Annotated in this window: 46 protein-coding genes and 1 pseudogene (1 of these 47 running past the window's edge); 26 read left to right on the forward strand and 21 right to left on the reverse strand. The window is 71.9% G+C overall.

What is annotated here, in order from left to right; all coding sequences use genetic code 11:
• The first annotated feature begins 50 nt into the window (after positions 1-50).
• The 3 genes from P3T29_RS16055 (at position 51) to P3T29_RS16065 (ending at position 1,528) form a co-directional block, all read left to right on the forward strand.
• Positions 51-419: a hypothetical protein gene (locus P3T29_RS16055; protein ID WP_280717135.1), complete on the forward strand. Its 369-nt coding sequence runs from the start codon at positions 51-53 to the stop codon at positions 417-419.
• Positions 420-430: 11 nt separating this feature from the next.
• Positions 431-904 (forward strand): hypothetical protein, encoded by a 474-nt coding sequence (locus P3T29_RS16060; RefSeq protein ID WP_280717136.1) that lies wholly within the window; start codon positions 431-433, stop codon positions 902-904.
• Between the two features lie 153 nt (positions 905-1,057).
• Entirely contained in the window at positions 1,058-1,528 is a 471-nt protein-coding gene (locus P3T29_RS16065) for an NUDIX domain-containing protein (RefSeq protein WP_280717137.1), read from the forward strand.
• A 65-nt stretch (positions 1,529-1,593) separates the two neighbouring features.
• Here the strand turns inward: P3T29_RS16065 and P3T29_RS16070 are convergent.
• Positions 1,594-2,836, reverse strand: a pseudogene (locus P3T29_RS16070) (helix-turn-helix transcriptional regulator).
• Between the two features lie 195 nt (positions 2,837-3,031).
• Positions 3,032-3,355, reverse strand: a complete 324-nt coding sequence (gene cutA / locus P3T29_RS16075) for a divalent-cation tolerance protein CutA (RefSeq protein ID WP_280717138.1) — start codon at positions 3,353-3,355, stop codon at positions 3,032-3,034.
• Positions 3,356-3,588: 233 nt separating this feature from the next.
• On the opposite strand from cutA, the gene P3T29_RS16080 reads away from it, so the two are divergent.
• The 3 genes from P3T29_RS16080 to P3T29_RS16090 all read left to right on the forward strand — a co-directional run bounded on the left by P3T29_RS16080 (position 3,589) and on the right by P3T29_RS16090 (position 5,399).
• Entirely contained in the window at positions 3,589-3,885 is a 297-nt protein-coding gene (locus P3T29_RS16080) for a hypothetical protein (RefSeq protein ID WP_280717139.1), read from the forward strand.
• A gap of 42 nt (positions 3,886-3,927) precedes the next feature.
• A complete protein-coding gene (locus tag P3T29_RS16085; protein ID WP_280717140.1) occupies positions 3,928-5,025 on the forward strand; it encodes a methyltransferase in 1,098 nt (365 codons plus the stop codon).
• A gap of 74 nt (positions 5,026-5,099) precedes the next feature.
• Entirely contained in the window at positions 5,100-5,399 is a 300-nt protein-coding gene (locus P3T29_RS16090; protein ID WP_280717141.1) for a hypothetical protein, read from the forward strand.
• Positions 5,400-5,428: 29 nt separating this feature from the next.
• Here P3T29_RS16090 and P3T29_RS16095 read toward each other — a convergent pair whose 3' ends face one another.
• Positions 5,429-7,960 carry a helicase C-terminal domain-containing protein gene (locus tag P3T29_RS16095; RefSeq protein WP_280717142.1) on the reverse strand — a complete coding sequence of 844 codons (2,532 nt, stop codon included), beginning with the start codon at positions 7,958-7,960 and terminating at the stop codon, positions 5,429-5,431.
• 216 nt (positions 7,961-8,176) lie between these two features.
• Here P3T29_RS16095 and P3T29_RS16100 point away from each other — a divergent pair, with 216 nt between their 5' ends.
• Positions 8,177-8,983 carry a hypothetical protein gene (locus P3T29_RS16100; protein ID WP_280717143.1) on the forward strand — a complete coding sequence of 269 codons (807 nt, stop codon included), beginning with the start codon at positions 8,177-8,179 and terminating at the stop codon, positions 8,981-8,983.
• A 23-nt stretch (positions 8,984-9,006) separates the two neighbouring features.
• On the opposite strand, the gene P3T29_RS16105 is transcribed toward P3T29_RS16100, so the two are convergent.
• On the reverse strand, positions 9,007-9,987 hold the full coding sequence (locus P3T29_RS16105) for an ABC transporter substrate-binding protein (RefSeq protein WP_280717144.1): 981 nt from the start codon (positions 9,985-9,987) through the stop codon (positions 9,007-9,009).
• Positions 9,988-10,082: 95 nt separating this feature from the next.
• Here P3T29_RS16105 and P3T29_RS16110 point away from each other — a divergent pair, with 95 nt between their 5' ends.
• On the forward strand, positions 10,083-10,703 hold the full coding sequence (locus P3T29_RS16110; protein WP_280717145.1) for an HAD family hydrolase: 621 nt from the start codon (positions 10,083-10,085) through the stop codon (positions 10,701-10,703).
• Positions 10,704-10,724: 21 nt separating this feature from the next.
• On the opposite strand, the gene P3T29_RS16115 is transcribed toward P3T29_RS16110, so the two are convergent.
• On the reverse strand, positions 10,725-10,964 hold the full coding sequence (locus P3T29_RS16115; protein WP_280717146.1) for a hypothetical protein: 240 nt from the start codon (positions 10,962-10,964) through the stop codon (positions 10,725-10,727).
• A 196-nt stretch (positions 10,965-11,160) separates the two neighbouring features.
• Between P3T29_RS16115 and P3T29_RS16120 the strand changes: the two genes are divergently transcribed.
• Together P3T29_RS16120 and P3T29_RS16125 are read left to right on the forward strand one after the other, a co-directional pair.
• Positions 11,161-12,297, forward strand: coding sequence for an alpha/beta hydrolase-fold protein (locus P3T29_RS16120; protein ID WP_280717147.1), 1,137 nt, complete (start codon positions 11,161-11,163; stop codon positions 12,295-12,297).
• A 385-nt stretch (positions 12,298-12,682) separates the two neighbouring features.
• A complete protein-coding gene (locus P3T29_RS16125; protein ID WP_280717148.1) occupies positions 12,683-13,066 on the forward strand; it encodes a cold shock domain-containing protein in 384 nt (127 codons plus the stop codon).
• Between the two features lie 91 nt (positions 13,067-13,157).
• On the opposite strand, the gene P3T29_RS16130 is transcribed toward P3T29_RS16125, so the two are convergent.
• The 4 genes from P3T29_RS16130 to P3T29_RS16145 are packed head-to-tail and all read right to left on the reverse strand — an operon-like array spanning position 13,158 to position 16,705.
• Entirely contained in the window at positions 13,158-14,000 is an 843-nt protein-coding gene (locus P3T29_RS16130) for a 1,4-dihydroxy-6-naphthoate synthase (RefSeq protein ID WP_280717149.1), read from the reverse strand.
• Positions 13,993-14,739 carry a futalosine hydrolase gene (locus P3T29_RS16135; protein WP_280717150.1) on the reverse strand — a complete coding sequence of 249 codons (747 nt, stop codon included), beginning with the start codon at positions 14,737-14,739 and terminating at the stop codon, positions 13,993-13,995. The genes P3T29_RS16130 and P3T29_RS16135 overlap by 8 nt, the downstream gene beginning before the upstream one ends.
• Positions 14,739-15,308 (reverse strand): hypothetical protein, encoded by a 570-nt coding sequence (locus P3T29_RS16140; protein WP_280717151.1) that lies wholly within the window; start codon positions 15,306-15,308, stop codon positions 14,739-14,741. Before P3T29_RS16140 ends, P3T29_RS16135 begins: the two co-directional genes overlap by 1 nt.
• A gap of 59 nt (positions 15,309-15,367) precedes the next feature.
• Complete coding sequence (locus tag P3T29_RS16145; RefSeq protein ID WP_280717236.1) at positions 15,368-16,705, reverse strand: MFS transporter; 1,338 nt, start codon at positions 16,703-16,705, stop codon at positions 15,368-15,370.
• A 743-nt stretch (positions 16,706-17,448) separates the two neighbouring features.
• Between P3T29_RS16145 and P3T29_RS16150 the strand changes: the two genes are divergently transcribed.
• Entirely contained in the window at positions 17,449-18,330 is an 882-nt protein-coding gene (locus P3T29_RS16150) for a DUF3027 domain-containing protein (protein WP_280717237.1), read from the forward strand.
• A 181-nt stretch (positions 18,331-18,511) separates the two neighbouring features.
• Positions 18,512-21,802: a molecular chaperone Hsp90 gene (locus P3T29_RS16155; RefSeq protein WP_280717152.1), complete on the forward strand. Its 3,291-nt coding sequence runs from the start codon at positions 18,512-18,514 to the stop codon at positions 21,800-21,802.
• On the opposite strand, the gene P3T29_RS16160 is transcribed toward P3T29_RS16155, so the two are convergent.
• From P3T29_RS16160 to P3T29_RS16170, 3 genes are all read right to left on the reverse strand, one after another.
• Positions 21,766-22,059, reverse strand: coding sequence for a hypothetical protein (locus P3T29_RS16160; protein ID WP_280717153.1), 294 nt, complete (start codon positions 22,057-22,059; stop codon positions 21,766-21,768). The genes P3T29_RS16155 and P3T29_RS16160 overlap by 37 nt on opposite strands.
• Before the next feature lie 102 nt (positions 22,060-22,161).
• Positions 22,162-24,714 carry an HAD-IC family P-type ATPase gene (locus P3T29_RS16165; protein ID WP_280717154.1) on the reverse strand — a complete coding sequence of 851 codons (2,553 nt, stop codon included), beginning with the start codon at positions 24,712-24,714 and terminating at the stop codon, positions 22,162-22,164.
• Positions 24,715-24,905: 191 nt separating this feature from the next.
• Positions 24,906-25,160: a DUF2530 domain-containing protein gene (locus P3T29_RS16170; protein ID WP_280717155.1), complete on the reverse strand. Its 255-nt coding sequence runs from the start codon at positions 25,158-25,160 to the stop codon at positions 24,906-24,908.
• A gap of 311 nt (positions 25,161-25,471) precedes the next feature.
• On the opposite strand from P3T29_RS16170, the gene P3T29_RS16175 reads away from it, so the two are divergent.
• Both P3T29_RS16175 and P3T29_RS16180 read left to right on the forward strand, forming a co-directional pair.
• Positions 25,472-26,935 (forward strand): NCS2 family permease, encoded by a 1,464-nt coding sequence (locus P3T29_RS16175; RefSeq protein ID WP_280717156.1) that lies wholly within the window; start codon positions 25,472-25,474, stop codon positions 26,933-26,935.
• 432 nt (positions 26,936-27,367) lie between these two features.
• The gene (locus tag P3T29_RS16180; protein ID WP_280717157.1) at positions 27,368-29,059 is read left to right on the forward strand and encodes a hydrogenase maturation protein; all 1,692 of its coding nucleotides are present in this window, start codon (positions 27,368-27,370) and stop codon (positions 29,057-29,059) included.
• Positions 29,060-29,128: 69 nt separating this feature from the next.
• Here the strand turns inward: P3T29_RS16180 and P3T29_RS16185 are convergent, their stop codons facing one another.
• Both P3T29_RS16185 and P3T29_RS16190 read right to left on the reverse strand, forming a co-directional pair.
• A complete protein-coding gene (locus P3T29_RS16185) occupies positions 29,129-30,421 on the reverse strand; it encodes an MFS transporter (protein ID WP_280717238.1) in 1,293 nt (430 codons plus the stop codon).
• A 141-nt stretch (positions 30,422-30,562) separates the two neighbouring features.
• Complete coding sequence (locus P3T29_RS16190; RefSeq protein WP_280717158.1) at positions 30,563-31,360, reverse strand: MHYT domain-containing protein; 798 nt, start codon at positions 31,358-31,360, stop codon at positions 30,563-30,565.
• Between the two features lie 308 nt (positions 31,361-31,668).
• Here P3T29_RS16190 and P3T29_RS16195 point away from each other — a divergent pair, with 308 nt between their 5' ends.
• The 3 genes from P3T29_RS16195 (at position 31,669) to P3T29_RS16205 (ending at position 36,723) form a co-directional block, all read left to right on the forward strand.
• The gene (locus tag P3T29_RS16195) at positions 31,669-34,506 is read left to right on the forward strand and encodes a PKD domain-containing protein (protein ID WP_280717159.1); all 2,838 of its coding nucleotides are present in this window, start codon (positions 31,669-31,671) and stop codon (positions 34,504-34,506) included.
• A gap of 136 nt (positions 34,507-34,642) precedes the next feature.
• Positions 34,643-35,077, forward strand: a complete 435-nt coding sequence (locus P3T29_RS16200; RefSeq protein ID WP_280717160.1) for a MarR family transcriptional regulator — start codon at positions 34,643-34,645, stop codon at positions 35,075-35,077.
• 149 nt (positions 35,078-35,226) lie between these two features.
• On the forward strand, positions 35,227-36,723 hold the full coding sequence (locus P3T29_RS16205) for an MFS transporter (protein ID WP_280717161.1): 1,497 nt from the start codon (positions 35,227-35,229) through the stop codon (positions 36,721-36,723).
• A gap of 100 nt (positions 36,724-36,823) precedes the next feature.
• Here the strand turns inward: P3T29_RS16205 and P3T29_RS16210 are convergent, their stop codons facing one another.
• Positions 36,824-37,342: a GNAT family N-acetyltransferase gene (locus P3T29_RS16210; protein WP_280717162.1), complete on the reverse strand. Its 519-nt coding sequence runs from the start codon at positions 37,340-37,342 to the stop codon at positions 36,824-36,826.
• A gap of 44 nt (positions 37,343-37,386) precedes the next feature.
• Here P3T29_RS16210 and thpR point away from each other — a divergent pair, with 44 nt between their 5' ends.
• Positions 37,387-37,977 (forward strand): RNA 2',3'-cyclic phosphodiesterase, encoded by a 591-nt coding sequence (thpR, locus tag P3T29_RS16215; RefSeq protein WP_280717163.1) that lies wholly within the window; start codon positions 37,387-37,389, stop codon positions 37,975-37,977.
• Positions 37,978-38,011: 34 nt separating this feature from the next.
• Here thpR and P3T29_RS16220 read toward each other — a convergent pair whose 3' ends face one another.
• The 3 genes from P3T29_RS16220 to P3T29_RS16230 all read right to left on the reverse strand — a co-directional run bounded on the left by P3T29_RS16220 (position 38,012) and on the right by P3T29_RS16230 (position 42,419).
• Positions 38,012-39,772 (reverse strand): beta-galactosidase, encoded by a 1,761-nt coding sequence (locus P3T29_RS16220; RefSeq protein ID WP_280717164.1) that lies wholly within the window; start codon positions 39,770-39,772, stop codon positions 38,012-38,014.
• A 236-nt stretch (positions 39,773-40,008) separates the two neighbouring features.
• Positions 40,009-41,127, reverse strand: a complete 1,119-nt coding sequence (gene serC, locus P3T29_RS16225) for a phosphoserine transaminase (RefSeq protein ID WP_280717165.1) — start codon at positions 41,125-41,127, stop codon at positions 40,009-40,011.
• A gap of 191 nt (positions 41,128-41,318) precedes the next feature.
• Positions 41,319-42,419: a citrate synthase 2 gene (locus tag P3T29_RS16230; protein ID WP_280717166.1), complete on the reverse strand. Its 1,101-nt coding sequence runs from the start codon at positions 42,417-42,419 to the stop codon at positions 41,319-41,321.
• A 421-nt stretch (positions 42,420-42,840) separates the two neighbouring features.
• Between P3T29_RS16230 and pdxH the strand changes: the two genes are divergently transcribed.
• The 7 genes from pdxH (at position 42,841) to P3T29_RS16265 (ending at position 54,219) form a co-directional block, all read left to right on the forward strand.
• The gene (pdxH, locus tag P3T29_RS16235; protein ID WP_280717239.1) at positions 42,841-43,464 is read left to right on the forward strand and encodes a pyridoxamine 5'-phosphate oxidase; all 624 of its coding nucleotides are present in this window, start codon (positions 42,841-42,843) and stop codon (positions 43,462-43,464) included.
• A 217-nt stretch (positions 43,465-43,681) separates the two neighbouring features.
• Positions 43,682-43,870: an FxSxx-COOH cyclophane-containing RiPP peptide gene (fxsA, locus tag P3T29_RS16240; protein ID WP_280717167.1), complete on the forward strand. Its 189-nt coding sequence runs from the start codon at positions 43,682-43,684 to the stop codon at positions 43,868-43,870.
• A gap of 40 nt (positions 43,871-43,910) precedes the next feature.
• The gene (locus tag P3T29_RS16245) at positions 43,911-46,340 is read left to right on the forward strand and encodes an FxsB family cyclophane-forming radical SAM/SPASM peptide maturase (protein ID WP_280717168.1); all 2,430 of its coding nucleotides are present in this window, start codon (positions 43,911-43,913) and stop codon (positions 46,338-46,340) included.
• 209 nt (positions 46,341-46,549) lie between these two features.
• A complete protein-coding gene (locus P3T29_RS16250) occupies positions 46,550-47,359 on the forward strand; it encodes an AAC(3) family N-acetyltransferase (RefSeq protein ID WP_280717169.1) in 810 nt (269 codons plus the stop codon).
• Between the two features lie 249 nt (positions 47,360-47,608).
• Complete coding sequence (locus tag P3T29_RS16255; protein ID WP_280717170.1) at positions 47,609-49,060, forward strand: TIR-like protein FxsC; 1,452 nt, start codon at positions 47,609-47,611, stop codon at positions 49,058-49,060.
• The gene (gene fxsT, locus P3T29_RS16260; protein WP_280717171.1) at positions 49,057-53,094 is read left to right on the forward strand and encodes an FxSxx-COOH system tetratricopeptide repeat protein; all 4,038 of its coding nucleotides are present in this window, start codon (positions 49,057-49,059) and stop codon (positions 53,092-53,094) included. The genes P3T29_RS16255 and fxsT overlap by 4 nt, the downstream gene beginning before the upstream one ends.
• A 159-nt stretch (positions 53,095-53,253) precedes the next feature.
• Positions 53,254-54,219: a D-glycerate dehydrogenase gene (locus tag P3T29_RS16265; RefSeq protein ID WP_280717172.1), complete on the forward strand. Its 966-nt coding sequence runs from the start codon at positions 53,254-53,256 to the stop codon at positions 54,217-54,219.
• 130 nt (positions 54,220-54,349) lie between these two features.
• On the opposite strand, the gene P3T29_RS16270 is transcribed toward P3T29_RS16265, so the two are convergent.
• The 3 genes from P3T29_RS16270 to P3T29_RS16280 form a co-directional block, all read right to left on the reverse strand.
• Entirely contained in the window at positions 54,350-55,213 is an 864-nt protein-coding gene (locus P3T29_RS16270) for an alpha/beta fold hydrolase (RefSeq protein ID WP_280717173.1), read from the reverse strand.
• Between the two features lie 58 nt (positions 55,214-55,271).
• Positions 55,272-56,234: a DUF4231 domain-containing protein gene (locus P3T29_RS16275; RefSeq protein ID WP_280717174.1), complete on the reverse strand. Its 963-nt coding sequence runs from the start codon at positions 56,232-56,234 to the stop codon at positions 55,272-55,274.
• A gap of 175 nt (positions 56,235-56,409) precedes the next feature.
• Complete coding sequence (locus tag P3T29_RS16280; protein WP_280717175.1) at positions 56,410-57,159, reverse strand: SIS domain-containing protein; 750 nt, start codon at positions 57,157-57,159, stop codon at positions 56,410-56,412.
• Positions 57,160-57,368: 209 nt separating this feature from the next.
• Here P3T29_RS16280 and P3T29_RS16285 point away from each other — a divergent pair, with 209 nt between their 5' ends.
• Positions 57,369-57,491, forward strand: the start of a protein-coding gene (locus tag P3T29_RS16285) for a metal-dependent transcriptional regulator (protein WP_280717176.1). Its footprint extends 576 nt past the window's final position; the window shows 123 of its 699 coding nt (coding positions 1-123); it begins with the start codon at positions 57,369-57,371; the stop codon falls past the right edge of the window.

The raw sequence follows: 57,491 nt of genomic DNA on the forward strand, positions 1-57,491 counted from the left end.
CCGCACCACCCCCGTGGCTACCTGCCCACGAGTCAGCCACAGGAGCGATCATGCCGCAGTCAGCCGACCCACGACCCGAATTCGGCAACAGAGTCTCCAAGGTCGCCGCATTCAGGGTCACTTGTGGGGCCAGGCTGGGCCTGCCCGAATGGGTTACCACCGCTGACGCCTCGGCGTTGGCCACGGGCCATGCGAAACAGCGTGCCCTTGTTGTGCTGGACATCGCCGCCGGCCATCTTGCTGCCGGAAGGGTCGAGGCAGCGTTCGCACTTGCTTCCCGCGCGATGGATACCGGGCTCCAATACCGGTCCAGCCGGATCGTGGAACGGGCACGTGGTCTGCGGCGTTTACTCGTCACTTCCTCGCCGCCCAAGGTCGTGAGGGACTTTGACGAGCGCCTGCACGGCGTCTACCTCTAGGGAGAGACCAGATGCGCATAGGGATTACCGGGCACCGAGGGCTGACAGCAGACGTTGAGCGCCAGGTCCGACACCTGCTTGACGAAGCTCTCCGCAACGAGGACCCGGCTGAGCTGATTGGCGTGTCGTGTATCGCCGACGGCCCAGACGCATGGTTCGCCGAAGCCGTCCTTCGGTGCGGCGGACGGCTTGAGGTGGTTATCCCTGCCGACGAGTACCGCGAAGGCTTGCCCGAGTGGTACCACCCTGCCTATGACCAACTCCTACGACGCGCCTCCGAGGTCCACCGCAGCGGCATGGTGGTGTCCGACGAGGCGGCGCACATGGCTGGCAGCGAGATCCTGGTTGGCCTCTCAGGTCGGATTCTTGCCGTGTGGGACGGCCTACCAGCCCGAGGGTACGGCGGGACCGCCGACGTTGTGGCCTACGCCGAACGCTTCGGGGTGCCCGTACAGGTCATCTGGCCGCGCGGGGCTACCAGGTAGCAGCACCCGAACCATCCCTCAGCGACGGGGTCAGCGCGCGCCTGGCACCGATCCGGTACCGGCGCGGGTCGCGGGTGCTCAGCTGGTGTCGGCTTACCAGCAGAGCTTCGAGAAGGTGGGGGCCGAGGTACGCCCGCTTCCGAGATGAGGATCATGAGTCGTACGGACTACTTCAGCAGCCCCGACGCCCCGCGAGCCAACAGCATTGTGCCGGCGGTTACCGCCTTCGTTGTCAATGAGCAGGACGAACTGCTCCTCGAACGACGCTCCGACAACGGCCGCTGGGGCATGCCCGGGGGCGTCCAGGAGATCGGCGAGAGCATCGCCGACACCGTCACGCGCGAGGTCCTGGAGGAGACCGGCATCGAGGTCGACGTTGTCGGCCTCGTCGGGATCTACAGCGATCCCGGTCATGTCATCGCCTTCTCGGACGGCGAGGTCCGACAGGAGTTCTCGATCTGCTTCCGTGCCCACCCGGTCGGCGGTCGAATCAGGGTGAGCCCGGAGTCCTTCGAGGTCCGATGGGTACCGCGCAGTGAGTTGGACACACTCGACATGTCGCCCACCACCAGGCTCCGCGTCGGTCACGGCTTCCGCGACGACCAGGTGCCCCACATCGGCTGACTGGTTTACGTGCGCCGATGCGGGTGGTAGCGACCATGCGTTTCAGATCCATCTTGTGCTGCTCGCTATCGACCAGCACATTCCAGGTGGAAGCGGTCGGACATGCGGCGAAGGCGCTCTCGGGTGGTTGTCCGCTCCGCGTAGACGATCTTGCGGAGAGTGGCACGCGCTATGGGGTGGTTGCGGATCAGTTGAGGCGCGATTCGCTCTGCCTCCTCCAGTTCCGCGAGCGCCTTGTCCCGGTTGCCGTCCCACAGCCACGCACGCGCCAGGTCCATCCGGTGGTGCCCACGCCGGGAGTTGGGCAGTATGGCGACCTGTGCGGGGTCGGCCCTCTCGTTGAGCACCAGCGCCTTGGCATGGTTGCCCATCTCCAACTGCACTGCGATGGCGTGGATCTGCACGTTTCCGGCGGAGAACGTGAGGGAGTGGCGGTCGAAGACCGGCTCGCCGTCGATGGCCTCGATGCGTGTCGAGGCCGTCTTTGCCTGCTGGATGCGGTCTTCGCTCTGGTCGGGGGCGTCGGCCCTTGCGGCCGAGAGGGCTGCGCGCAGTTGCAGCGTTCCCCACGCCCGAAGCGCCAACGGGTCGCCGGCGTTGTACTCGCGCTCGATCGAGGACAACGCCTTGTCGGACAGAGCGATGGAGTCGGCCCAGTCTGCGGTTGCCCACATGTCCCAGACCCTCATCCAGTCCGAGACCGCGATCATCACGGGATCTCCAGAGAGCCGGGCCGACCACGCTGCCCGCTCACAGGCCATGGTGATCAACTCTGGATGGCCGAGCGAGTGGGCGGCAGTGTGGGGCGAACTTGCAGGCCACCGCGTAGATGGCGAAGCCTTCCTCGCGCTCGTGGCCTGTTACAGCCTCAGCCAGCGCGCGGGCCTCACGGAGCATGTCCGGGAGGATACGGAGGATGGCGACATTGGCTGCCGCGTCCCGGAGCCGATGGAGGCGCGCGGTCTCCTGCCACAGCTCGGAGGAGGAGCGAGGTCGGCCGTCGAATACCGGGGTCAGGTCGTAGCGGCGCAATTCCCGCAGGATCGATGCCGCCGAAACCTGCCACTGGTTCTCGGAGCTCTTCCCGGCAACGTACGGGCGCTCCACCAGGTCGTTCGGGTGGCAGTGCAGAGCTGCGGCGAGTTCGTTGATGATCCCCGCCCGGTCCAGCTCGATCGTGCCGCGCTCGACCTTCGACACCCACCCCTGAGTTCTGCCGACAGCGGCAGCGAGATCCGCTTGAGGCATCCCGAGCCGAAGCCTGGCCCGCCGTACCCGCTTGCCGATCGACTCCCGTTCCTCCAACACTCGTACTCTCCCTGCGGTGTTGCTCCCGTCGGCCCGCCCGTTCGGCTCAGTGGCCTACCGGGAAGGTACCGCCGATTGCTGGGGCCTGACGCGTGGATGGTCTGACCTGATCTCTGGGCGCATGCGGTGTCGGAGGTCGTGGTGAGTCCCCGGTGACGGAAGGCCGTGAGCAGGTCCGGCCGCCGCTCGGGTAGGTCAGCCGATGGTCTCGGTGTTCACCCAGTCCAGGTACGCGGAGCTGCCGGTGACCACCGGGACGCCGATGATCTCCGGGGTGTCGTAGGTGTGCTGCTCGCGGATGAAGGCGGTAAGTCGGTCGGAGAGGTCGGCGCGGGTCTTGAAGTCGATGCGCCACTCGGGTTCGGTTCGCACATCGCCGTCCCACCAGTAGACCGAGCTGATCGGGTACACCTGGGCGCAGGCGGCCAACCGCTCACGCAGCACGGCGGCGGCCAGCGCGCGCGCCTTGTCCTCGGCGTCATGGGTGGTGGTCACCACGATGAAGTCAGGGTTCGTCATTGAGCGAGCGTAGAGGGGGCTCGGTAGACCGGTGGCGCATTCCGTCAGGCCTGAAGGTATGCACGGCCAGCGGTCCGTCGGTCACGGTGTGAGTCCGCCATCAGGTCGGCGCAGGCCCCCCGCTGTCCCGCACCCTCGAGGTTGCCCGGGTGGGTCCGGTGATGTGGGATATGCCCGCCTTGTAGCCGATTGTCCCTGGCGGGATGCTGGATTGGAGGAAGGGAGTGGTGACGATGACCTTCGTTCAAATCATCGAGTACGAGACCACCCGTGCGGCTGAGATGGATCAGCTCATGGACGAGTGGCTCACGGCCACCGAGGGGAAGCGCACCTCCATCCACGGCATGATGACGCACGACCGCGACAAGCCGGCGCACTACGTGAACATCGTCGAGTTCCCGTCGTACGAGCAGGCGATGGCCAACAGCGAGCTCCCCGAGACCCAGCAGATCTCCGGGCGGATGCAGGATCTCTGCAGCAGTGCGCCCACGTACATGAACCTGGAGGTGTTGCGCGACGAGAAGTGGTGAGGCCCGGCCCGAACCAGGGGGGTGCGGAGTGGGAGGTGGCTGATGACTACCGACGACGTGAGCGACATGAGGGACATGAGCGTTCTCGACGAGGGCAGGCTCAACGAGTTGCTGGGCAAGGTGGTTACCGACCTGGGTGCGGTGGCGGTGGCGCCGCTGCTCTCGATCGGTGAGCGGCTCGGCCTCTTCCGGGCGCTGGCCGACGGCGGGCCGGTGGACTCCGCCAAGTTGGCCGAGCGGACCGGGACGGTCGAGCGCAACGTCCGCGAGTGGCTGGCGGCGATGGCCGCCAGCGGGTACGTGACGTACGACGGGGACGGCCGGTTCCGGCTGTCGCCCGAGCAGGCGGCGGCGTTCACGGACGAGGAGAGCCCGGCCTTCGTACTGGGCGGGTTCCAGGCCTTCATGGCCGCCGCCCGGCCCGAGGCCCGGGAGAAGCTCGAGCGGGCCTTCAAGGACGGCGGCGGTGTGGGATGGCACGAACACCACCCGGACCTGTTCGCCGGTACCGCGCGGTTCTTCAAGCCGGGCTACGCGGCCCACCTGGTGGACGAGTGGCTGCCCGCCCTGGACGGCGTGGTGGACAAGCTCCGGGCCGGGGCGCGGGCGGCCGACGTGGGCTGCGGTCTCGGCCATTCGACCCTGTACATGGCCAGGGCGTTCCCGCAGTCGCGCTTCACGGGCTTCGACTACCACGCGCCGTCGGTCGACGCCGCCCGGCGGCTGGCCGGGGAGGGCGGGCTGGACGGGCAGGTGTCGTTCGAGGTCGCGGGTGCGGCGGACTTCACCGGGGGCCCGTACGACCTGGTCGCCTACTTCGACTGCCTGCACGACATGGGTGATCCGGTCGGCGCGCTCGCCCACACCCGGGAGCAGCTGGCGCCGGACGGGACGGTGATGCTGGTCGAGCCGTATGCGGGCGACTCCGTCCAGGACAACCTCAACCCGCTCGGCCGGGCGTTCTACGCGGCCTCGTCGCTCATCTGCACCCCCGCGTCGCAGTCCCAGACGGTCGGGCGGGCGCTGGGCGCGCAGGCCGGTGAGGCGCAGACCAGGCAGGTCGCCGCAGAGGCCGGCTTCGGCCGGTTCCGGCGCGCGACCGAGACCCCGTTCAACCTGGTCTACGAGGCTCGGATCTGAGCGGCTCCGAGGCGGCTCTGCTGCCTACGGGTCAACTTCGGTGACCGGAGAGCCCCGCGCTCGTTGAGGAGGGCATGAAGAAGACGAATCGCATCCTCGCCGCCGTCGCCCTCTCCGGCGCGGCCCTCGGCCTCGCGGCCGTACCCGCTCAGGCCGAGGACGCGGCACCTGCCTCGCCCGTCTCGCCCATCGACTCGGTCGGTGCCGTGGCGCACCCCGGTGGGCTCTTCGGCGATGTCGCGTTCACCCTCGCCGAGCTGACCAGTGGCGTGAAGCGGCCCGACCCCGAGGCGATGATCGAGCAGGCGAAGAACTCGCCCGAGGGCCAGGCGTACATGAAGGCGCACCCCGGCCTGGCGGCCCACCAGCGCTGAGCCCCGGCAACGGGCCGCCCCGCCGGTGGTCAGCCGGTCTCGTCGACCTCGGCGACACCGGTGATCCGGTGCAGGGCGAAGGTGCGGACCTCGTCGGAGAGGTGGTCGTACGCCGTGACGAAGCCGCCCTCGACCTTGACCGGGTCGACCACCCGCTGCGAGGACAGGCCCTCGGCGTTGATGTAGCCGATCCACATCCGTTCGCCCAGCAGGACGGCGGTCTGGAGGGCGGCGAGGGTGTCGGCGGCCGCCGTGCGTGGCAGTTGCCGCAGGTCGGTGCGGGCCGGGCCGTTCTGCTGCTGGTTGGCGGCGGGGCCGACGACGGTCTCCCGACGGACGGCGGTGGCCGCCCGGTCGCCTGCGCGGACGGCCTTGACGGCCGCGCCGAGCAGGACGCCGTCCGGGCGCGGCGGCCCGTCCGGGACAGGGGTCGGCGCGGCCCGTGGCGGGGTCCGGCGACTGTCCGGGCGGGTGATCAGCACGTCGCCCTCGGCCGACTCGGCGGCCGGTGCGTAGCCCATGATCCGGAGCACCGAGAGCAGGGTGTCGGGCGCCGCCTGGGCGGCCAGCACGGTCGGGGCGAGCAGCCGCAGGCGCAGCTCGACGGCCCGCCGGTCGGCCAGCACCTCGGCGAGCAGCGCCGGGTCGTCGCACCGCAGGTACGAGGAGGCCGCGCCGACCCGCAGTACGCCGTGCCGTCGGGCCACGTCGTCGACCAGGTAGCTGAGCGGCTGCGGGACGGGCGTGCGGGAGTGCCGTTCCAGGAAGGCGTGCAGGTCGGCGGCGCTGCGCCCGGCGTCGAGCGCGCGGCGGACGGACTCGGCGGTGAACCGGTAGACCGTCGCGCCGCCCTTGGACTCGATGTCCGCGCAGAGTGCCAGGGCCTGGGCGACGGGGGTGAGCAGCGGCCCGGGCGCGATCGCGGTGAGGTCGGGCTGCAGGATCACGTGGTCCAGCGGCTGCGGCAGCAGCGGCGCCAGGACGGCGGCCGGGTCGCCGTCGGTGAGCAGCGCGAGGGCGGGGGCCGCGAGTGCGCCGCGCCCGGTGAGGCCGAGCAACTCGGCCTCGGTCAGCGCCCATTCGGTGAGGTGGTCGCGGAAGTCCCGGCCGTCCGGGCCCACCGGACCGCCGCGCAGCGGGCGTTGCCAGCGCAGCGCGGGCAGGACCGTTTCGGCGGTGGCCGTGCCGCCGGGGGGCAGGGTGGCCAGCAGCTCGAGTACCGCACGGCGTACGGACGGTGCGAGGGTGCGGTCCAGCTCGGGGCCGAGCGCGGCGCGGGCCTTGCCCTTGCCGTCCGGCGTCCCGGCCAGTCCGGCCACCCGGGTGGCGGCGATCCAGTCGCGGGCGAGCAGGGCCCAGCGGTCCGCGACCGGCTGCTGCAGCCAGCTGTCGTATGCGGGGGTGGGCGCCCAGCGCTCGTCGGCCTCCCCGTCGGGGGCCAGCAGGCCCGAGGTGTAGGCGAGTTCGAGCCAGAAGGCGGCGACCGGCTCCGAGCACTCCAGGGTCAGCGCGGCGCGCTTCAGGTCCCGTACGCCCAGTCCGCCCGCCCGTAGGGTCGGCGGCGGCTGGAGACCCCAGGCGTCGAGCAGTTCTTCGAGCGTGCGGACGGCGGTGTACGCCTGACCGGCGGCGGCACTGTCCACAGCCTGTGGATCGCGCTCGGCGACGGGGACGAGCGCGGGCCGGTCCGGTTCGGCCGTCCGGTGGCTGCGCCCGCCGCGCAGGTACAGGGCCAGCTCGCGCGGGAGCACCACGGACGTGGGGCTGGACGGCAGCAGCAGGCCGCGCGCCAGCAGCCACTCGACCGGGCTGCGGGCCTCCTCGGCGGTCACCTGGCGGGCCGCGTCCGGGACAGTGCCGGTGGGCGGGCCCCAGACCAGCCGCTCCAGCAGGCCGATCGCCTGCTCGGGGGCCTGGGCGAGCAGCGCGGCGCAGCGCTTGCGGTCGGCCAGCAGCGCGGCGAGCGCGGCGACGGCGGACACCGGGTCGGGGGTGGCGGGCAGCCCCGCGCCGGCCAGCAGCTGCTGGAGGCGGGCCGGGGACATGCCGGTGGTCGCCTCGGCGAGGGTCGGCCCGAGGCCCGTCCGGCCCGGGTTGGTCGCGCTGGGGGCGAGCGCCTCCCGTACGGCGATCACCAGGCGCAGCGCGGAGTCCGGGCCCCAGAGCAGGGCGCGGGCGCGCAGGGTGGCCAACGCGCCGGGCAGCGCCGCTGTGACGGCCGCGCGGTCGGCCGGCTCGGCCTGGGGGTGCGGCTTCACCCGGACGGGGCCGGCCAGCAGGTTTCGGACCACGGTGTCGGGGCAGCCGTCGGGCGCGGTAGCGAGGGCCTCGGCGACCTGCAGGGTGAAACGGTCCAGCCGCTCCAGGGCGCGCAGCGCGGAGGCCCGGCCCGAGGCCCGGCTCGCGAGCTGGGTCAGATCGCTCGGCACGGGGTTGAGCAGGTCGGGACGCGCCTGGAGCAGCTCGGCCAGCGCCTCGTCGCTGCGGGCCCGGAGCTCCTCGGCGAGCGTACGGGGGGCGGCGGCCCGGGCTGGGCGCGGCTCGCTCTGCTGGGTGCTCATCCGACCCAGGTTAGCCCGTCCGGCAATCGGGAGGAGAGCTTGACGGCGGCGGGACGGTGATGGTGACCGGGCAAGGGGCAGAGGGTAGCGGGCAGGGGGGCAGGCGTTCAGCGTGTGGGTGGGGCGCGGGGGCGCGTAAGGGTCGCGCCGGTGGTGGGGGAGTGGGTAGCGTCAGCGAACGGCGGGCCGGTGACGGGTGATGCGGGGTGGCGGGCGATGGCGGACGGCGGAACCGGCGGCGAGTGGTGGCGGGTCGACGCGCCCTGGCGGGCTTTCGGGCGGCCGGGCAACGCGGCGGGCGCGGACGACGGCGGCGGGAGTGTGTACGCGCCGGAGGTCCCGGCGGAGCCCTCCGTGCAGCTGACCAAGGAGCCGGTGACCAAGGAGCCGGTGACCAAGGCGCCGGTGACCAAGGCGTCGGCGGCCGATGAGCCGGCGGCCAGGGAGTCGGCGTCGAGGGAGAGCACTGCTCTCGCGACGGAGGACGCCTGGCCGATGGCCGGCCGCCCGCTCGGTGCCGCCGACTTCCCGGGCTGGGACAGCGTGGTCTTCGACTTCTCGACCGCCGATCCCCGGCCGGAACCCGCCGGGACCGTCCCCGAGCAGCGCGACGCCGAGCCGGCGGCGGCCGGACCTGAAGCGGGAAAGGCCGGGACGGCCTTCCTGGCGGGCCGACGGCCGTCGGTGATCGTGCTGGCGGCGGCCGTCGTGCTGCTGGGCGGCGCGGCAACCGGTCAGATCCTCGCCCTGCTGGCCGGCTGGGCCCTCGCGTACGTCGCGCCCCGGCTCGCCGACCTGACCAGGAAGTTCGCCGCGCTCGGCATCCCGCTGGCCACCATGGCGGGCTCGACGGTCTGGTTCTGGGGCCGGGCGAAGGGCCGCTGGGGCGCGCCGATCACCCCCGGCAATCAGCTGAGCCACGACATCTGGACGTCGGCCCCCGGGGTGCTCCGGCTGGCCGGGCTGCTGTCGGCGCTCTTCCTGCTGGCCGTCACGCTGCGGCGGCGCCGGCCGGTGGAGTGACGGGTCGCCGAGAGCCTGGGTGGTCACCCGCCCAGGGCGCGCTGCAGCTCGGCGAGGATCAGGTTGGCACCGGTGTAGCCGATGCCCTCGAACCAGAGCTGGTCGTCGACCGGGAAGGCCCGGTGGCCCTGGACGGCGCCCAGCGCCTTCCAGGCGGCGCCGGCGAGGGTGGCGGCCGTGGCGGTCTTCGCCGGGTCGCCGTACGTCGAGTAGAAGAGGTAGTCCCCGTCCGCCTTGGCGATCTGGTCGGGCGGCACCTCGACGTCGAAGGCGTCGATGTTCTGCGCGGCCGGGCGCCCGAGCTGGAGGTCCGCCAGCAGCGTCCCGATGAAGCTCTGCCGCCCGTACAGTCGGATGGTCGGCGACCCCTCGACGAAGCGCACGATGCTGATCCGCTTCCCGCTCGACCCGGCCGAGCCGATCGCGGCGATGGTCTGGACGACGTGCCTCCCGTACGCGGCGACCACGGCCGCCGCCTGGTCCTGGCGGCTCAGCGCCTGGGCGTGCAGCTGGAAGTCGGCCTTCCACGGGTACCCGGTCGTCTCGGTGAACACGGTGGGGGCGATCCGGCGGAGGGTGTCGTAGTGCGCGGCGTCGCGGGTCCGGTTGCTCAGGATCAGCTGTGGGCGGACGGCGGCGACCAGCGTGGGGTCCGGGTTGCCGATCGTCCCGACGTACGCGATCTCGGCCAGCCGGGAGGCCGGCCAGTAGTCCGGCAGGCCCTGGTCCGCCGCAGCCCGGGCGGCGCCCACCGGAGTGATGCCCAGGGTCATCGCGGAGTCCAGTTCGGCGGTGTCCAGGGCCACCACCCGCAGCGGCGCTCCCGGCACCACCACCGGGCCGTTCACGGTGGTGACCGTGACGCTGGGCAGTGCGGGCGGGCTGGGGGTCTCGCTGCCGGTGGCCAGCGAGACCGGCCCCCCGAGGACCGAGCTGGTGCACCCGGTCAGCAGTGCCGCGCCCAGCCCGGAGAGGGCGGTTCGGCGCGACAGCTGACGTGGCATGAGTTGATTATGTCCGAGTTGAGAGCAATTGTCCGTAGAAGTGCGGCCGTTCCGTCCGGCGTGCGATCGGGGGGCGCGCGCCTACCCTGGGCCTCATGTCTCTCACCATGTCCCTCACCGTGGGCTTCGATCTCGACATGACCCTGCTCGACACCCGGCCCGGTATCAAGGCGGCCTGGCAAGAGCTCTCCGCCGCCACCGGCACCTGGATAGACAGCGACCTGGTGATCACCCGGCTCGGGCCGCCGCTGGCCCACGAGGTGGCCGAGTGGTTCCCCGCCGAGCGGGTGCCGGAGATCGTGGATGCCTACCGCGCGCTCTACCGCGAGCACGCGCTCCCCGGCGCGCTGGTGCTGCCGGGCGCCCGCGAGTCGATGGACGCGGTCCGCGCGCACGGTGGCCGGGTCGCGGTGATCACCGGCAAGTACGGGCCCAACGCCCGGCTCCAGTTGGACCTGATGGGTCTGGAGACGGACATCCTGGTGGGCGACGCCTGGGCCGAGGGCAAGGGCACCGCCCTGCGCGAGCACAACGCCACGGTCTACGTCGGCGACCACCTCGGCGACATCAGGGGCGCGCTGGCGGCGGACGCAGTGGCGATCGGGGTGACCACCGGGCCGTACGGCGAGGCCGAGCTGCGGGAGGCCGGCGCGGACGTCGTCTTTGCCGACCTGACCGAGTTCCCGGAGTGGCTGGCGGGGCACCTGGCGGGGTAGCGGCTCCGTCGGCAGGTCGGTCTAGGAAGCCGCTGCCTCGACCCGGCGGCGCTGGGCGCGGGCGGAGAGCAGCATCCCGGTGAGGGAGACCAGGAAGCCGAGCGGCATCAGCATGCAGAGCCAGTACGCGATGGTCGGCAGCCGGGGCAGGTTGAAGAAGAGCGGGACGAACGTCACCAGGGTGGAGATCGCTCCGAGGCCGAAGACGAGCGCCCCGGCGCGGACGAAGGCGTCGCCGCGGTCGGCGTTCCTGCTGCTCACGTGGTGCTCCTCGCGGGTCGGTGCGCCGAAGTCTCAGGTGCTTCAGTCTCTCCGGCGCTCCAGTGTCTCAGAGGCGCGGACCCCCGCCGATCGGCGGGGGCGGGGTCGATCTTGGCGGTCAGGCGCTTCGATGGGCCGGTCAGGCACTCTGGGGGGTGTTGGTGAATTCGTCGGTGGAGCAGGGGCGTACTGAGGCATGGGTCTGACCAGTCACAAGGTGCTGGCGTTGTCCGCGTTGATCTCGGTCCTGTCGGTGGTGGGGACGGTCTGGCTCTGGCCCCGGCTGGCGAAGCGCACCTGGCTCGCGGTGCTCGGGCGGATCGGGACGATCGTGGTGACCCAGTTCGCCGTGATGTGCACGCTGGGGCTGGTGGCCAACAACTACGGCGCCTTCTACGGCACCTGGTCTGAGCTGCTGGGCACCACCGACAACAGCCCGGTGACCATCCAGAGCCGGATGGTGGACGGCAGGCAGGCCGGCATCCAGCACATCTCCGACGAGAACGTGCGCGGCACCGGCACCATCGGCCGGGAGCCCGCGCAGGTCGGCAAGCTGGACCAGGTCCGTATCCCGGGTGCGACCACCGGCCTCGCCACCAAGGGGTACGTCTACCTGCCGCCGCAGTACTTCCAGCCGGCGTACCAGGACAAGAAGTTCCCGGCGGCGATAGCCATCACCGGCTTCCCCGGCCTCGCCAAGAACCTGATCACCAAGCTGAACTACCCCTCCACCGAGCTTCAGTTGATCAGGGACGGCAAGACCCCGCCCACCGTGCTGGTGATGATGCAGCCCTCGACGGTGCTGCCGCGCGACACCGAGTGCGAGGACATCCCGGGCGGCCCGCAGACGGAGACGTACTTCGCCAAGGACGTGCCGCAGGCCATCCGGACCGCGTACCGGGTCGCCGACGGACCGGGCAGCCTGGGCGTGATCGGCAACTCCACCGGTGGCTACTGCGGGTTGAAGCTGGCCATGAAGCACCCCGACGTGTACTCGACGGCGGTCTCGCTCTCCGGCTACTACCAGGCCGCCGAGGACATCTCCACCGAGAACCTGTTCAGCGGTGACCAGCAGCGACGCGACGCGGCCGACCTGGACTGGCGGCTGAACCACCTGCCGAAGCCGCCGGTCTCGCTGCTGGTCGGCGGCAGCAAGCACGGCGACGGGGACTACTACCAGCAGACCCGGAAGTTCATCGCCGCCGCGCAGGGCAGCCCGACCAAGCTCTCCTGGATCGACCTGCCGAGCGGCGGGCACAACTTCGAAACCTGGTCCCGGATGCTGCCCGCCTCGCTGGGCTGGCTCGGCCAGCACCTGAAGACCCCGGCCTGACGAGGACGCTCGGACGCCTGGTACGCTCCGGCTCCCCCGTCACTGCCCGCAGTTCTCCGGGGACTGGGAGTTTCGGCCTCCTGGTGGCAGGGGTATGGAGCCTTCGCACGGGGTCGATCCGGAACCCCGCTTTCCCGACCGGGGGGTGTGAGCCAGTGGACGGCGCGATGCCGCACCGTGGCGACGCCAGGCCCGCAGCCGTCGGGAGAGCCCGTTCCGTCCCTGACGGACCCACGGGGTCGGCGGCCCTCGAATGAGCCGCTGACAGAGCGTTAGTCTGCTGATCGGGACCGGCCTGCCCACTGCGCGCGGTCGGCTCGACATCCACTTGGTGACTCTCGGCCCACGCCGGGATCCCCCGCACCCACACTGAGGACTTTTCGAGATGCCCACCGGCCAGGTCAAGTGGTTCAACGAGACGAAGGGCTACGGCTTCCTGTCACGCGATGACGGCGGCGAGGTCTTCGTCCACACCAAGGCGCTGCCGGCCGGGGTCACCGCACTCCGGCCGGGACAGCGCGTCGAGTTCGGGGTGGCCGCAGGGCACCGGGGCGACCAGGCGATGTCCGTGACGCTGCTGGAGGCACTGCCGTCCGTCGCGGCCGCGCAGCGCAAGAGCGCCGACGACATGGCGCCCATCGTGCAGGACCTGATCACCACGCTGGACGCGGTGCTGCCCGGCCTGCAGCGCGGCCGCTACCCGGCCAAGGCGGCCGGGAGCCAGCTGGCCGTCCTTCTCCGGGCTGTCGCCGACCAGTTCGACGTCTAGCACGGCGGGGCGCGGGGGCCTGGGCGAGGTGGGAGGCTGCCGACCGTTGCCTTCCGTTTCGCGCAGTTCCTCGCGCCCCTTGACAGTGCGACTACAGGTTGAGCGCAGAAGGGTCGATCGCGGGGACGAGGCCCTCTGCCGCCGCCCGGGTGAGCAGCCCCCGGACGGCCGCGTAGCCGGCTTCGCCGAGGTCGGCGGTGAACTCGTTGACGTACAGGCCGATGTGCTGGTCCGCGACGGCCGGGTCCATCTCCTGGGCGTGTTCCAGCACGTACGGGCGGGAGGCCGTCGGGTCGTCCCAGGCCATCCGGACCGAGATGCGGATCGCCTCGGCGATCTCCCGCAGCCGGGCGTGGCCCAGCGAGCGGCGGGCGATGATCGCGCCGAGCGGGATCGGCAGGCCGGTGTCGCGCTCCCAGGCTTCGCCCATGTCGGCGAGCTGGTGCAGGCCGTACCGCTGGTAGGTGAACCGGGCCTCGTGGATCACCAGTCCGGCGTCCACCCGGCCGTCCCGGACGGCCGGCATGATCTCGTGGAAGGGCAGCACCACGATCTTCCCGAAGCCGCCCGGCACCGCCTTCGAGGCCCAGAGCCGGAACAGCAGGTACGCCGTCGAGCGCTCGCTGGGCACGGCGACCGTGCCGCCCGTCAGGTCCGCTCCCGGCTCGCGCGTGAGCACCAGCGGGCCGCAGCCCCGGCCCAGCGCGCCGCCGCAGGGCAGCAGCGCGTACTCGTCCAGGACCCACGGCAGCTGGCCGTAGCTGATCTTCAGCAGGTCGCCCTCGCCGCGTTCGGCCAGGCCGTTGGTGATGTCGATGTCCGCGAACGTCACCTCGGGCGCGTCGGCGCCCGGTACCAGGCCGTGTGCCCAGGCGTGGAAGACGAAGGTGTCGTTCGGGCAGGGGGAGTAGGCGATCCGCAGGGGCTCAGCCATGGGTGACCTCCTGGAGCAGTTCCGGGTAGGGCAGGGTGCGGAAGGCCCGTTCCAGCGCGCCGAGCGCCTCGCCGATCCGCCAGGCGGACCGGTCGCGCGGGCCGACCGCGTTGGAGACCGCGCGGATTTCGAAGACCGGTAGGCCGTTCAGGGCAGCCGCCTCGGCGACCCCGAACCCCTCCATCGCCTCGGCCGCCGCGCCCGGGTGGCGGGCGGCCAGTTCGGCGGCGCGCTCGGCGGAGCCGGTGACGGTCGAGACGGTCAGTACGGTGCCGGCGGTGGCGCCCAGGGCCTCGGCGGCCAGCGCGACGGCTGCGGGGGAGGGCGTGTGGCGGACGGTGCCGAAGCCGAGCCGGGCCACGTCCTCGAAGCCCGTCGGGGTCTCGGCGCCCAGGTCGGCGGCGACGATCTCCTCGGCGACCACGACCGAACCGATCGGCGCGTGCGGGACGAACCCGCCCGCGATGCCCGCCGAGACCACCAGCTCGTACCGGTGCCGGGCGAGCACGTTAGCGGTCGCGGCCGCGACGGCGGCCGGGCCGACCCCGCCGACCAGTACGTCCACCGGTACCCCGCAGTCGTGCTCACCGCGCCACAGCTCGGCGCCGGGCACGGGGACCGGCCGGGCGCCGTCGCGCAGCCCGCGCAGGACGGCGTCCGCCTCGGCCCGTACGGCAACGACAACGAGCAGCCCGGCCCGGGAAGGGCCGAGCTGCTCGGTCGAGCTGTCCGACGTCACTACTGGGCCGGGGGCGCCGGGGACTGCGGGACGGTCGAGGCGACGAAGTCCTTGTTGTTGAGCGAGAAGAACCAGGCGGCGAGGATGTCGCCGTTCTTCTCGTCGGCCTCGACCACCGTGACGGTGGTCTTCTGGGTGGTGGCCAGCAGTCCGGCGGCCGGGAGGAGGCCCGAGAAGGTGCTGCCCTTGCGGGTGGACGACAGGGTGGTCTGGCCCTGCTGGCCCGCGTCGGTGAACGAGAACCAGCCCTTGTCGGCGGTGCCCGGGTCGACGCCGACGCCGATCCGGTCGCTCATGGTCACGTCGGAGGTCGGCAGCTGGCCCGCGTCGGCCGCGGTCTTGGCGTCCGCCTGGCACTTGGCGAGGGCGTCCTTGTCCAGCGGCTTGCCGTCGTTGTAGCAGAGAGCGCGCGGCTCGGCGTGGATGGAGGACCGGCCCACGGTAAGGGTGGCTACACGGCCGCCCGGCTTGTCCTGGCCACTGGCGTAGGCGATGGAACCGCCGACCGTGCCGGCTCCGATCACGACGACAGCGCCGAGGGCGGCGATGACACGGGTGCTGAGGCTCATGGGCAAGAGGCTACCGGGCTTTGCCGATCACGCTACGCGGGGGTGGGCGAGTCGGGGTGTCATGCCACCCGGGGGCGGGTGGCCGGGCCGCGCAGCCCGACCTTGAACAGCGACCGGACCGTCACCAACAGGGCCAGGCCCACCATCGCGGCGGCGACCGACAGGCCGAGCGCGCCGTTCAGCGGCAGCAGGATGCCGACCGCGCCACCGGCCACCCAGCAGAGTTGCAGCAGCGTCTCGGACCGCGCGAAGGCGGACGTCCGGACGGCCTCCGGCACGTCCCGCTGGATCAGCGCGTCCAGGGCCAGCTTGCTCAGCGAGGCCGCCACCCCGGCCGCGCCCGCGACCAGAGCCACCGTGACCAGCCCGTACCAGAGGGTGGCCGCCACCGCCGCGACCGTCGCCAGCAGCAGCATCGCCGTCACCGTCGCCTCCGAGCCCCTGGTCCGCAGCCAGGAGCCGAGCACCGACCCCAGCGCGTTGCCCGCCCCCGCCGCGAACGCGACGATGCCCAGCGTCGCCGTCGGCGCCAGGCCGCCGACCGGGTCGTCACGGAGCAGGAACGCCAGGAACATCACCAGGAAGCCGACCAGCCAGCGCAGCGACGCCACCGCCCGCAGGGCGAGGATCACGGACGGCCCGACCGTGCGCAGCGTCGCCTTGGCGGGCTGCTCGGCGGGGAGCGGGTTGACCTCCGGGTGGTGCGGCCTGCCGAGGTGGTGCCCGGCCGGGTTGTACTCGGAGTGCAGCACCGCGCGCTGCTCGCCCTTGGCGGAGTCGACCTTGTGCGGCAGGTGAAATGCCATCAGGGTGCCGATCACGAAGACCAGGAACGCCCCGCGCAGCGGCCACCCGGGCCCGATCAGGTGCAGCCCGGCGCCCAGTGGCGCCGCGATACCGGTGGCCAGCAGCCCGGCCAGCGTCACCCGGGAGTTCGCCTTCACCAGTGACAGCTGCGGCGGTAGCAGCCGGGGCACCACCACGCTGCGCACCACCCCGTACGCCTTCGAGGCGACCAGCACCCCGAGCGCCTCCGGGTAGAGGGCCAGCCCGCCGGTGGAGACCGTGCCCGCCATCGTCCAGGCCAGTACGGCGCGGACCAGCATGGACATCGCCATCGCGGCCCGGCGACCGTGCGGCAGCCGGTCCAGCAGCGGGCCGATCACCGGGGCGAGCAGTGCGAACGGTGCCATCGTGATCAGCAGGTAGAGGGCGACCCGGCCTCGGGCCTCGCCGGTCGGCACCGAGAAGAAGATGGTGGAGGCCAGCGCGATGGTGATCAGCATGTCGCCGAACGAGTTCAGCGCGTGCAGCTCGATCAGCTTCGCGAGGCCCGACTCGCCCGCGCCCTCGGCGGCCGTCGCGCGGCGGATCCGGCGCCCGGTGCTGTTGACCACCTTGCCGGTACGCAGCCCCGCTGCCGAGGCGCTGCGGACCAGGACGTTCCGGGAGTGGTGCCGGTGCAGGTCGTCCTCGGGCTGGAGGTCGTCGCCGGCTCGGAGGTCGCCGTCGGGCGGCGCGGACCCGTCCTCCGGCTGCGGCTCGGCGTCGTCCGCAGGGAGGACCGAGAGGTGCTGTCGCGGCACGGCGCCCGGCTCGGAGGCGGCTCCGGAGGGGCCGTTGTCCTGCGGGTCGTGCAGTGCGTGCTGCGACGGGGTCTCATCCGCCACATGGCCATCCTGCCTGACAAAACCCCGGCAGACGAGGGAAAGGGGAGGAGACCCGCCGACAATCGGAGGTGCGGGCCTGATCGTCGTGTTCCGTTCAATTCGACGGGTAATTTCTGCGGGCTTCTGCGGTGCCCAGTCGGGGTGTTCGGCCTCTCCCCGGTTCCCGTACGGGTACCGGACTGTCGTCGGCGCCCGACCGGCGGGTAGCCTGCACTACGCGCGTGCACAGCCCTGCGGGCGGCGCGGCCGGTCTCCGGACCGGTGCCGAGTCGCGCAGAATAGATGGAGAGACGGTACCCAGCGGGACCGAAGCTCGTGGCAATGTCTGCCGGAGGCCCTCCGGAGTTAGCTCCCAAGGCCGGCCGCGACGGAGCGGGCAACAGAACCGCGTGGGGGCACCTCCCAGCCGAAGGCTGGGGGAGAACCGCAGGCAACAGAACTGGGAGAGAATCGACGCCGTGAGTGCTGCGATGCGAAGCCGTACCCCTGACCGGCTCTGTGCCGAGGCCGTCGAACTCGCCCGTCAGGCAGCCGTCGAGGCGGTCGGCGCGGAGACCGTGGGGGCCCACCTCGGCGTCCAGGCCGACGGCGAACGGGTCGTCACCCACACCTTCGAGTGCTTGGACGCCGCCTACCGTGGCTGGCACTGGGCCGTGACGGTGGCTCGGGCAGCCCGCGCCAAGAACGTCACCCTGGACGAGACCGTGCTGCTGCCCGGCCCGGACGCCGTGCTGGCCCCGCAGTGGGTGCCGTGGAGCGAGCGGTTGCGGCCCGGCGACATGGGCCCCGGCGACCTGCTGCCGACGGACGCGGACGACCTGCGCCTGGAGCCCGGCTGGACGGGCGAGGACGAGCCCGCGCCGAACTCGGTGGCCGCACTGGCCGACGACGAGGACCTGGTCGTCACCGACCCGCACATCCAGCCCGCCCCCGCCCGCGCGCAGATCGGCGCGGTCGCGGAGGAGCTGGGCCTGGGCCGTCCCCGCGTGCTCTCCCGCCTCGGCCTGCACCTGGCGGCCGACCGCTGGGAGACCGCGTACGGTCCGCAGACCCCGATGGCGCAGTCCGCGCCCGCGCACTGCAACAGCTGCGGCTTCCTGGTCCCGATCGGCGGCTCGCTCGGGCAGGCCTTCGGCGTCTGCGGCAACGAGTTCGGTCCGGCCGACGGCCAGGTCGTCTCGTTCGCGTACGGCTGCGGCGGGCACTCCGAGGCCGCCGTACTGCCGGCCCCGCCGGTCCCGTCCGAGCTGATCCTGGACGAGCTGGTGATCGAGCCGATGCAGCTCCACCCGGACCGCTCCAGCGGCTCCGTCGAGCCCGACGCCCCGGCGGAGGAGCTCGGTCACAGCTGAGGTAACCACCCAGGGGCGCGGGGAACGGCGCGACCAGCCCGCTACGGAGGTGCGTGGTTGGCAGCGCAGTTCCTCGCGCCCCTTTGGTTACCGCGTCCCGTTGGTCGGCCGCAGGCCCGCCGCAGGGGAGAATGCCCCCGTACGCACGGCAGGGTGGCAGACGGCGGAAGGTGGCAGCGCAGTGGAGCCTCGGATCATCGGCAGTGGCGCGGACGAGCAGGCCGCGGACCTCTTCGACACGGCCGGGCTGCGCCACCGGGTGCTGGACGCCTGGACGGCCGCTCCGGCGCGGTTCCGGGAGGACGCCAACGCCGAGGAGGAGCTCGCGCTCGGGGGTTACCGTGACCGGTTGATCGTCGAGCTGGCGCAGAACGCCGCCGACGCCGCCGCCCGGGCGGGCGCCGAACCCGGCAGGCTGCGGCTGACGCTGCGGGACGGGGTGCTGGCCGCCGCCAACACCGGGGCGCCGCTGGATGCCGCCGCCGTCGAGTCGCTCTCCACGCTGCGGGCCTCCTCCAAGCGCTCGGACGAGGCCCCCACGGTCGGCCGGTTCGGCGTCGGCTTCGCCGCCGTGCTGGCCGTCACCGACGAGCCCGCCGTGCTGAGTTCGCACGGCGGCGTCCGCTGGTCGCTCACCGAGGCGTACGCGCTGGCCGAGGCCCGCCCGGCCCTGGTCGAGGAGCTGCGCCGCCGCGAGGGCCATGTGCCGCTGCTGCGCCTGCCGTTCCCCGCCGAAGGGGCCGCGCCGGACGGTTACGACACCGTGGTGGTCCTCCCGCTGCGGGACACCGCTGCCGAGGACCTGACCCGCCGCCTGCTCGACGACATCGACGACGCGCTGCTGCTCACCCTGCCGGGCCTGGCCGAGGTCGTGGTGGAGACGCCCGACGGCGTCCGGGTGCTCACCCGCTCGGCCGACGACCAGGAGCCGAACGGGATCACCACCGTCACCCTGGCCGACGGCGCGGGACAGACCGTCTGGCAGACCGTCACGCTCTCCGGCGTCACCGCGCCGGAGCTGCTCGCCGACCGCCCGACCGAGGAACGCGCCCGCCCGTACTGGACGGTGACCTGGGCCGTCCCGGTCGGCGAGGGCGGCGCCCCGCAGCCGCTGCGCACCACCCCGGTCGTGCACGCCCCGACCCCGAGCGACGAACCCCTGGGCGTACCGGCCCTGTTGATCGCCGGGTACCCGCTCGACTCCACCCGCCGGCACGTCGCGCCGGGCCCGCTGACCGACTTCCTCACCGAGCGCGCCGCCGACGCCTACGCGGACCTGCTGCGGGCCCGGGGCGGCGACCTCGGCTCGCTCGGGCTCGTCCCCGGGCGGCTCGGCCAGGGCGCGCTGGACAACGCGCTGCGCTCGGCGATCCTGGACCGGCTGCCCGCCACGCCGTTCCTGCCGCACCCGGCCCCCGTCGAGGTGGGCACGCCGGCGCTGCGCCCGCGCGACGCCACCCTGCTGGAGGGCGCCGACCGCTCGGTGGTCGAGGCGCTCGCCCCGATCTTCCCCGGTCTGCTGCCGGCCGGTCTGGAGCGCCGCAGCGAGCTGCGGGTGCTCGAGGTCCGTCGCATCCCGCTCGCCGAGGTGGTGGACCAACTCGGCGGCCTGGAACGGGATCCGGCCTGGTGGCGGAACCTGTACGCGGCGTTGGCCGGTGCCGACCCGGAGTCGCTCGGCGCGCTGCCCGTCCCGCTCGCCGACGGCCGTACCGTCACCGGGCCGCGCCGCGTCCTGCTGCCCTCCGCCGACGGTGACTGGGCCGGGTTCGAGGGCTATCCCCAGTCGCTGGCCGAGGCGCTGGCGCTGCTCGACCTCCGGCTCGCCCACCCCGAGGCGTCCCACCCGCTGCTGGCCAAGCTCGGCGCCAACACCGCGACTCCGGCAGGGGTGTTGGACACCCCGGAGGTGCGGGCGGCGGTGGCCCGCTCGGTGGAGGTCGGCGAGGACGACTTCGACGCCGCCGTCGATCTCGCGGATGCCGTGCTCTCCCTGGTGAAGGCCGCCGGGGCGAACCCGGGCGACCACCCGTGGCTGGCCCGGCTCGCGCTGCCGGACGACGAGGGCGAACTCGCCCGGGCCGGTGAGCTGATCCTGCCCGACAGCCCGCTCGCCGCGCTGGCCCGGGAGGACGACGCCGGCTACGTGGACGAGGATCTGCTCGACCGCTGGGGCCCCGAAGTCCTCGCGGCTGCCGGGGTGTTGAGCAACTTCGTACTGGTCCGCGCCGAGGACGTGGTGCTCGACCCGGACGACCTGGAGCGGCTCGACCCGACCGTCCCGGCCGACCGCGCGGCGGGCGGCCGGCCCACCGGCCTGCTCGACGAGGCCCCGGACGGCCTGGCCGACTGGTGCGAGGACGCCCTGGAGGCCCTGCACGCCGACGGGGGCGACTTCGGCGTACCGCCGGTCGCCGCCGAGCTGCTGGCCGTCCGTGACCTCGACCTGGTCGACGAGGATGCCTGGCCCGAGGCGCTCGCCCTGCTCTCCCGCCCGCCGTACCGGGACGCGGTGGTCAACCCCGTCCGCACCCTGCTGCCGAACGGCTCGTACGTCGATCTGCCGCCGTACACTGCCTGGTGGCTGCGCGACCACCCCGTGCTGGACGGCCGCGAACCGGCCGGGCTGCGCGCGGCGGGCGCCGACCCGCTGCTGCGCGGCCTCTACGACGAGGCCCGCACCACCCTGGACGAGACCTTCCTGCACGCGCTCGGCGTCCGCACCACGCTCGCCGCTCTGCTCGCCGAGCCGCACGGCCCGGACGAGGTGCTGGACCGGCTGGCCGACCCGGCCTCCGAGGTGACGCACCGCCAACTCCACGGTATCCACAGCCTGCTGGCGGCCGTACCGGCCGACCGGATCGAGTCGATGGACGTCGTCCGGGCGCTCCCGCCGCTGGACGAGGAGTCCGGCCGCCGCCCCGACCGTACGGTGATCGTGGACGCCACGGCGGCGGTCGTCGCCGACGCCCCCGACCTGGTCGCGTTGCTGCACTCGCACCACCTGCTGCCTGTCGCACCGGAGTTGGCCGCCGCGCTGGCCGAGCGGCTGCACGTGTCGCTGGCCAGCGAGGTGGCCGGCGGCCGGGTGCTGTCGGAGGGCACGCTGCACCGGACCCCGGCCGTGGTACGGGAGTTGCTGCCCGGCTGCCCCGCCGCGTACGAGGAGCACGAGGACCTGCTCGTGGTCGGCCCGGACGGCGAGGAGGCCGCCGTGGACTGGCGCTGGGACACCTCCGCCGCCACCCCGGAACTCCCGTACGACCCCGAGGATGCGGAAGCCACCGACGAGGACGACGAGTTCGAGATCCCGCCGGCCCCCGGCCTGCTGCACGCGGCCACCCCGGAGGGCCTGGCCGCCGGCCTCGCCTGGTCGGTGGGCCAGTGGCACCGCCGCTTCGAGATCCTGGCCGCCCTCGCCGAGCCCGACCGGGCCTACGAGTTGTTGGCGGCCCGCGACTTCGAGTCCTGACGGTTCTTGAGGACCTTCAGGCGGGCGAGCTCCTGACCCAGCCGGGTCGCCTCCGAGGCTCGGAGTGCGCGGTACAGCCCGACCGTGCACCCGAGCCCGACCACCAGCCCGACCGTCAGCGCCACCTGCCGGTGCACCGGGCCCGGCAGCACCCCGGCCTTCGTCAGCCCGAGCAGCCCCAGCCACCCCAGGAACGCCGCCACCGACCCGCCGCAGAAGGCGGTGAACGCCTCCAACTCCCCACCCCGACGAGCCATCTCCGAGCCCCCTACTCGTCCGCCACCTGTGACCGATTATCGCGGCTGCGCCACGGGTGTCCACCGGTGGACACGCACTCGATCAGCTGCTCCCGATCAGCTTTAGGCGGCCGGGTCTCGGCTGCCGGGCTCGCCCATCCCACGGACGACCACCCGCCAGACCACCTCCAGCAGCAGCCCCGCCAGCACGGCGATCGCCACGCCCGTCAAGGGGTCCCGGAGGCCGACCAGTGAGAGCTGGAAGAAGTTCGACAGCCACGGGACGGTCAGCACCAGCGCGAACGCCCCGCACATCGTCCCGATCAGCGTCAGCCGCCACCAGGTGTACGGCCGGGCCACGATCGCCAGCACCCAGATCGCCACCAGGAAGAGCGTCAGCGTCGCCACGCTGGTGTCGGCCTTGAGATCGGTCGCGTGGTCGGCCCGCGCCAGCATGTACGCCGTGAAGGTCGCCGTACCGGCGATCACCCCGCCCGGCACGGCCAGCCGCAGCACCCGCCGGACGAAGCCCGTCCGGGCCCGCTCGTTGTTCGGCGCGAGCGCCAGGAAGAACGCGGGGATGCCGATGGTCAGCGAGCTGAGCACCGTCGAGTGCCGGGGCAGGAACGGGTACGGCACCTGGGTGAAGACCACCAGCAGCGCCAGCAGTACCGAGTAGACCGTCTTCACCAGGAAGAGGGTGGCCACCCGCTCGATGTTGCCGATCACCCGGCGGCCCTCGGCCACCACCGAGGGCAGGGTGGCGAAACTGTCGTTCAGCAGCACGATCTGCGCCACCGCCCGGGTCGCCTCGCTGCCCGAGCCCATCGCCACGCCGATGTCCGCGTCCTTGAGCGCGAGTACGTCGTTGACACCGTCGCCCGTCATCGCGACCGTGCGCCCGCGCGACTGCATGGCCCCGACCAGGTCGCGCTTCTGCTGCGGGGTGACCCGGCCGAAGACGGTGGTGCGGTCGGCGGTGTCGGCGAGCGCCTCGGGGTCGGTCGGCAGCGTACGGGCGTCCAACGGGCGGTCGGCGCCGGGCAGGCCCAGGTGGGCGGCGACCGCGCCGACCGATACGGCGCTGTCGCCGGAGATCACCTTCGCCTCGACCCGCTGGCTCTCGAAGTAGCGCAGGGTCGCGGCGGCGTCCTCGCGCAGCCGCTGCCGCAGCACCACCAGGGCGAGCGGCTGCAGCCGGCCCGCCGGGTCGGGGTCGTCCAGCGGGACGGCCGTCCGGCCCAGCAGCAGCACCCGCAGGCCCTGCACGCCCAGCTCGTCCACCTCGGCCAGCGCGGGGTGCCCGGCGGGGAGCAGCACGTCGGGCGCGCCGAGCAGCCAGCTCGCCTCGGTGCCCTGCGGCTCCAGCAGCTGCACACCGCTCCACTTGCGGGCCGAGGAGAACGGCATCGCCTCCAGCACCCGCCACTCGCCGTCCGCTGTGCTGCTCGTGTCACCGAAGGCGTCGATCACGGCCTGCATGCTCGGGTTCGGGCGGGAGTCCGCGCCGCCCATCGCGCCGAGCGCCTGCTGGAGGAAGAGCCGGTCGGCGAGCAGGCGGCCCGCGAGCGGGGCGTCGGGGCGCAGGTGCCCGTCGGTGTCGGTGCGGTCGGCGTCGCCGGGTTCGCCGGGTTCGCTGCTGCTCAGCGGGCGCAGCTCGACCAGGTCCATACCGCCCTCGGTCAGGGTGCCGGTCTTGTCCAGGCAGACGGTGTCCACCCGGGCCAGGCCCTCGATCGCGGGCAGCTCCTGCACCAGGCACTGCTTACGGCCCAGCCGCACCACACCGATCGCGAACGCCACCGAGGTCAGCAGCACCAGCCCCTCCGGCACCATCGGCACGATGCCGGCCACCATCCGGCGGACCGCCTCGCGCCAGTCGTGCCCCTCCACCGCCAGTTGGCTGACGATCAGCCCGATCGCGGTCGGGATCAGCAGGTAGGTGATGAACTTCAGGATGCTGTCGATGCCGGTCCGCAGCTCCGACTTGACCAGGGTGAACCGGCTGGCCTCCTCGGCGAGCTGAGCCGCGTACGCCTCGCGGCCGACCTTGACCGCGGTGAACGCGCCCGCCCCGGCCACCACGAAGCTGCCGGACATCACCTCGTCGCCGAGCTGCTTGAGCACCGGGTCGGGCTCGCCGGTGAGCAGCGACTCGTCGATCTCCAGGCCCTCGGCCTCGGTGACCCGGCCGTCCACGATCACCTTGTCGCCGATGCCCAGCAGCACGGTGTCGTCCAGCACGATCGTGCTCACCGAGACCTGCTGGGCGGTGCCGTCCCGGCGGACCTGCGGCTTCGCCTCGCCGATCAGCGCGAGACTGTCGAGGGTCTTCTTGGCGCGCAGCTCCTGGACGATGCCGATCGCCGTGTTGGCCACGATGACCAGGCCGAACAGCCCGTCCTGGAGCGGGCCGACCACCAGGATGATCGCGAACATCACGCCGATGATCGCGTTGAACCGGGTGAACACGTTGGCCCGGACGATCTCGCGCAGCGACCGGCTGGACCGGGCGGGTACGTCGTTCACCTGCCCGCGCGTCACCCGCTCGGCCACCTCGGCCGCCGTCAGCCCGCTGCGGCGCTCGGGGCCCAGCCCGCTGGAGTGCGCGCCGAGGGTGCTGCCGTCGGCCGTACCGGCGTCCGGGTCGGCGGTGTCTTCCGCGGGATGCGTCATGGCACCGACTCTAGGCGGGCGATTTGTCCGCTGCGCCCTACTTTGGTCCGATTCAGCTCAACCAAGTGGCGGGGGCAGGTTGGGCCGACCACAGAACAGGGGCGCGGGGAACTGCGCGAAACCGGAAGGCAACGGCCCGCACTCTTCGACTTCGCGCAGTCCCCACGCGCCCCTGTTGCTTGCTCGGTTGCCTATTGCGAAGCAGCGTTGCGGCCACGCAGAATCGCGGCGCGACGGGCGCGGCAGTACCAGACGCCGATCAGGCCGAGTCCGAAGCCGGCCAGGCAGATCCAGGGCCAGTAGTGGTGGCCGTGCGCGGAGAGCGTGCTGTCGAAGGGCAGCAGCACGAGGAAGGCGACGAACCACAGCACCGTGCCGCCGCCGACGATCGCGACGTCGTTCACCTCGAACGGCGGGGGAGAGGGTCGCAGCGGGGTCTTGGCCATGGGTCCTAGCGTACGGGGGCAGCCGGGTGGGGATGGAGAGGCGGGGGAGGGTCGGGTGATCGGATGTGACCGTAATAGCCGCTGTCTACGCGCGAAGATGGCGCGTGCACGACGGAGGAACTCATACTTGGGATTCCGGTCAGCCTCGGCGTGCTGCCCTGAACCGCCTGCCATGACTGGCCATGATTGGCCGACATCTGCCATGACCAGCCATGACTTGCCAGGACGGCGCGGTCGCTACCGGAGACCCGGCCACCGTCGCTCCGGGTACCCCTCCTCCTCTCCGCCCCCACCCGATGAGGACCCCCCGTATGTCTCCGCAGGCCCAGCCGACCGCAACGTCGCCCGAGCCGTTCCAGGCCCCGTCGCAGCCCCCGGGCGGCCCGCTGGACCGTTACTTCAGGATCACCGAGCGTGGCTCCACGCCGGCCCGGGAGATCCGGGGTGGTGTCGCCACCTTCTTCACCATGGCGTACATCCTGGTGCTCAACCCGATCATCCTGGCGAGCGCCGCCGACATGAACGGGAGGCACCTGAGCAGCGCCCAGCTGGTCACCGCGACCGCCCTGACGGCCGGTCTCACCACCCTGCTGATGGGCGTGGTCGGCAACGTCCCGATCGGCCTGGCGGCCGGTCTCGGGGTCAACACCATCGTGGCCCTCCAGCTCGCCCCCAGGATGACCTGGCCCGATGCGATGGGCATGGTGGTGCTGGCAGGTTTCGCGATCATGGTCCTGGTCGCCACCGGCCTGCGCGAGCGGGTGATGAGCGCGGTGCCGCTCGGTCTGCGGAAGGCCATCGCGATCGGCATCGGCCTATTCATCTGCCTGGTCGGCCTGGTCGACTCGGGCTTCGTCACCCGGATCCCGGACGCCGCGCACACCACCGTCCCGCTCCAGCTGAGCATCGGCGGCCACCTGCACGGCTGGCCCGTCCTGGTCTTCATCCTCGGGCTGCTGCTCACGCTGATCCTGCTGATCCGCAAGGTCCCCGGCGCGATCCTGATCAGCATCGTGGTGATGACCTGCGTCGCCGTGGTGATCGACCAGGCCTTCACCGTCCCGGCCGCCGCCTGGGGCCTCACCGTCCCGATCTGGCCCGGGAACCCCGTCTCCGCGCCCGACTTCGGGCTGGTCGGGCAGGTCAGTCTGTTCGGCGGATTCCAGCACGTCGGCGTCCTGACGGGCGTGCTGTTCGTCTTCACCGTGCTGATGTCCTGCTTCTTCGACGCGATGGGCACCATCCTCGGCGTCGCGGACGAGGCCCACCTGCTCGACGAGAAGGGCGACCTGCCCGGCATGAACAGGGTCCTGATGGTCGACGGCATCGCCACCGCCGTCGGCGGCGCGACCTCCTCCTCCGCCAACACCTGCTTCGTCGAGTCCACGGCCGGCGTCGGCGAGGGCGCGCGCACCGGTCTCGCCAGTATCGTCACGGGCGCGCTCTTCCTGGTCGCCCTCTTCCTCACCCCGCTGGCGACCATGGTCCCGGCGCAGGCCGCCACTCCGGCCCTGGTCACCGTCGGCTTCCTGATCCTGGCGAACTCCATCATGGAGATCGACTGGACCGACTACACCATCGCGGTGCCGGCCTTCCTGACCATGGTGATGATGCCGTTCACCTACTCGATCACCAACGGCCTGGGCATCGGCTTCGTGACCTTCTGCGTGCTGCGCGTCGCGGCGGGCAGGGCCCGGACGGTGCCGATCGCGCTGTACGCGGTGGCGGTGGTGTTCGCCTTCTACTACCTGATGCCGGCGCTGGGTCTGCTCTGATCCGGTCCTCTCCTTCCCGGCCGATACCGGCAGCAGACGGGCGGGCCCGTGGCGGAAGCCACGGGCCCGCCCGTTTCTGTCTTTCGCTGTCGTTCTCTGTCGCGCCACTGCCTCCATTTGAAGGTAGCTGTGTGCAGTATCCGGCCCGGTCGGGGGGAGTTGTCGGGGTGTTGTGCGAGGGTGGTGAGGGTCGGCCGTAGGGTCCGGCCTGCTGTTCTTACGCGTGCATGACCATGGTTGGATGGGGCGGCCCGGCCGGTCAACCGGTCGGCGGGCCAGGGCCGGCGGTCGCGGCTTCCGGTGCGGATCACGGTGCCAAGTCCGCTGGTGCGTACCGTCGTCGGCGGCTTTTCGCGGCCTGGGCCCGGGCTTCTCGGGGGATCCACGGCACTGCTGACACACGGCACTGCTGACACACAGCCGGAGGACACCTTGCGCATTCTGCTGATCGCCAGCGCGTTCAACAGCCTCACCCAACGGGTCCACACCGAGCTCAGGGCCCTCGGCCACACCGTGGGTGTCGAACTGGCTCTGGGGGACGAGCCCGTACGGTCCGGCGTGGCCCGGTTCCAGCCGGATCTGATCGTGGCCCCGATGCTCACCCGGGCGATCCCGGAGGACATCTGGTCCGGCCACACCGTGCTGATCGTGCACCCCGGCCCCAAGGGCGACCGGGGGCCCTCCTCGCTCGACTGGGCGATCCACGAGGGAGCGGAGGAGTGGGGCGTCACCGTCCTGCAGGCCGTGGCGGAGATGGACGCCGGGCCGATCTGGGCCTCCGTCCCGTTCACCGTCCAGCCATGCGGGAAGAGCGAGTTGTACCGGAACGAGGTCGCCGGTGCGGCGGTCCAGGCGGTCCTGCTGGCCGTCGAGCGGTTCGAGGGCGGCTGGTTCGTGCCCGAGCCGCTGGACTACGAGCGCTGGGACGTCCAGGGCCGGCTGCGTCCGTACCACGCCCAGGAGTTCCGGCGGATCGACTGGGCGGCCGACGACACCGCGACGGTGCTGCGCAAGCTGCGTTCGGCCGACTCCCAGCCCGGCGTGCTGGACGAGCTGTACGGCGCCGAGTACTTCCTGCACGGCGGGTACCCCGAGGACCAACTGCGCGGAGTGGCGGGCTCGGTGGTCGCCACCCGGGACGGCGCGGTCTGCCGGGCCACGGTGGACGGCGCGGTGTGGATCCCGCAGCTGCGTGCGCGGCGTACCCCCGGCGGTCCGGTGACCTTCAAGCTGCCCGCCGTGCAGGTGCTCGGCGAGCTGCTGGCGGGGGTGCCCGAGGTGCCGGTGTCGGCCTCGGCGGCCGTCGGGCGGGCCACCTGGTCGGAGATCCGCTACCGCGAGGAGGGATCGGTCGGGTACCTCGAATTCGCCTTCCCCAGCGGTGCGATGAGCACCGAGCAGTGCAGAAGGCTGCTCGCGGCGTACCTGGAGGCCGTTGCCCGTCCGACCTCGGTGCTGGTGCTCGGGCCCGCGCGGGACTTCTTCTCCAACGGCATCCACCTCAACGTGATCGAGGCGGCGACCGACCCGGCGGCGGAGTCCTGGGCCAACATCAACGCCATGGACGACCTGGTCGAGGCGATCCTCAACACCACCGAGAAGATCACCGTCGCCGCGCTGGCGGGCAACGCGGCCGCCGGCGGCCTGATGCTGGCCATCGCGGCCGACGAGGTCTGGTGCCGCGACGCGGCCGTACTCAACCCGCACTACCGGCTGATGGGCCTGCACGGCTCCGAGTACTGGACGTACACCCTGCCCCGCCGGGTGGGCGCCGAGCAGGCCCGCCGGCTGACCACGGCCGCCCTGCCGGTCGGCGCGGGCGAGGCCCTCGCCCTCGGCCTGGTGGACCGTACGGGCAGCGGCGCCGCCGCCGACTTCCGGTCCTGGACGACCCATGAGGCCGCCGCGCTGGCCGACTCCCCCGAACTGACGGCCCGGCTGCTCGAGAAGAAGCGCCGGCGCGCGGACGACGAGGCCGCCAAGCCCCTGGCCGCGTACCGGGCCGAGGAGTTGGAGCAGATGTGGCGCAACTTCTCCGACCCGCAGGAGCCGTACCACGCGCTGCGCCGCAACTTCGTGCACAAGGTCTGCCCGACCGCGACGCCCGAGCACCTGCTGGGGTGACGGGCTGAGTCGCGGAAGCCGCCGACGGCCGGGCCTTGCGGGGTGCGAGGCCCGGCCGTCGGCGTGGCCTCACCCCGCGAGGTGCTCCTGGCGGGCGGGCTCGGGGCTGTCCTGGGCCGGGCGTTGTTCCGGCCGGGTGAGGAGGTAGCCGGCGGCGAGGGCGAGCAGCCCGGCCGCGAGGCAGGCGAGGGCGCGGTAGGGCAGGACGGAGATCAGGGCCGCTCCGGCGGCGATGCCCACCGCCTGTCCGGCGGTGACGAGGAAGTTGTTGGCGCCGGAGACCCGGCCCATCAGTTCGTTCGGGGTGTGCAGTTGGACGGCGGTCATCGCGCCGACGATGACGAACGGCAGCCCGAGGCCGAAGAGCGCCGCCGCGCCGATGACGACCGCGTCCACGGGTAGGGTCATGACGAGCGCGGCCAGGCCGGCCAGGCCCAGGCCCAGCGCCGTCAGCCGACCGGGGCCGAGCCGCTTCAGTACGGTTCCGGCCGACATCCCGCCCGCGATCCCGGTGACGCCCATCGCGGTGACGATGACTCCGGTCCAGGTCGGGGGGTGGTGCAGGCCCACGGTCGCGATCGCGATGCCGAGCGTCTCGAAGAAGCCCATCACGAAGAGCCCCACGGTCAACGCGACGGCCAGCTGGCGCAGCACCGGTGTCCTGGCGAGGAGCAGGAAGCCCGCCGCGGTCTCCTGGCGCCAGCCGTCCCCGGACGGCACCGGCTGCTCCTCCTCGACCTTGATGAAGGCCCAGCAGACGACACCGGCCGCGAAACTGGCGGCATCCATGAGCGCCACCGCGCCGCCCCCGTACGCGGCGAGCAGGCCGACGCCGATGGCCGGGGTGATCAGGCGCTGGCCCTGGGTCAGGGCCTGTGACAGGCCGTTCGCCGACCCCAGCAGGTCCCCGGTGACCAGCTTCGGCAGCAGCGCGGACATCGCCGAGCCGGTGATGTCGGCGGACAGCCCGTAGAGGAACATCACGACGTAGATCAGCCACACCTGGTCGGCGTGGTGAACCTGCGTCAGCGACAGGACCAGCAGGCCGGTGGCCGAATTGCCGACCAGGATCAGCGGCTTGCGCCGGACCCGGTCGACCAGCACGCCGGTCAGCGGGGAGAGCAGGGTGCCGGTGACCAGGAAGAGCATGCACAGGCCCGCCTTCGAGGTCGAGCCGGTCAGCTCCTTGACCCAGATTCCGGCGGCCAGCCAGAGGGCGTAGTCACCGATCGAGCTGAGGGAGTTGCCCAGGAAGTACAGGCGCATCCGGGGTATCGCGAGCAGTTCGCCCATGACGGGGTCACCCTTCTGGAGCCGCCGGGTGTCGGAGGCGCCGGCGGTCTCGAACGGGGAGGCGAACATCACCGGTCCGAAGACTGCCAGCTCCGGCGGGACGGCAACAAGGGCTACGACTGTTCGCGGCGGTCCGGCGGGCGGCTTCCCGGACCACGTGCGAGTGCCCGGCCCCCAACTCCGTTGGGGGCCGGGCACTCTGCCGAGGACCTACCGCCGGGCGGCGAGCGGGGCGGCCGGGCCGAGGAAGACCGACTGCTGTTCGCCGGGTCCGCCCGGTCCGCCCTGCTTGCTCGGTGCGACGGCGAAGGCCAGCGCGCTGGAGAACACGTACGTGCCGAGTCCGACCGCGAGCGGGAAGACGAACTGGAGGGCCACCACGCCGCCGCCGGGTGCGGTGTGGTCCCCGTTGAGGTGGACCGAGATGGCCGTCATTCCGGTGTAGTGCATCGCGCAGACCGCGATGCCCATCACCGGGGCCGCTCCCATGACGGCTGCGGTGCCCTGGACGTTGAGTGCCGCCCAGAGTGCCGCCGTCGCGGCGAAGATCGCGATCGCGATCGACAGGCCGACCGTGACGTGGTCGTAGGAGACGGTGCCCGGCATCTGCATCGCGGCCATGCCGAGGTAGTGCATCGCGGCGACGCCGAGGCCGGTGGCCACGCCACCGGCCAGCAGGGCGCCGCGTGGGTGGTTGCTGTAGCCGACGGTGAAGATGCCGAGGCCGACCATCAGGACCGCGATGATCAGGCTGGCCACCGTGAGCGGGACGTTGTAGCGGATCTCGACGCCGGAGACGGCGAAGCCGAGCATGGCGATGAAGTGCATGCTCCAGATGCCGACGCCGAGCGAGACGGACGCGAAAGCCAGCCAGTTGCGCCGGGTGCGGCCTTCGGTGAGCAGAGCCCAGCGGGTGCTGCGGAGCGCCAGCAGGGCTCCTAGACAGGCGACGAGATATGAGATCGCGGGTGTCACCCAGCCGTAGACAGCGTGGTTGATGTGACCCAAGAGGAGACTCCCTGAGCGGGGCGGGGTGCACTGTGCCTGGTGCCGTGTTCCTGACAACGGGCACAGTAGCGGTTGACCCGACTGAGGGCAATGGTAGGAGATTTGGTGAACTCGCAGACCAGAGTGGGTTCTTCACGGTACGGGCAAGGAGTTCGCACGAAGTTCTGACGGGATGTACAGGCTCTACGACCTGGTAGGGCGGGGCTCGTCGGCGCTCGGGCCCAGAAAATCGATTGCTATTCTCCTAATAGCCTTAGAGATTACAAAAGCTTTTCTCGTACGCCGCTTCACTTCCGGGGGGAAAACTCGTGCGCCTGCCCCGCGCCATCGGCCTCACCGCCGCAGCCCTGACCGCAGTCCTCGGCCCGCCGGCGCCGGTGCCGGCCACCGCCGCGTCCGACACCCTGCGCGTCGACCGGACCAACGCCAACTGTTCCGACGGTGGCACGGGTTCGGAGTTCCAGCCGTACTGCTCGATCGGCGCGGCCGCCGCCGCTGCCGAGCCCGGTCAGACCGTGCGGATCGCGAAGGGCAACTACGCCGAGGACCTGCGCATCACGCGGTCCGGCACCGCGCAGGCGCCGATCACCTTCGTCGGCGACAACACCGAGCTCAAGGCCGCGTCGAAGCGACCGGCCCGGGCGCTCACCGTCAGCGGCGTCCACGACGTGGTCTTCCGCAGCCTCGGTCTGGGCGAGACGCTCATCGAGAACTCCCAGCGGATCACCCTCGACCGGGACGGGATGTACGCGGCCGAGGACGCCCTCACCCCGCTGCTGGAGGTCGGCGGCGCCAGTCGCGACGTCGCCCTGACCCGCAACAATATGACGAGTAGTCAGTATGCCGCCATCCGGGTGAGCGGCGGCGCGACCGGTACCACCATCAGCGACAACTCGGTGCTCCGCGCCACCGGTTCCCCCGTCTCGGTGGACGGCGCTCCGGGCACCACCGTCACCAACAACACCCTCGCGTACGGCTGCGGTCCGGGCATCTCGCTGACCGGCGGCTCGACCGGCGGCAACATCTACAACAACATCGTCGACAGTCACGGCGCGGTCCGCCTCGACGGGTTCCGTTGCCGAGACCAGGCGGTCGCGACCGAGCTCCTGGTCTCGGCCGACTCCGTGCCGGGCACCACGGCGGACTACAACCTGGTCCGCGCCACGGCTGAGGGGACGCCGTACACCTGGGCGGGCCGGCAGTACCGCACCCCGGCCGCGTTCAACGCCGCGACCGGGCAGGGCAGGAACGACCTGATGGGCGATCCGAAGCTGGTCGACGCCTGGAGCATCCGGCTGAAGGACTGCACGGTGGTCGACGGCAAGCCGGACCGGAGCAGCTGCTCGCCCGCGATCGACTCGGCGAAGGCCGACGCCCCCGGTGTCCTGCCCAGCGACCAGTTCGGCCACCCGCCGACGGACGACCCGTTCGTCGACAATCCGGGCCCCGGGTACCTCGACCGTGGCGCGTACGAGGTGCAGGACGAACTGGCCGACAACGCCTACCTGGACGTCGACCGCACCCAGGTCCCGTACGGGACGCAGGTGAACTTCACCGCCCGGGTGGGCCACCAGTGGCCCTCAGTCCCGCTCAGCTACGCCTACGACTTCGGTGACGGGACGAAGGAGACCTCCAACTCCCCGACCGTGAGCCACATCTACCGCGCGGCCTGCCAGTGTCTGCCGGAGCTGGTCATCACCGCCGGTGGCGGCCAGCAGGTGGTGGGCGGTGCCGACCCGATGAAGATCACCGAGCCGGGGCCGCTGACGGCGAACCTCTCGGCGACCGCCCTGCTGCCCACCTCGGCCTCGCTGTCCGCCGAGGCTCCGCTCACCGTCCTGGCGGATGCCGGGGCCTCCGTCTCGCCCTGGCCGATCACCGTTTACGGCTTCGACTACGGGGACGGCCAGAAGCAGAACGGCCTGATCGGCTCCAGCCAGAAGCACACCTACAAGGCGCCCGGTGACTACCGGATCACCGCCACCGTGACGGACAACCAGGGGCGGACCTCCAGCAGTTCGCAGCTGTTCCACGCCGCGTACGCGCCCAGTACCTACACCGCCGTCAAGCCGTTCCGGATCCTCGACACCCGGACCGACCACTACCCGGTCAGCAGCGTCCTCCCCCGGACGCTCGACATCCCGCTCTGGGGCGACGGCCGGCCAAGCCTCTCCACCGGCATGACGGCGGTGGTCCTGAACGTCACCGCGACGGGGGCGACCCAGGACACCTACCTGACGGTCTGGCCGGGCGGCCAGTCCCGGCCCGCCTCGTCCAACCTCAACGTAAAGGCGAGGCAGACCGTCGCCAACCTGGTCACCGTCCCGGTCGGCACCTACCAGGACCTGCAGATCTACAACCGCGCCGGGCAGGCCGACGTGATCGTCGACTTCGTCGGGTACTACCAGCCGAACGCGGGGCAGCGCTTCACCCCGACCGGCCCCAGCCGACTGCTGGACACCCGGCCGTCGAACGGGCAGGCGGACGTCAGGCTGACCGACGGCGAGAGCCGCAGCGTGCAGGTGACCGGGCAGGCCGGAGTGCCGAAGGGCGCGAGCGCGGTTGTGCTGAACCTGACGGCGACCGAGCCCAGCAGGGACGGCTACCTGACGGCCTACCCGCACGGTGACCAGCGGCCCGGGGTCTCCAACCTCAACTTCACCGCCGGGCAGACCGTCGCCAACCAGGCCATCGTGCCGATCGGTTCGGACGGGAAGATCGACCTCTACAACCGGGCCGGCGACACCCAGGTGATCGCGGACGTCTTCGGCTACTACAGCTACGACAGCAAGGGCGAGTTCACCCCGGTGACACCGACCCGGCTCGCCGACACCCGGCCGGGCAACGCGCTCGGCGGCGACGGCGCGTTCTCCGTCCAGGTCGGCGGCGCCGCAGGAGTGCCGGCGAACGCCACGGCGGCCGTGCTGAACGTGACCGCCACCGACACCACGGCGAGCGGCTTCCTGACCGTCTGGCCGGACGGCGGCCCCCGGCCGGCCACCTCGAACCTGAACTTCCGGGCGGGGCAGACCGTCCCGAACCACGTGATCACGCCACTGGGCGGCAACGGACGGGTGAGCATCTACAACCGGGCCGGCCGCACCCAGGTGATCGCCGACCTGTTCGGGTACTTCACCAACCGCTGACGACCCTCTGCGGCGGCGCGCCGTGCTCTGACGACGGCCCCCGAGACCTGGTCCCGGGGGCCGTCGTGCTGGGCGGGCGGGGTGGTCGGTGGTCAATCGATTTTCTTTAGCGAGAGTAATGACATAGGCTAAGGACATGCCCGAGATGTCCGAGGAGGACCTCGCAGCCGTCAGTCAGCTGCGGTCGTCCGCGATGCGCCTTGCCCGCCGTCTGAGACACCAGCGTGTCGAGGAGTCGCTCAGTCCTACCGAGATGGGGGTGCTCGGCACCCTCGCGCGGTGCGGCAAAGCCACGCCCGGCGAGCTCGCCAGGCGCGAGCACGTCCAGCCGCCGTCGATGACGAGGATCATCGCAATGCTGGAGGAGAAGGGGCTGGTGCGGCGTGAGCCGCATCCCGACGACCGCCGGCAGGTGGTGGTCAGCAGTACCGAGACGGCGGAGGCGATCCTCGCGGAGAGCCGCCGCCGGCGCAACGCCTGGCTGGCCGAGCTGGCCTCCGGGCTGAGCGAGGAGGAGTGGGCCGTGCTGCGGGAGGCCGCACCGGTCCTCTACAAGCTCGCGCACCTCTGACAGAGCGGCATCTCTGGCGGCGTGCCCCTGCCAGGGCATGACGTCATCGGGTTCGGAAGAAGGAGTACCGCATCACCGCAGGACCGAACAGTGAAACCAGTCGCGCGACCGCAACCCTGATTGCGGTCGCGCACCGAGGGGAGACCACCTTGACACCGCCGGCCGGCGCCAACGCCGCCATCCGTACCGACGACTCCACCACCGAGCAGGCAGCGCCCGTAGTAGCTGCCACCGCCGAGAGCCAGGCGCCCGCCCCCGTGGGCCTGCCGGGCAACAGCGACGACGACCCCTGCGAACGCACCGCGGCGACCGAAACCGCCGCGTCGAGCCCCACCGGGGCGAGCTTCACCCGGCCCAGAGGGATGTTCTCCTCCCTCCGGGTCCGTAACTACCGCTACTTCTTCGTCGGCCAGGTGATCTCCAACACCGGGACCTGGATGCAACGCATCGCCCAGGACTGGCTGGTGCTCAGCCTCACCGGCAGCCCCCTCGCGGTCGGCATCACCACCGCGATGCAGTTCCTCCCGATGCTGCTGCTCGGACTCTTCGGCGGGGTACTCGCCGACCGGATGCCCAAGCGCCGCCTGTTGATCGTCACCCAGGGCGCGATGGGCCTGCTCGCCGCAGGTCTGGCGGTGCTCACGGTCACCGGCGCGGTGACGGCCGGGCTGGTCTACCTCTTCGCGCTGCTGCTCGGCCTGGTCACGGTGGTCGACACCCCGACCAGGCAGGCGTTCGTCAGCGAGATGGTCGGTCCCAAGGACCTCAGCAACGCGGTCAGCCTGAACGCCGCCAACTTCCAGACCGCGCGGCTGGTCGGCCCGGCGGTGGCCGGTCTGCTGATCGCCGCCGTGGGCAGTGGCTGGGCCTTCGCGGTCAACGCGTTCTCGTTCGTCGCCGTGATCGGCGGCCTGCTGGCGATGCGTACCAGCGAGCTGCGGCCGACCGAGCCGATCGCCCGGGAGAAGGGCCAGCTGCGGGAGGGGCTCCGGTACGTGAAGGAGCGCCCGGAGCTGTTCTGGCCGCTGGTGCTGGCCGGTTTCATCGGCACCTTCGGGTTCAACTTCCCGACCCTGCTGTCGGGTTTCGCTTACGACACCTTCAAGGTCGGCGCCGGGCAGTACGGCCTGCTGAACACCGCGATGGCGGTCGGTTCGCTCGCCGGTGCCCTGCTGGCGGCCCGGCGCGGCGCGCCGAGGCTGCGGCGGCTGGTGCTGGCGGCGCTCGCCTTCGGCACGCTGGAGGTGCTGGCCGCCTTCGCCCCCGGGTACTGGTCGTTCGCCGTCCTGCTGACGCTGATCGGCGTCTTCGGGCTGACCTTCAACACCTCCGTCAACTCGGCGATCCAGCTCGCCACCGAACCCGCCATGCGTGGACGGGTGATGGGCCTGCTGGTGCTGGTCTTCACCGGCGGCACGCCGATCGGCGCCCCGCTGGTGGGCTGGGTGACGGCCTCCTACGGGCCGCGCCTCGGGCTGCTCGCCTGCGGCGCGGTCTCCGCGCTGGCGGCGGGCGTGGTCGCGCTGGTGCTGGCCCGGGCGGCGGACCTGCGGGTACGGGTCGACCTGCACCCCGGGCACGGCGGGCGCGTGGTCGCCGTCGTGCCGAGGATGGTCACCAAGGAGCGGCTCGCCACAGCCTGTTGACGTAGCGTCAGCTGAGGGAGGGGCGCGGGGGCTGAGCGAGAGTGGGAGACTGCGGGTCGCTGTCTTCCGGATTCGCGCAGTTCCCCGCGTCCCTACTGGGTCAGCCGATCCTGAGCTCCAGGATCTGGCCGGGCCAGCGGCCTTCGGGGCGGTCGAGTTCGAAGGGGTCGGTCGGGGTGAAGCCGAGGCGGCGGTACTGGTCGACCAGGCGGCGGTCGTCCCCGGCGTAGCAGTCGACCCGGAGCAGGGAGATGCCCCGGCGCCGGGCCTCCTCGATCGCGTCGGCGACCAGGGCCGCTCCGATGCCGGAGCCCGCTCGGCTGCGGTCGGTGACCAGGTTCCAGAGGTAGAGCTCGGGTTCGGCGACCGGCGTCGCGTATGACGGCACGTTCTCGGCCAGGACGCAGGAGCCCACGGTGGTGCCGTTCTCGTCCTCGGCGATCCGGACCAGGAAGTCGCTCGCGTAGGTGTGGATGCGCTCCACCGCCGCCGGGCGGCTGGTCCAGGGGCGGTCGCCCCACTGGCCTGTCCGGCCGAGGGAGATCAGCCAGGTCACTGCGTCGTCGAGCAGGCGGAGGATGTCGGCCGCGTCCGCCGGGCCACCGGTGCGAATCTTCATATGATCTTCCTATCGGTTCGCGGCGCCCGAGGGAAGATGGGTCCATGAGGCTGTTCGTGGCGGTGAATCCGCCGGTGGTGACGGTGCAGGAGCTGGCCGACGCGGTGGCGCCGCTGCGGGCGGGGTCCGAGGCGGAGCGGTTGCGGTGGTCCGGGGTGGACGGCTGGCACCTGACGCTGGCGTTCCTCGGCGAGGTCCCGGTGCTGGACGTGCCGCGCCTGGAGGAGGTGCTCGGGCGGGCCGCCTCGGAGCACGGGGTGCACCGGCTGCGGCTGGCAGGCGCGGGGACGTTCGGGGACCGGGTGCTGTGGGGCGGGGTCGAGGGGGAGACCTGGGCGCTGCGGCGGCTTGCCGAGGCCGTCCGGGCGGCGGTGGGCGAGGTCGGGATCGAGACCGACCAGTACGGCTTCCACCCACACCTCACACTGGCCCGGGCCGGCTCCACGCACGGGCAGCGCCGGGCCGTCCGGCGGTCCGCCGCAGGTGAGATGCAGGCGCTGGCGGCGCGCCTGGAGGGCTTCCGGGGTAGCGAGTGGGAGGCCGCCGAGCTGCACCTGATGCGGAGCGAGCAGCGCTTCGGGCCGTCCCGGTACAGCACGGTACGGGCCTGGCCGCTGGCGCGCTGGGAGGCCTGACGGGCGGTGGCTGGGTGTGGCGCGGCACGGGCGGCTACCTGCGGCGCAGCTCGACGGAGCGCGGTGCGGCGTCGCCGAGTTCGAGCAGGAGGAGCTCGTTCGCGCCGGGGGCGAGCAGGGGCTGCGGGCAGTACAGTGTGGCCAGCGGGGCCCGGGTGTCGTAGCGGCCGAGCAGGAAGCCGTTGACCCAGAGGTAGCCGTGGTGGCCGCCGGGTACGGCGAGGAAGGCGTCGCCGGTCTCCGTCAGGGTGAGGACACCCCGGGCGAAGCCCGGGCCGGGGGCGGTGCTGTGCTGGTGACCGAAATCCAGGGCCGGCAGTTGGTTCAGGTCCAGGGCCTCGGCGCGGCAGCCGTGCAGGTACTGGCGCTCGTGCCGGACGCCGGTGGTGATCCCCTTGCCCGCCGCGTCCAGCGGGCCGTAGTTGACCCGTCCGAGTGACTCCACCAGCAGCTCGGCCACGGCCCCGCCGGGCACCGTGACCGGTTCGGCGGCGACGCCGCGCTCCAGCTCGGCGGTGCGCCGGCCGTCCACCCACAGGGTCGCGCGGTCGCGCAGGCCCTCGACGGTGAGCGGCAGTTCGGGGCGCCCGGCGGGCACCCGGAAGGTGTAGCGGACCAGTCCGTGCACCAGTCCGAGGTCCTCGAAGGTGGGCGGGACGGGCGAGTCGGCCGGTGGTCCGAACGGGATCGGTGCGGAGTCGGTGAGTTCCACCGTGCGAGGGGCCAACACCGCTGGCAGTACCGGGAGTTCGTTGGTGCGGTCGTCGCGGTGGCGGGCTTCGTCCGGGTGCCCGGCGGCGAACTCCGCCAGTACGGACCGGAACAGCTCGAACTTGCGGGTGGGGGCACCGCGTTCGTCGAGTGGGGCGTCGTAGTCGTACGAGGTGGTGACGGGCTGGTACGGGGAGTGCGTCCACCGCGTCGAGTTGAACGGAGGGTCGGCGTGGTTGGCCCCGGCGGTGGTACCGAAGTTGGTGCCGCCGTGCGCCAGGTAGAGGTTGACCGAGGCGCCCGCCGCCAGGATCCGGCGCAGTGTGTCGGCGGCGTCGGCCGCGTCCCGGGTGTGATGCGGCTCGCCGAGGTGGTCGAACCAGCCGTTCCAGTACTCCATGCAGAACAGCGGGTCCTGCGGGCGGTGGCGGCGCAGCACCCCGAAGGCGCCCTCCGGGTCGGAGCCGAAGTTCACGGTGGCGAGGAGCCCGGGGACGGTACCGCCGGTCAGCAGGTGGTCCTCGGGCCCGTCCGAGGTGAACAGTGGTACGGTCACGCCGCGTCGGCGCAGCCCGTCCGCGAGATGGCGCAGGTAGGCGGCGTCGCTGCCGTACGAGCCGTACTCGTTCTCGACCTGGACGAGCAGCACGTTGCCGCCCCGGTCGTGCTGGCGCTCGGCCACGGCGGGCAGCAGCGCGTCGAAGTACCCGTCCACGGCGGCGAGGTACGCCGGGTCGCTGGTCCGGGCCCGGCGGCCGACCCGGGTGGTCAGCCAGCCCGGCAGGCCGCCGTTGTCCCACTCGGCGCAGATGTACGGTCCCGGGCGGACGATCGCCCAGAGGCCCTGGCGGGCCGCCTCGTCCAGGAAGCCGGCCAGGGCGTCCAGCCGCTCGAAGGCCCCGGGCCGGGGCTCGTGCAGGTTCCACGGGACGTACGTCTCGACGGTGTTCAGCCCCATCGCGCGGAGCGATGCGAGCCGGGCGGGCCACTGCTGCGGGTGGGTGCGGAAGTAGTGCAGGGCGCCGGAGAGGATCCGGAGGGGGCGCCCGTCGAGCCGGAAGCCGGCGGAGTCGTGGGTCAGCATGCCCACAGCTTGCTGGAGCACCCCGGGCCGGACCAGGGACCGACGCCCGGCGAGTCACCGGGTAGTCTCGGTGACCGTGGACCCCAAGACTCGTATGCGTATCGTGACCGGCGCCCTGGTGCTGCTGCTGGCAGTTGTGATCATCAGCTCGGTGATCGGGAAGTAGCCCGCAAGTAGTCGGTGGGCAGACGGCGAAGGGCCGCCGCTCCGAGGAGCGACGGCCCTGAACTACTGATTCACAGCGCTTCGACCACGTAGTCGACGCAGGCGGTGAGCGCCTCGACGTCGGCCGGGTCGATGGCCGGGAACATCGCGATCCGCAGCTGGTTGCGGCCGAGCTTGCGGTACGGCTCGGTGTCCACGATGCCGTTGGCACGCAGTGCCTTGGCGATCGCGGCGGCGTCGATCGACTCGTCGAAGTCGATCGTGCCGACCACCTGCGAGCGCTCCGCCGGGTTGGCGACGAACGGCTGCGCGTACGAGGACTTCTCGGCCCAGCCGTACAGGCGCGAGGAGGAGTCCGCCGTCCGGGCGACGGCCCAGTCGAGGCCGCCGTTGCCGTTCAGCCACTCCAGCTGGTCGGCCAGCAGGAAGAGCGTGGCGATCGACGGGGTGTTGTACGTCTGGTCCTTCGACGAGTTGTCGATGGCCGTCGGCAGGTCGAAGAACGGCGGGACGTACCGGCCGGAGGCGGCGATCTCGGCGGCGCGCGCCAGGGCCGCCGGGGAGAAGGCCGCGAGCCAGAGGCCGCCCTCGGAGGCGAAGGACTTCTGCGGGGCGAAGTAGTAGACGTCCGTCTCGGTGATGTCGACCGGCAGGCCGCCGGCGCCCGAGGTGGCGTCCACCAGGACCAGCGAGCCCTCGTCCGCGCCCTGCGGGCGGCGGATCGGCATCGCGACACCGGTCGAGGTCTCGTTGTGGGTGAGCGCGTAGACGTCCACGCCCGCCTCGGCGACCGGCAGCGGGTGGGTGCCCGGCGCGGTCTTGATCACCGTCGGCTCGGCCAGCCACGGGGCGGCCTGCACGGAGGAGGCGAACTTGGAGGAGAACTCACCGAAGTTGAGGTGCTGGGACTTCTCTCGCACCAGCCCGAAGGCGGCGATGTCCCAGAAGGCGGTGGAGCCGCCGTTGCCGAGCACCACCTGGTATCCCTCGGGGAGGGAGAAGAGGCTGCTCACGCCTTCGCGGACGCGCTCGACCAGGTTCTTGACCGGCGCCTGCCGGTGCGAAGTACCGAGCAGCGAGGGACCGGTGGCGGCGAGGGCACTGAGAGCCTCGGGGCGCACCTTGGACGGACCGCAGCCGAAACGGCCGTCTGCGGGCTTGATGTCAGCGGGGATCTGGATCTGGGCCACCCGCGCAGCCTACTGCCCGGGAAAGCGCCGCTGGTAGGCCGGTCCGCCCGCTGAGATGTGACCCTGCGTGCATCGGTCAACCGCCGTAGGGGCGCGGCGAACTGCGCGAATCGGCAGGCGACGGCGTGTGCCCTACCGGTTCGCGCAGGTCCCCGCGCCCCTACGTGGTTACCCGAACGAGTGACGCTGCGTCAGTGTGCGATCGAGTCGTAGCCCTCGATCTCACGCGGGCTGCGCGGGCCGGGACCGATGTAGCGGGCGGCCGGGCGGACCAGGCGGCCGGTGCGCTTCTGCTCCAGGATGTGGGCGGACCAGCCGGCCGTCCGGGCGCAGGTGAACATCGAGGTGAACATGTGCGCGGGGACCTCGGCGAAGTCCAGCATGATCGCGGCCCAGAACTCGACGTTGGTCGCCAGCACGCGGTCGGGGCGGCGGTTGTGCAGCTCCTCCAGCGCGGCCTTCTCCAGCGCCTCGGCGATCTCGTAACGCGGCGCGCCGAGCTCCTTGGCGGTGCGGCGCAGCACGCGGGCGCGCGGGTCCTCGGCGCGGTAGACGCGGTGGCCGAAGCCCATCAGGCGCTCGCCCTTGTCGAGGGCGTTCTTGACCCACTTGGCCGCGTCGCCGGTGCGCTCGATCTCCTCGATCATGCCGAGCACCCGGGACGGGGCGCCACCGTGCAGCGGGCCGGACATCGCGCCGACCGCGCCGGAGAGCGCGGCCGCCACGTCGGCGCCGGTGGAGGCGATGACGCGGGCGGTGAAGGTGGAGGCGTTCATGCCGTGCTCGGCCGCCGACGTCCAGTAGGCGTCGATCGCCTTGACGTGCTTCGGGTCCGGCTCGCCCCGCCAGCGGATCATGAAGCGCTCGACGACCGTCTCGGCCTTGTCGATCTCGCTCTGCGGCACCATCGGCAGGCCCTGGCCGCGCGCGGACTGTGCGACGAACGAGAGCGCCATGACAGCCGCTCTGGCGAGCTCGTCACGGGCCTGCTCGGCGGAGGTGTCGAGCAGCGGCTTCAGGCCCCAGACCGGCGCGAGCATGGCGAGCGCGGACTGCACGTCGACCCGGATGTCACCGGAGTGGACCGGGATCGGGAACGGCTCGGCGGCGGGCAGCCCGGGGTTGAACTTGCCGTCCACCAGCAGGCCCCAGACGTGCCCGAACGAGACGTGGCCCACGAGTTCGTCGATGTCGACGCCGCGGTACCGGAGGGCGCCGCCTTCCCGGTCGGGCTCGGCGATCTCGCTCTCGAACGCGACGACTCCCTCTAGCCCGGGTACGAAATCGGACATCAGACGGCTCCTTCAGTGATCCGTGCGCCGGGCGGCGATGGTGGGGCCGCTCCGGCTGGTTGACCGTTGGTGGTTGGCACTCGGTGCCAGACTCTCAGGCACGGAGTGCATTGCGCCATACACCACCACGGTGATGTTTCCCGAATGGCCGCTCGGTACCGCTCTGGCGTCCGACGACGGTGGCGGACTTACCGGAGAGAAGCGGAGGAATCCGGACAATCTCTCGTACGGCGGGCGGTGAAGCGGTGGCGAGACACCTTATCTCCCACCTGGGTTTGCCTGGACGTAGCGGTACCCGATGCTTGTCGTACGGGATGATGTTGGCGTGCCTACCGCGGAACGCCACCCGACACCCCAGCCCGTGCCCGCCGAGGACCGGCCCGTGCCCGCCGAGGCCCGGCCCGGCCCGGACCCGAGCGTGATGCGCAGGCATTACCAGCACGACGGTCTGGTCGAGGCGCAGCTCGCCGCCGAGCCGGTCGCCCAGTTCACCCGGTGGTTCCACGAGGCCGAACAGGCCGGGGTGGTCGAGCCCAACGCGATGGTGCTCTCCACCGCCGACGCCGACGGCCGGCCCAGCTCCCGTACCGTCCTGCTCAAGGACTACGACCGGCGCGGCTTCGTCTTCTTCACCAACTACGGCTCCCGCAAGGGTGCCGAACTGTCCGTCAACCCGCATGCCGCGCTGCTCTTCCCGTGGATCGCGCTCGGCCGCCAGGTGCAGGTCACCGGCCGGGTCGAGAAGGTCGGCCGGGACGAGACGGCGGCGTACTTCCGGACCAGGCCGCACGGCTCGCAGCTGGGCGCCTGGGCGAGCGAGCAGTCCAGCCCGGTCGGCGGCCGCGAGGTGCTGGAGCAGCGGTACGCCGACCTGGCCCGCCGCTACCCGGAGGGCGAGGGCGTGCCGGTGCCGCCGTTCTGGGGCGGGTACCGGGTGGTGCCGGAGACGGTGGAGTTCTGGCAGGGCCGGGAGAACCGGCTGCACGACCGGCTGCGGTACCTGGCCGAGGGCGGCGGCTGGCGGGTGGAGCGGCTCTGCCCCTGAGGAGGGGTATGGGCGGGTCGGCTACGTCAACCGCTGTATGGCTGACTAGACCGAGCTGATGGAGAGTGTCACTCTTCCGGGTCATTCTTCGGGGTCGGCGGCGGCGTTTCTGCCTGCAGCTGGGGAAAATCGGCCTTAATCGGGCGAACCCAGTGCCAGGACAGGGTGTCTGTGTTACCCCGTTTCCCCGCGCCTCAAGCGCAGAAACGAGACTTCCATGGTCGCCGCACTCGCCACCCGGCCGACTGGCACCGACACCGAGCTCGGAGAGGGCCTCCCCCCTCGGGCCTCACTCGCCGCCCTCGCCGCTCTGGGTACGGACACGCTCACCGCGCAGCTCCACCGCGCGCTGCCCGGCGGCGAGTCGGGCCAGGTGGCCGTCGCCGCGTTCAACTCCTCGATCTGACAGCCCGATCCAGACAGGCAGCTCAAGCCGGTAGTCGCTGATGTCCCGTCCCACGGTGCCCTTCTCGCAGTTCGTCGTTAAGGTCCACAGTCGCTGTGATCTGGCCTGTGATCACTGTTACGTGTACGAACACGCCGACACCAGTTGGCGTGCGAAGCCCCGCTCCGTCTCGGAGCGGGTGCTCACGGCGACGGCGGAGCGCATCGCGGAGCATGCCAGGACGCACCGGCTGCCGTCCGTCCATGTCGTACTGCACGGCGGAGAACCCCTGCTGGCCGGCCCCGCGCTGCTGCGCCGGGCGGCGGAGGAGCTCCGCCGTGCGCTGCCCGACGGGTGCGGGCTCGACCTGCGGATCCACACCAACGGGGTGCTGCTGAGCGAGGAGTTCTGCGAGCTCTTCGCCGAGTTGGGCATCAAGGTCGGCATCTCGCTCGACGGCGACAAGGCCTCCAACGACCGCCACCGCCGCTACGCCGACGGCCGTAGCAGCCACGGCAAGGTGCTCGCCGCCGTCGGGCTGCTCCGCCGCCCCGAGTACCGGCACCTGTACGCCGGCCTGCTCTGCACGATCGACGTCGAGAACGACCCGGTGGCCGTCTACGACGCGTTGATCGCCCTCGCCCCGCCCCGGATCGACTTCCTGCTGCCGCACGCCACTTGGGACACTCCGCCGAAGCGTCCGGCGGGTGGTGGTGAGACCCCCTACGCCGATTGGCTGCAGACCGTCTACGACCGGTGGACGGCCCACGGTCGTCCCGTTCCGGTACGCACCTTCGACTCCGTCCACCGCACCCTGCGCGGGCTGTCCAGCCTGACCGAGTCGCTCGGGCTCGACCCGGCCGACCTGGTGGTGGTCGAGACCGACGGCACCCTGGAGCAGGCCGACAGCCTGAAGACCGCCTTCGACGGCGCCCCCGCCACCGGCTTCGACCTGTTCGCGCACACCCTCGACCAGGTCGCGGAACACCCGGGCATGGTCGAACGCCAGTCCGGGCTGGCCGGGTTGAGCGCCGAGTGCCGGAGCTGCCCGGTGGTCCGCTCCTGCGGCGGCGGCCTCTACGCCCACCGTTACCGTTCCGATCGCGGGTTCGACAACCCGTCCGTGTTCTGCGGGGACCTGATGAAGCTGATCACCACCATCCGGGACCGCGTCGCCGCCCCGGTCAACCCGGCCGGCCCGGTCGTGCTGCCGGCCCAGGCCGCCCCCGCCGAACCGCCGCTCACCGAGCGGCAACTCGACGAGCTGGCCCACGGCTACGGCTCCGCCGAGGCCGTCCAAGCCCTGGCCGCCGCCCAACTCGGGCTCACTCGGAAGCTGTTGGCCGCCCTGGCGGCCGAGGCCGGTGACGCCGGCGAGGCGTGGTCGCTGCTGACCGAGCTGGACGCGCGCGCCCCGCAGGCCTTGGATGTAGTGCTCGGGCACCCGTACGTACGGGCCTGGGCCGTGCGCTGCCTGCGGCGTGAGCCCGGCGCCGACCTCGGCGGGCTCGCCGAGGTCGCGGCGGCGGCCGGGCTGCGCGCCGGGCTGGACGTCGACCTCGTGCTGCCCGTCCGGGACGGCGCGGTGCACCTGCCGACGCTCGGGCGGGTGCTGGTCGGTGGCGACGGCACCGCGCGGCTCCTGGGGACGGCGGCCGGCTGCGCCGTCGGTGACGTACGGGTCGGCTGGGACGCGCCGTCCGGCGGGCCCTGGCAGCCCGTCCGGCGGGTCGCGCTGGCCGGTGGCTGGACGGTCGCGCTGGAGGACACCGACCCACAGCGGGACAGCCACCAGTACCCGGTCGAGGACCGGCTGCCGGAGGCCGAACTGCTCGCCTGGGCGGGCGGACTGCGCGAGGCGTGGGAGCTGATCGGCCGCGACCTGCCCGGCTACGCCCCCGGGATCGGCGCCGGGCTCGGCACCATCACCCCGCTCCGCCCCGGACCCGCCGGGCGCGACGTCAGCGCCTCGGCCCGGCAGGCGTTCGGGGCCGTCGGCATCGCCCGGCCGGGGACCGCGCCGATCCTGGCGCTGCTGATCGCGCACGAGTTCCAGCACGTGAAGCTGGGCGCCGTGCTCGACTTCCACGACCTGCACGACCGCACGGACGAGGGCCGGTACTACGCCCCCTGGCGGCCCGACCCGCGCCCGCTGGAGGGGCTGCTGCAGGGCACGTACGCGCACCTGGCCGTCACCGAGTTCTGGGGTGCCCGGGTGCGGGCGTACGACGGGCTGCCGGGGGAGCCGGCCGAGCACGCCCGGTTGCAGCTGGCGACCTGGCGGGCGCACACCTGGGACGCGGTGGAGACGCTGCGCGGTTCGGGGGCGCTCACCGCGCTCGGGCTGCGGTTCGCGGACGGGATGCGGGCTGCCGTGGACCCGTGGCTGGCCGAGCCCGTCGGGGTGGCCGCCGAGCGGGCGGCGCGGCGGGCGGCGGCTTCGAGCCTCGCGGCCTGGCGGGCGGGCACCGACGCGTCGGTGCCCGGGTAGCGGGAGGCTGCCAGGCCGGAGCGCCCTTGAGGCGCGCTGCGGGCTGCCTCGAGAGTGATGAAGTGTCATGAATTCCGGGTGGGCAGGGCCATCGGCGGGGTTGTCATGGGGTGCCATGAAGCGCCATGAAGTGCTGTGTGACGCCGTCTGGTCACGGACTGCACGCGCCGCGTAACGTCGTTACCAGACGTCTGAGTTGAGGAGCCCCCGTGTTCGCTGCCGGGAAGCTGGAGCAGGACCTTCGGGAGCTGGGCGTATCCAGGGGCGACACGCTGCTGGTGCAGTCCTCGCTCCGGTCGGTCGGGCCGGTCGACGGCGGGGCGGAGACGATTCTCAAGGCACTGCTGAGTGTCCTCGGGGAGGAGGGCACGCTGGTCGTCTACACCGCGTCGCCCGAGAACTCCGACACCTCCCGGATGGCGCTCGCCCTGACCGACGGGCTGCCGCCTGCCGAGCTGCGGGCGCACCGCGCCACCATGCCGCCGTTCGACCTGGCGCGCACGCCCACTTCGCCGATTCTCGGCCATTTCTCCGAGGTGGTCCGCGCCCAGCCGGGGGCCGTCCGCAGCCGGCATCCGCAGACGTCCTTCACCGCACTCGGCCCGAGGGCGGAGGAGTTGATGAGCGAGCACGAGCTGGACTGCCACCTGGGCGAGCGCTCGCCCGTCCGCAAGCTCTACGACAGCGGGGCGAGGGCCCTGCTGGTCGGGGTGCCGGTCTGGTGCTGCACCGCCTTCCACCTGGCCGAGTACCGCCAGCCCGGCCAGGCCGGGCAGCGCTACGGCTGTGTGATCACCGACGGGCGGGGGCTGCGCCAGTGGGTGCACTTCGACGCACCCAGGCTGGAGGACGAGCACTTCGTGGCCATGGGCGAGGCCCTCGCCGACGACATCACGGGCCTGGCCACGGGCCGGCTCGGCGACGCCGACTGCTTCCTGCTGTCGATCTCCGAGGGCGTGGACGCCGCCTCGGCCTGGCTGGCGCGACGGCTCGCGGAGCGGGTCTCGGCAGCGGCGTGACCAGGCAGACCATAGCTTCGGGCCAATCCGAGTCGATAAGAATACTTTCTTGCCCGAGGCCGGTCGGCCCTTGCCTTTCCGGTTCCGGCCGCCCAGTGGCTGGTACGGCGGTATTCCATTTGGTGACCCGACCTTCTTACACTGAAGGCCCTCTGTGGGGAAACGACGTAAGTGGGAACTGAGCGGTGTACCGGCTACCTATGAGACGGTGCATCACCAATACACCGGATGGTCTCGGGGGAGGCGCGTGTGTACGACGACCCTGGGGGTTGGGACGAGGATGCGGCACGGCCGTACTTCTTTCTCAGCTACGCGCACACACCACGCGCGGGGACCAGAGGGGCCGGCGACCCGAACCACTGGGTGAGCAAGCTGTACGAGGATCTCTGCGACGCCGTGCTGCAGCTCACCGACCTGCCGGACGGCGCGCCCGTCGGTTTCATGGACCAGTCCATGCACCAGGGCCAGTTATGGGCCCAGCGGCTCTCCCAGGAGCTGGCGACCTGCCGGGTCTTCGTACCGCTGTACTCACCGCGCTACTTCAACAGCGTGGCCTGCGGCCAGGAGTGGCACTCCTTCACCCAGCGGCCGGTCTTCCCCGAGCGGCAGTCCTCGGAGCGGACCAGCGGCATCGTGCCGGTGCTCTGGATCGCGATGGGCCAGTACCAGTTGCCCGAGGTCGCCAGCCAACTCCAGTTCAACCACCGGAGTTTCGGGCCCGACTACGCCGCCGAGGGCCTGTACGCGCTGATGAAACTGAGCTACTTCCGCAGCTCGTACGAGGTCGCGGTGCACCGGCTGGCCGCCCGGATCGTGGATGTCGCGGAGGAGACGGTCATCCCGGTCGGGCGGCGGCTGGACTTCCAGTCCCAGCCCAGCGCGTTCAAGGCCCAGGCGCCCCCCAAACCGCTGCGGATCTCGGTGTTCTCGTACCGCCAGTCCGAGCTGCCGGAGGGTCGCAGCCCGGAGTACTACGGGCCGCAGCGCACCGACTGGCACCCGTACCAGCCGCACGCCGGGAAGCCGCTCGCCGAACACGCGGTGCGGCTGGCCAAGCAGTTGGGCTTCCAGCCGAGTGTCCACGAGTTCGACCAGGAGGCGGACGAGCTGCTGACGAACGGTGAACCGTCCGCCCCCGGGCTGGTGTTGCTGGACCGGTGGGCCCTGCAGGACGCGGAACGCCAGGAGATCGTACGGAAGTTCGACAGCCTCAATCCGTCCTGGGTGAGCGTGCTGGAGCCCTGGAACACGACGGATCCGGACTGCGTCGAACAGGACCAGGCGCTGAGCGAACTCAGCGGCAGGATCCTGCGGCTCAAGCACCGCGAGGTCAAACCGAGCTTCCAGGGCGACTCCTCGGGGCTGGCCACCCTGCAGGACTTCGACGACGCGCTGCCGAGGGCGGCGATGCGGGCCAAGTGGGCGTTCGAGGACCTGGCCAAGGCCGGGCAGGGTGACCAGGGCAGCGGCCAGGGCGGGCAGCCGGGCTCGCCCCGGCCCAGCCTCCGGGCGGCCTTCGGCGAGCCGAGACCGGCCGACCGGTCTGCGGACCGGTCTGCGGACCGGGCGGCCGACAGAACAACTGACCGGGCCGCCGCTGACAGAGCAGCTGCCGACAGAGCTTCGGACCGGGCCAGGCGTCGCGGTGACGAGGAAGACGGTCCTCCCCCGGGGACCGCCTCAGGGGGAGGAGAAGCATGACCGAGAACCCGACCAGGAACCTCCGGCTCACTGCCCAGCAGGCCGCCGAGCTGGAGGCCGAGCCACAGGCCAACGAGGACCGGCAGGGCCGGATCGTCACCTTCTACTCCTACAAGGGCGGCACCGGCCGCACCATGGCACTGGCGAACACCGCCTGGATCCTGGCCGCCAACGGCTTCCGGGTGCTCACCGTGGACTGGGACCTGGAGGCGCCCGGGCTGGCCAAGTTCTTCCGGCCCTTCCTCGACCAGGCCGCGCTGGCGGACACCACCGGCATGATGGACCTGATCACCGAGTACCGGGAGGAGGCGCTCAGCGAGGTCGAGCACGTCCCCGGCTGGCACGAGGACTTCGCCAAGGTCCACCCGCACGCGCTCTCGCTCTCCTGGCAGCTCTTCCCGGCCGGCGGCAGCCTGGACTTCCTCTCCGCCGGGCAGCCGAACCGGGACTACTCCGACACCGTCGGCCGGCTCGACTGGGATCTCTTCTACGAGCGGTTCAACGGCGGCCAGTTCTTCGACGCGTTGAAGCGCGACATGAGCCGCCGTTACGACTACGTGCTGATCGACAGCCGCACCGGGCTGTCCGACATCGCCGAGATCTGCACCGTGCACATGCCGGACGACCTGGTGGTCTGCTTCACCCTCAGCGACCAGAGCATCGAGGGCGCCTCGAAGATCGCCCAGCACATCAACGACCGCTACCGCGACCGGGGCATCCGGATCCTGCCGGTGCCGATGCGGATCGACGAGGGCGAGAAGGAGAAGGCCGACGCCGGGCGGGCGCTGGCCCGGTTGCGGTTCGGTGGGCTGCCCGAGGGCTTCGCGGACGACGAACTCGCCCAGTACTGGGGCTCGGTGGAGATCCCGTACCGGCCGTTCTACGCCTACGAGGAGATCCTGGCGACCTTCGGCGACCAGGTAGGCTCGCCGACCTCGATGCTCGCCGCCTGCGAGCGGCTGACCTCGATGCTGACGCGGGGCCGGGTCACCGGGCTGCCGCCGATCGACGAGGACGTCCGGCTGCACTGGGTCGACGCGTACACCCGGCGCCGCCCGACCGTGCCCGCCGACCTCTACCTCAGCTACGTGCCCGAGGACCGGATGTGGGCCGACTGGATCGCCGCCGTGCTGAACGGCGCCGGCTTCCGGGTGGTGCCCAGGGACGTGTACGCCGGGGCCGACTCCCGCTCCGACACCGAGCGCGGCATCGACGCCGCGTACCGCACGATCGCGGTGTTCTCGGCGGCCTACCTGCGCTCACCGCAGGCCCGTGCGCTCTGGGACTCGATGGCCGGTTTCGACCCGGCCGGGACGCGGCGCCAGCTGGTGCCCGTCCGGGTCAGCGACGTCCGGCTCACCGCGCCGTTCAACAGCCGCAACCCCGTCGACCTGGTCGGCCGCGACGAGGCCCAGGCCGCCGTCACCCTGCTCCGCGCGCTCGGCCGGGCCGACGCGGTGCCGGACGACGGCTCCGCCGACATCCCGCGCTTCCCGGGGACGAAGCCGCTCTACTGGTCCGTCCCGCAGCGCAACCCCTCCTTCACCGGCCGCGCCAAGGTCCTGGACGACCTGCGGGACCAACTGGCCGGCGGCCCGACGGCGGTGCTGCCCACCCCGCAGACGCTGTACGGCCTCGGCGGCGTCGGCAAGACCCAGCTGGCGCTGGAGTACGCACACCGCTACATGTCGCACTACGACCTGGTCTGGTGGATCGACGCCGAGCAGACCGAGCTGATCCCCGCCGCCCTCGCCGAGCTGGCCCGGCGGCTCGCGGCGAACGAGCCGGACATGCGGGTCGGCGACGGAGTCAACGAGGCCGCCGAGGCGGCGCGTTCCGCGCTGAGCCTGGGCAAGCCGTCCCCGCGCTGGTTGCTGATCTTCGACAACGCCGACGAACCCGCCGAGATCCGCCGGTACTTCCCCGGCGGCCCCGGCCACGTCCTGGTCACCTCGCGGAACCAGGCGTGGTCCGGGCAGTTCGGGGTGCTCGGGGTGGACGTCTTCACCCGTGGCGAGAGCATCGAACACCTCACCCGGCGGACCCGCGGGCTCTCCCGGCACGACGCCGACCGGGTGGCCGACGCCGTCGGTGACCTGCCGCTCGCGGTCGAGGTCGCGGCGGCCTGGCTGGACACCACCCGGACGCCCGTCGACCTGTACGTCGCCCAGCTGCACGACGAGGCCACCAGGGCCCTCGCGGCCGGCGCCCCGCCGGCCGACTACCCGACCCAGGTCGGCGCGACCTGGAACGTCTCCATCGCCCGGCTGCGCGAGCAGTCCCCGGCGGCGGTACGGCTGTTGCAGCTCTGCGCGTTCTTCGCACCCGAGCCGATCTCGATGGACCTCTTCTACAGCGACCAGATGATCCGCTCCCTGGTCCGGTACGACGAGGAGCTCAGCGACACCTTCATGCTGGGCAAGGTGATCCAGGCCGTCGGCCGGTACGCGCTGGCCAAGGTGGACGCGGGCAGCAACAGCTTCCAGGTGCACCGGCTGGTCCAGGCCGTGGTCCGATCCGAGATGAGCGAGGAGGAGCGGCTCGCCGCGATGCACGAGGTGCACCGCATCCTGGTCGGCGCCCGGCCGTCCCTCGGCGACACCGACAACCCGGCCAACTGGCCGGTCTTCGAGAAGATCTGGCCGCACCTCTCCCCGTCCCGGGCCCAGGACTGCGACGAACGGGAGACCCGCGAACTGCTGATCGACCGGGTCCGCTACCTCTGGAAGCGCACCGACCTGGAGCGGGCCCGGCGGCTCGCCGAACAGCTGGACACCACCTGGGCCGAGCGGCTGGCCGGCGAGCAGGGCGAGACGGACCGCCGCAACCTGCGCCGGCAGATCCTCAGCCTGAACTTCCAGCTCGCCAACGTACTGCGCTCCCAAGGCAATTACGCCGAGGCGCTGGCCCTGGACGAAACCACCCTGGCCGGGCAGAAGGAGCTGCTGGGCGAGCACAACCCGTACACCCTGATGACGGCCGGCTCGCTCGGCGCCGACCTGCGGGCGCTCGGGCGCTTCCAGGACGCCCTGGACCTGGACCTCGAAACCTACAGCCAGTTCCGGGAGTTGTTCGGCGACGAGAACTCCCGCACGCTCTCCAGTGCCAACAACCTCGCCATCGACTACCGGCTCGTCGGCGACAGCGACGCGGCCCGCGACCTCGACCAGGAGACCTTCGACCGGCGGCTCGCCGTGCTCGGCCCGCGCCACCCCTACACCCTCTCCAGCAAGTCCAACCTGGCCCGCGACCTGCGCGAGGTCGGCGACTACAAGGGCTCGATCGAGCTGCTCCGCGAAGTCACCATCGACCTCGACTCGGTACTCCAGCCCGACCTGCCGGAGAACCTGCGCAACGCCAAGTCGCTCGCGGTCTCGCTGCGCCGCGACGGCCAGCTCCGCGAGGCCCGCCAGATCACCATGCAGACCTACGAGCGCTACCTCGACCGCTACGGCGCCGAGTCGGCCGAGACCCTGGCCTGCGCGCTGAACCTGGCCGCCGACCACAGCGCCTCGGGCGACAAGGAGACCGCCCGGGATCTGGCGACCGTCGTCTTCGAGGGCCACCGGCGGCTCTTCGGTGACGAACACCCGTTCACCCTGGCCTGCGAGAACAACCTCGGCATCTATCTGCGCGGCAGCGGCGAGATCGAGGAGGCCGTCCGGCGCGGCCGGCACACCGTCGGCGGGCTGCGGCGGGTGCTCGGCCCCGACCACCCGTTCACCCTGAACGCGATGATCAACCTCGCCAACGCGTACGGCGACGCCGGGGACCTCGTCCGGGCGGAGGAACTGGAGCGGGCCGCTCACGCGGGCCTCTGCAACCGCTACAACCCCAGCCACCCGGACGCCATCGCCTGCGCGGCCAACCTCGGCGTAACCCTCCGCAAGTCGGGCCAACTCGTGGAGGCCAACGCACTGAAGGAGCACGCCGTCGCCGAGTTGCTCCGGCTGTTCGGGGTGGAGCACCCCAACACCGTCTCGGCACGCGGCTGGAAGCGGATCAACCGCGACCTGGAGCCGCAGCCCTGGTAGCCCAGTTGCGCTGTCGAGGTACGCGGGAGCTGAGCGGGGCGGAAGGGTACGGGCCAGTGCCTTCCGGTTTCGCGCGCGCAGTCGACAAGCAGAGCCCCGCGCCCCTGTTGTGGTTGCTCGGCTGCCTTGGCAAGACCTCGCGTGTACGCTGCGGGTTTGATGACTCCCACCACCCTGCCCCCGGTCCTGGTCACCCGCCGCCTCGCCCCCGGTGTGCTCGACCGGCTCGCGGCCGGCTGCGACGTGACCCTGCACGATGACGATCTGCCCATGCCCAGGGCGGAGTTGCTCAAGGCCGTGCAGGGCCGGGCGGCGGTCGTCGCCACCCTGGACGACCGGTTGGACGGGGAGTTCCTGGACGCCGCCGGGCCCGGGCTGCGGATCGTCGCCAACCACGCGGTGGGCCACCACAACGTCGACCTCGCCGCGTGTGCCGCGCGCGGGGTGCTGGTCAGCAACACCCCGGGCGTGCTGACCGCCGCCACCGCCGACATGGCGTGGGCGCTGCTGCTCGCCGCCACCCGCCGCCTCGGCGAGGGCGAACGCCTGCTCCGCTCCGGGCGGCCCTGGGCCTGGGCGCCCAACTTCATGCTCGGCGTCGAACTGGCCGGCACCCCGCTGGGCATCCTCGGCATGGGCCGGATCGGCCGGGCGGTGGCCCGCCGCGCCGCCGCGTTCGACATGCCCGTCAGCTACCACAACCGCACGCGGCTGCCCGAGGCCGACGAGGCCGGGGCTCGCTGGCGGAGCCTGGACGAGCTGCTCGCCGAGTCGGCCGTCCTGGTGGTCACCTGCCCGCTCTCGGCGGCCACCCGGCACCTGATGGACGCCGAGCGGATCGGCCGACTGCCGTCGGGGGCCGTGCTGGTGAGCATGACGGCGGGCGTGGTGGACGAGACCGCGCTCGCCGCCGCGCTCGACTCCGGAGCGCTGTTCGCCGCCGCCGTCGACAACTTCGAACGGGAGCCCGAGGTACCCGCCGCGCTGCTGGCCCAGGACCGCGCCGTGCTCGCCCCGCACCTGGGCAGCGCGACCGTCCGCACCCGGCAGGCCATGGGCAACCTCGCCGTCGACAACGTCCTCGCCGTCCTGGCGGGCGGGCAGCCGGTCACGCCCGTCGCCTGACCGCTCACGGCAACGACAACAGGGGCGCGGGGCTCTGCTTGTCAACTGCGTGCGCGAAATCGGGAGGCAACGGTCCGCAGCCTCCCGCTTCGCTCAGCCCCTCGCGCCCCTGGGTACCCGGTCCCGAGGGTTACCCGGCAGCCCACTTGAGGGCTTCGGTCATCACCTTGAGTGCGCCGAAGTGCGCTGCGCCGGGCTCCAGGTAGAGCTGCGCGCCCGGGATGTGGTCGGTCAGCCAGCGGGAGTGGTCGACGGGGGAGAACTGGTCGTCGGCGCCGTGCCAGAGCCGGACCGGGACGGTGATGTCCTCGACCTTGAAACCCCAGTCCGAGGTGAAGGCGAGCACGTCGTCGATCCAGCCGTCCGCGCCGTACCGGAACGCCTCCCGGTAGGTGCTCAGCAGCATCCGCCGGATGCCCGAGTCGGAGACCAGCGTCCGGTCGGTGGGCGGTAGTTCGGGGACCAGGTCCTTGATCAGGCCGACCGGGTCGTCCCGGATCTGCTGGGAGCGGAACCGGAAGCTGTCGGCGAAGTGGCGTACCCCGCGTTCGACCTCGCTGTACTCGCGGACGTTGGATGGCGTCATCCCGCCGTACCAGTCCAGGCCCTCGGCGTTCCGGGGGGCCAGGCTGACGAGAGTGGCGGCCCGGCAGACCCGGTCCGGCAGCAGTGCCGCGCAGGCCAGCGAGTGCGGTCCGCCGCCCGAGCGTCCGAGTACGGCGAAGTCGTCCAGCCCGAGTGCGTCCGCGATCGCCGTCACGTCGGCCGCCGCCGAGCTCACCCGGCGTCCGGGCAGCCGGGTCGAATCCCCGTACCCGGGCCGGTCGAAGCTGATCAGCAGGACGCCGAGCCGGTAGAGCACGGTGCTGCGCGGGACCGGGCCGAGCCGGCTGCCCGGGGTGCCGTGCAGCAGGAAGACCGGTCGGCCCTGGGGATCGCCCAGGGTGTCGACGGCCAGCGCGCGCCCGCCGGGTGCCTCGACCAGCTGCACCACTCGGAACCTCCTCATTCGGGTACGACGTGTTGTCTCGAGCGCCGGCTCGCGGCCCCCGCTAGCCGGGGACGTCCAGGCTGCGGACCTCGCGGCGGGCCTGCCAGGTGGTGTGCTCCCGGGAGATGGCGTCCTCGGCGTCGCGGGCGAGCCGGGCCCAGTTCTCCTCGGCGTCGCTGGAGTCCACCGCCAGCTGTCCCAACTGTACTTCGATCATCGAGAGTTCGGAGGCCGCCAGGGAGTACGCGGCGGCCTGTGGCCGGTACTGGCGCAGTTGCGCCCAGGCGGCGACCGAGGCGGCGACGGCGGAGACCGTGCCCAGTGCGTCGTAGCTGAACCAGCCCAGTGCGCGCAGCACGGCGAGCACAAGTCCCAGCAGCGGCAGGACGATTCCGAGCAGGTTCGCCCACCGGCCGGCGTTGGTGCACTGTCTGGCCTTGTTCCGGTACCAGTCCTGCTGGACCACCACCCGCTCCCGCAGGTACACGTCGCGGCGTACCGCGAGCGGCTGGTCGCGCAACTGCCGCATGGTCTCGGTGATCTGCGGGTGCCGGGCCGGACGCCCGGCCAGCGGGCCGCGCCACGAGCGCAGGTCGGCCTGCACCTGGCCGAGTCGGGGGAACGCCCGGCTCTCGTCGAACTGGCCGATAATGCCATCGAGTTGGACGTCGTACAGGCGTTCGGCGTCCGGCAGGGTCTTCGGCGGCGGCTGATAGGCGTCGGCCCGGACGGCGTACTTCCAGGAGAGGGTCTTGACCGACTCGGCGGCGGCCCGGCCCTCGTACCAGAGCCCCTGCGGGTTCTGCCGGCCGGCCACCGCCGCGAGCGCGACGGTGCACAGGTAGGCGAAGGCGGCGAGCCAGGACCAGGTCCTCCCGTCGGCGGAGCCCGCCGCGGCGGCCGACACCAGCAACAGCAACTCCCAGCGGGAGAGCGTCACCGCACGTCGCTGCCCCTGTTGGGAGGACGAGTCGGCCGTCCAGAACAGCTCCGGCAGCAGGTCGTGCTCCCGTACAAAGCCCATCGAACGCGCTGGTCCCGCTGCCATGCCGGCCCCCACCATTGCCGCTGCCTCGTGCTCTGGTCGCTGCCCGTTCTCTGCCCCGTCGCCCGTGCTGGTATCCGCCGGTATCCGGCCAGTATGAGCGTCAACCGCCTTGCGGAACAGGGGTGATACGGACAAGAGAGGAGTGGGTGGGTCAGAACGCGTAGAAGATCCGCTCGGAGTTCTCGGCCATCATCTTCGCGTTCCAGGCGGTGCCGCCGTCCACGTTCCCCGAGCGGAACAGCGGGGGAGTGATGCCCCGGTCGGTGAGCTTGCCGACGGCCGACGCGACCACGGCCTGCAGCAGCGCGCTGGTGACGACGGTCGAGACCGAGCCGAACGTGGTCTCGGCGCCCGGGGTGGTGAGCTCGCCGTCGCCGACCGCGATCTTGCTGTCCAGCACCACGTCGCAGTGGTCCTTGAGGTACGTCCCGGAGGGGTGGTTGGAGGAGACCTCGGCGGGGTAGGCGAGCGAGGTCACCCCGATCACGTGCAGCCCTCGGGCCCGGGCGTGCTGGGCCAGCTCGACCGGCATCATCTGGCGGCCGGAGAGCGAGATGACGACGAGCAGGTCACCGGCCCGGGCCGGGGTCAGGTCCAGTGTGGCGGTGGCGAGACCGGAGACGCGTTCCAGTGCGCTGCCGAGCGGTGCGGGCAGCACATTGACACCGATCATCCCCGGGACGTTCAGCAGGTTGATCACCGCCAGCCCGCCGGCCCGGTAGACCACGTCCTGGGCGGCCAGTGAGGAGTGCCCGGCGCCGAAGGTGAAGATTCGGCGTCCGTCCGCGACGGCGTCGGCCAGGAGCTCGGCGGCCCGCTCGATGTTCCCGGTCTCCTCGGTGCGGATCCGCTGGAGATGGGACATCGCGGCGTCGAAATACCGCCCGACCAGGTCGCTCATCAGATCTCCGTACCGTACCGGGCGGCCGGTGGTCCGGACCGCAGAGGGAGAAAAGCAATGGAGGAAGCTACGGCGAGCACCGTGCGGCCTGGGGTGCTCCGCTGTCAACAGGGACGAAAAGGGCCGGACTACGGCCTCGGGCGTCTTCGTCTGTCCGTGCGGTAGGTCAGAATTGGCACCGAGGACCCCGAGGAACGGAGCCAGCGGCGATGTCTGGGCTGATCGACACCACAGAGATGTACCTTCGCACCATTCTGGAGCTGGAGGAGGAAGGCATCACGCCGATGCGTGCCCGGATCGCGGAGCGCCTCGAACAGAGCGGCCCCACGGTC

The sequence above is a fragment of the Kitasatospora sp. MAP5-34 genome (assembly GCF_029894335.1).
In the GTDB taxonomy this organism is placed as follows: domain Bacteria; phylum Actinomycetota; class Actinomycetes; order Streptomycetales; family Streptomycetaceae; genus Kitasatospora.

What these genes read in the sequence shown, in the direction of transcription:
- P3T29_RS16055 (WP_280717135.1), top strand. Translation starts at nt 51, where the DNA reads ATGCCGCAGTCAGCCGACCCACGACCCGAATTCGGCAACAGAGTCTCC.
- P3T29_RS16060 (WP_280717136.1), top strand. Translation starts at nt 431, where the DNA reads ATGCGCATAGGGATTACCGGGCACCGAGGGCTGACAGCAGACGTTGAG.
- P3T29_RS16065 (WP_280717137.1), top strand. Translation starts at nt 1,058, where the DNA reads ATGAGTCGTACGGACTACTTCAGCAGCCCCGACGCCCCGCGAGCCAAC.
- cutA (WP_280717138.1), bottom strand. Translation starts at nt 3,355, where the DNA reads ATGACGAACCCTGACTTCATCGTGGTGACCACCACCCATGACGCCGAG.
- P3T29_RS16080 (WP_280717139.1), top strand. Translation starts at nt 3,589, where the DNA reads ATGACCTTCGTTCAAATCATCGAGTACGAGACCACCCGTGCGGCTGAG.
- P3T29_RS16085 (WP_280717140.1), top strand. Translation starts at nt 3,928, where the DNA reads ATGACTACCGACGACGTGAGCGACATGAGGGACATGAGCGTTCTCGAC.
- P3T29_RS16090 (WP_280717141.1), top strand. Translation starts at nt 5,100, where the DNA reads ATGAAGAAGACGAATCGCATCCTCGCCGCCGTCGCCCTCTCCGGCGCG.
- P3T29_RS16095 (WP_280717142.1), bottom strand. Translation starts at nt 7,960, where the DNA reads ATGAGCACCCAGCAGAGCGAGCCGCGCCCAGCCCGGGCCGCCGCCCCC.
- P3T29_RS16100 (WP_280717143.1), top strand. Translation starts at nt 8,177, where the DNA reads ATGGCGGACGGCGGAACCGGCGGCGAGTGGTGGCGGGTCGACGCGCCC.
- P3T29_RS16105 (WP_280717144.1), bottom strand. Translation starts at nt 9,987, where the DNA reads ATGCCACGTCAGCTGTCGCGCCGAACCGCCCTCTCCGGGCTGGGCGCG.
- P3T29_RS16110 (WP_280717145.1), top strand. Translation starts at nt 10,083, where the DNA reads ATGTCTCTCACCATGTCCCTCACCGTGGGCTTCGATCTCGACATGACC.
- P3T29_RS16120 (WP_280717147.1), top strand. Translation starts at nt 11,161, where the DNA reads ATGGGTCTGACCAGTCACAAGGTGCTGGCGTTGTCCGCGTTGATCTCG.
- P3T29_RS16125 (WP_280717148.1), top strand. Translation starts at nt 12,683, where the DNA reads ATGCCCACCGGCCAGGTCAAGTGGTTCAACGAGACGAAGGGCTACGGC.
- P3T29_RS16130 (WP_280717149.1), bottom strand. Translation starts at nt 14,000, where the DNA reads ATGGCTGAGCCCCTGCGGATCGCCTACTCCCCCTGCCCGAACGACACC.
- P3T29_RS16140 (WP_280717151.1), bottom strand. Translation starts at nt 15,308, where the DNA reads ATGAGCCTCAGCACCCGTGTCATCGCCGCCCTCGGCGCTGTCGTCGTG.
- P3T29_RS16150 (WP_280717237.1), top strand. Translation starts at nt 17,449, where the DNA reads ATGCGAAGCCGTACCCCTGACCGGCTCTGTGCCGAGGCCGTCGAACTC.
- P3T29_RS16160 (WP_280717153.1), bottom strand. Translation starts at nt 22,059, where the DNA reads ATGGCTCGTCGGGGTGGGGAGTTGGAGGCGTTCACCGCCTTCTGCGGC.
- P3T29_RS16165 (WP_280717154.1), bottom strand. Translation starts at nt 24,714, where the DNA reads ATGACGCATCCCGCGGAAGACACCGCCGACCCGGACGCCGGTACGGCC.
- P3T29_RS16170 (WP_280717155.1), bottom strand. Translation starts at nt 25,160, where the DNA reads ATGGCCAAGACCCCGCTGCGACCCTCTCCCCCGCCGTTCGAGGTGAAC.
- P3T29_RS16175 (WP_280717156.1), top strand. Translation starts at nt 25,472, where the DNA reads ATGTCTCCGCAGGCCCAGCCGACCGCAACGTCGCCCGAGCCGTTCCAG.
- P3T29_RS16185 (WP_280717238.1), bottom strand. Translation starts at nt 30,421, where the DNA reads ATGTTCGCCTCCCCGTTCGAGACCGCCGGCGCCTCCGACACCCGGCGG.
- P3T29_RS16200 (WP_280717160.1), top strand. Translation starts at nt 34,643, where the DNA reads ATGCCCGAGATGTCCGAGGAGGACCTCGCAGCCGTCAGTCAGCTGCGG.
- P3T29_RS16210 (WP_280717162.1), bottom strand. Translation starts at nt 37,342, where the DNA reads ATGAAGATTCGCACCGGTGGCCCGGCGGACGCGGCCGACATCCTCCGC.
- thpR (WP_280717163.1), top strand. Translation starts at nt 37,387, where the DNA reads ATGAGGCTGTTCGTGGCGGTGAATCCGCCGGTGGTGACGGTGCAGGAG.
- P3T29_RS16220 (WP_280717164.1), bottom strand. Translation starts at nt 39,772, where the DNA reads ATGCTGACCCACGACTCCGCCGGCTTCCGGCTCGACGGGCGCCCCCTC.
- P3T29_RS16230 (WP_280717166.1), bottom strand. Translation starts at nt 42,419, where the DNA reads ATGTCCGATTTCGTACCCGGGCTAGAGGGAGTCGTCGCGTTCGAGAGC.
- pdxH (WP_280717239.1), top strand. Translation starts at nt 42,841, where the DNA reads ATGCGCAGGCATTACCAGCACGACGGTCTGGTCGAGGCGCAGCTCGCC.
- fxsA (WP_280717167.1), top strand. Translation starts at nt 43,682, where the DNA reads ATGGTCGCCGCACTCGCCACCCGGCCGACTGGCACCGACACCGAGCTC.
- P3T29_RS16245 (WP_280717168.1), top strand. Translation starts at nt 43,911, where the DNA reads ATGTCCCGTCCCACGGTGCCCTTCTCGCAGTTCGTCGTTAAGGTCCAC.
- fxsT (WP_280717171.1), top strand. Translation starts at nt 49,057, where the DNA reads ATGACCGAGAACCCGACCAGGAACCTCCGGCTCACTGCCCAGCAGGCC.
- P3T29_RS16265 (WP_280717172.1), top strand. Translation starts at nt 53,254, where the DNA reads ATGACTCCCACCACCCTGCCCCCGGTCCTGGTCACCCGCCGCCTCGCC.
- P3T29_RS16275 (WP_280717174.1), bottom strand. Translation starts at nt 56,234, where the DNA reads ATGGGCTTTGTACGGGAGCACGACCTGCTGCCGGAGCTGTTCTGGACG.
- P3T29_RS16280 (WP_280717175.1), bottom strand. Translation starts at nt 57,159, where the DNA reads ATGAGCGACCTGGTCGGGCGGTATTTCGACGCCGCGATGTCCCATCTC.